The following is a 57,671-nucleotide window of genomic DNA, read 5'->3' on the forward strand; positions in this document are numbered from 1 at the left end:
CCAGCGCGCCCTGCCCGGTCACCGCCTCGATCCGGCGCACGCCGGCCTGGACGCCGCCTTCGGAGACGATCTTGAACAGACCGATGTCGCCGGTGCGCGACACGTGGGTGCCGCCGCACAGTTCGGTCGAGGCCTCGCCCATGCGCAGCACCCGCACCTGGTCGCCGTACTTTTCGCCGAACAGCGCCATCGCGCCGAAGTCCAGCGCTTCCTGCATGCCCATCTGGTGCACTTCGGCGGCGTAGTTGCGGCGCACGTCGGCGTTGACCTGGCGCTCCAGCTCGGCCAGCTCGGCATCGCTGAGCGGATTGAAATGCGAGAAGTCGAAGCGCAGGCGGTCCGGAGCGACCAGCGAGCCCTTCTGGGTCACGTGCTCGCCGAGCAGGCGGCGCAGCGCCGCGTGCAGCAGATGGGTCGCCGAATGGTTGAGCACGGTCGCGGCGCGGCGCGCCGGGTCGACCGCGCCGAGGACGCGATCGCCGACCTTGAGGCTGCCGGCGGTCAGGCGACCGACGTGGCCGTGGAACTGGCCGGCGAACTTCAGCGTGTCGTCGACCGCGAAGCGGGTGCCGGCTTCGTCCAGCTCGCCGGTATCGCCGACCTGGCCGCCGCTTTCGGCGTAGAACGGCGTGCGGTCGAGGATCACCGCGCCTTCGTCGCCGATGCGCAGTTCGTCGACGGCGACGCCGTCGCGGATCAGCGCCACGACCTGCAGGCCGCCTTCGGTCAGGCGGTCGTAGCCGAGGAACTCGGTCGGCGCCAGGCGCGCGGCGACTTCGGCCGGCATCGCGGTCTTGTTGCCGAAACCGCCGCCTTCACGACTCTTACGCTGCTGCTCTTCCATCTCGGTTTCGAAGCCGGCCATGTCCACCGACAAGCCGCGCTCGCGCGCGATGTCGCCAGTGAGGTCGGCCGGGAAGCCGTAGGTGTCGTAGAGCTTGAACGCGTCCTTACCCGCGATGGTGCCGCTGGAGCGCGCGGCGATCTCGTCGAAGATGCGCATGCCCGAGTCGAGGGTCGCGGCGAAGCGCTCTTCCTCGGCGGCAAGCGCGGCGGCGACGAAGTCGGCCTTGGCGGCCAGCTCGGGATAGGCCTCGCCCATCACCTCGACCAGCGCCGGCACCAGCTTGTGGAAGAACACGCCCTTCTGGCCGAGCATCCAGCCGTGGCGCAGGGCGCGGCGGATGATCCGGCGCAGCACGTAGCCGCGGCCTTCGTTGGACGGCAGCACGCCGTCGACGATCAGGAAGGAACAGGCGCGGATGTGATCGGCGATCACCCGCAGCGACTTGTTCTCCAGATCGGCGGTGCCGGTGGCCTCAGCCGCGGCCGCGATCAGACGGCGGAACAGGTCGATCTCGTAGTTGCCGTGCACGCCCTGCAGCACCGCCGCCAGGCGCTCCAGGCCCATGCCGGTGTCGACGCACGGCGCCGGCAGCGGCACCAGGCTGCCGTCGGGCTGGCGGTCGAACTGCATGAACACCAGGTTCCAGATCTCGATGTAGCGGTCGCCGTCCTCGTCCGGCGAGCCCGGGGGGCCGCCGGCGATGTGCGCGCCGTGGTCGTAGAAGATCTCGGTGCACGGGCCGCAGGGGCCGGTGTCGGCCATCTGCCAGAAATTGTCGGAAGCGAACGGCGCACCCTTGTTGTCGCCGATCCGGACGATGCGCTCGGCCGGTACGCCGATCTTCTTGTTCCAGATCTCGAAGGCTTCGTCGTCGGTCTGGTAGATCGTGACCAGCAGGCGCTCGGCCGGCAGCTTCCACACGCCGGTCAGCAGCTCCCAGGCCCAGACGATCGCGTCTTCCTTGAAGTAGTCGCCGAACGACCAGTTGCCGAGCATCTCGAAGAAGGTGTGGTGGCGCGCGGTGTAGCCGACCTGGTCGAGGTCGTTGTGCTTGCCGCCGGCGCGCAGGCAGCGCTGCACGTCGGCCGCGCGCACGTAGCCCGGCTTCTCGCTGCCGAGGAACACGTTCTTGAACTGGACCATGCCCGAGTTGGTGAACAGCAAGGTCGGGTCGTTGGCCGGCACGAGCGGCGCCGACGGCACGATGGTGTGGCCCTTGCCTCGAAAGAACTCGAGGAAATCGCTGCGGATTTCGGTGGTCGTCTTCATGCCTGGGATAATCGCCTGGTCGGGAGCGCGGCGCTCGACCGAACCCATGCCACCATCTATGGAGGCATCGACTGGAACAGGCAACCCGGGGACCCGAAAGCCGGTAAGCCTAGCAGGCTGCGGGCCCTAATGCGCAAGGGTTCGACACAAAAGTGTCCGGGCGTTCAGTCCGGGTCTCGGGAACGATTCGCATTACGCGCGGTTTCGCCATCGAAGCCCCGCCGCAGCAGCAGGTCGGCGGCCTTGCGCCGCAGCCGGGGATCGGCCCAATGCGCCTCGCCGAAGCGGCGCTGGACCAGGTCGCGGGCGTTCTCGAGCCAGTCGCCCTCGTAGGCGGCCAGGGCCGCGGCTATGGCTTCGGCGGGCAGGCCGTGGGTGGCCAGTTCGGCACGGATGTGCAGGGGCCCGTATCCGTTGCCGGCGCGACTGCGGACCAGGCTTTCGGCGAAGCGCTCGTCGTTCTGCCAGCCGGCTTCGGCGAGGCGGTCGACCGCCTCATCCACTTCGCCTGCGTCCAGGCCGCGGGATTTGAGCTTGCGGGTCAGCTCCTTGCGCGAATGCTCGCGCCGGGTCAGCAGGCCCAGGGCGCGCTGGGTCGGGCTCTGTTCGCGGCCGCCGCGACGACGCTCGCGCCGCAGCGGCTGGTCGTCGAACAGGCCGACGAAGGACGCGTCGCCGACGGAGGGATCGAAGCCCTGATCCGGTTCGCTGGCCGCTGCGGAATCCAGGCCGGAGGGGCCGGCCGCGGAGCGTAGGCCGCCGGACGCGTCGGCATCGAACCACGCCGGCTCCGGATCTGCGAACGGGTGCGGCTGCGGCCGGGGGCGAACCGGCACCCCGACGTCCCGGCCCGCGGCGCCCGCACGAGGTGGCGCCGACTGCGCCGTACGCGGTGCCGGGCGATGGGCTCGTGCCGCCGAGGGCCCGCCCGCGTCGCCGGGGGCGGAAGTGGCGTCGGCAGACCGGGCAGGCCCATCGCCGACGAGCTCGTCGGCCACGAGCCCGTCGGCCGCGAACTCATCGGAAGACGCCGCCAGACGTGTGCCGGCGTGCTCACCCGACGCGGCCTGAGCGGAGCGCCCGGCCTCGATCGCGCGGATCCGCGCGCGCAAATCGTCGCGCCGCCGCGCCGCGGCCGCGTCGGCATCCGGCGGGAGGTCGCCCTGCCCCGCCGGCGCGTCGCTGCGGCCGCCGCGGCCGCCGGAGGAATGACGATCCGCCGCCATCGCTGTCGCCGGCTAGGCCGCTCAGTCCTCGCCTTCTTCGCTGCGCGAAGCTTCGCCGGGGACGAACTTCTCGCGCAGCGCCGCTTCCAGACGCGCGGCCATCTCGGGGTTTTCCTTGAGGTACTGGCGGGCGTTCTCCTTGCCCTGGCCGATGCGCTCGCCGTCGCAGCTGTACCAGGCGCCGGACTTCTCGACCAGCTTGGCGTCCACGCCCATGTCGATCAGCTCGCCCTCGCGCGAGATGCCCTCGCCGTAGAGGATTTCGGTGACGATCTGCTTGAACGGCGGCGCCAGCTTGTTCTTGACCACCTTGATCTTGGTCTGGTTGCCGATGATCTCGTCGCCCTTCTTGATCGAACCGATGCGGCGGATGTCCAGGCGCACCGAGGCGTAGAACTTCAGCGCGTTGCCGCCGGTGGTGGTTTCCGGACTCTGGCCCGGCATCATCACGCCGATCTTCATACGCAACTGATTGATGAAGATCACCAGCACGTTGGAGCGCTTGATGTTGCCGGTCAGCTTGCGCAGCGCCTGGCTCATCAGGCGGGCCTGCAGGCCGGGCAGCTGGTCGCCCATTTCGCCTTCGATTTCGGCCTTCGGGGTCAGCGCGGCGACCGAGTCAACCACGACCATGTCGACCGCGGCCGAGCGCACCAGCATGTCGGCGATTTCCAGCGCCTGCTCGCCGGTGTCGGGCTGCGAGACCAGCAGGTCGTCGATGTTGACCCCGAGCTTGGCGGCGTAGATCGGGTCGAGCGCGTGCTCGGCGTCGATGAAGGCGGCGGTGCCGCCGTTCTTTTGGCACTCGGCGATGGCCTGCAGGGTCAGGGTGGTCTTGCCCGAGGACTCCGGACCGTAGATCTCGACCACGCGGCCCTTGGGCAGGCCGCCGATGCCCAGGGCGATGTCGAGCATCAGCGAGCCGGTGCCGACGACCTCGGCGGCCTCGACCGCGCGGTCGCCCATGCGCATCACCGAGCCCTTGCCGAACTGCTTCTCGATCTGGCCCAGGGCCGCCGCAAGCGCGCGCTTCTTGTTCTCGTCCATCGTGGTGTCCTTGCTAAGTCTTGTCGTGGTGGGGGTACGTTAGAGGGCTCGTATCGCAGAGACTGAGATCGTGGCGCCTGGATTCAAGTTATCTGCGCCGGCCGGTGCCGACTGCCGGGAAACCGCCGCGTCCAGGGTCGGAATTATCCGCGCCGCGGCCCAGGAAACCGCGCCCAGCGCACGCTGCGCGGCATCGGCGGCATGCACCGCGGCGTAATCGCGCGGCGAGCCGTAGCGGTCGTAGGCGGGATCGGCGCAGCCCATGGCTCAACGGTTCGGCCGCACCAGCCCGCAGTACAGGCCTTCGATCGCGAAGTCCTGGTCGGGCTGGACCTCGATCGGCGCATAGTCGGGGTTGCGCGGCAGCAGGCGGATGCGGTCCTTGCCGATCTTGAGCAGCTTGACGGTGATTTCGTCGTCGATGCGCGCGACCACGATCTGGCCGGAACGCGCGTCGCGAGTGCGGTGCACGCCGATCAGGTCGCCGTCGAAGATGCCCTCGTCGCGCATCGAATCGCCCTTGACCTTGAGCAGGTAGTCGGGCGACGGGAAGAACATGTTGCGGTCGAGCAGGACGTAATCGTCGGGTTCGACCCCGGCGCCGGCGCCGATCGGCGCGCCGGCCGCGACCCGCCCCAGCACCGGCAGGCGCAGGGCTTCTTCGTTGGCCGGGGCCAGGCCGAGTTCGCGCTGGGCCGGCGGCGGCGGTTGCAGAACGCGGATGGCGCGGGCGCGGCCGGGCACGCGTTCGATCGCGCCGGCCGCCTCGAGCGCGTCGAGGTGGTACTGCGCGGCGCGCACGCCCTTGAAACCGAAGGCCTTGGCGATCTCGGTCTGCGACGGCGGCAGGCCTTCGGCGTCGATGCGCTCGGCGATCAGGGCCAGGATGGCTTGCTGGGTGTCGGTCAGGCTCATGGTTAGTAGTAATACTACTAACTCACGAGGCGGGCAAGGCCGCTCGTCCGCGAATTAATTGACTAAGTCAAATATATCCTGCAATTTGGCGGCGTCCCGCCCTCCTCGCGAGCCGCCGCCATGCCCCCCGAAATCGCACCCGCCCAGGTCGATGCCGTCCGTGCCTTCAACCGCTTCTATACCCGCCGCATCGACGTGCTGCGCGAGGACCTGCTCGACAGCCCCTACACCCTGACCCAGGCGCGGGTGCTGTTCGAACTGGCCCAGCGCGAACCGGTGGCGGCGCGCGAAATCGGCGAAACGCTGGGGCTGGATCCGGGCTATCTGAGCCGGATCGTGCAGGCCTTCGTCGACGCCGGGCTGGTCGAGAAGCAGCGCAGCGAACACGATGCGCGCAGCTTCGCGCTGCGCCTGACCGGCTCGGGCCGCAGCGCCTTCGCCGCGCTCGACCGCAGTTCGCACGCCGCTACCGCGGCGATGCTGGCTGCGCTGTCGCCGCTGGACCGCGACCGTCTGCTGCGCGCCATCGCCGAAGCCGAGCGCGCGCTGACCCCGCACGCCTTGCCCGCGCCGCAGCGCTTGCGCATCCGCGCGCACGCGGCCGGCGACATCGGTTGGGCGATCGAGCGTCACGGCCGCCTGTACGCCGAGGAGTACGGCTGGAACCACGAGTTCGAGGCGCTGGTGGCGCAGTTGTTCGCCCAATTCGCCGCGCGCCACGACCCGGCCCGCGAGCGCTGCTGGATCGCCGACATCGACGGCGAACGGGTCGGCTGCGTGTTCCTGGTCGCCCATGCCGACGACCCGACCGTGGCCCAGTTGCGCTGTCTGCTGGTGGATCCGCGCGCGCGCGGCCTGGGAGTGGGCCGGCGCCTGGTCGATACCTGCCTCGGCTTCGCCCGCGAGGTCGGTTATGCGCGAATGCGGCTGTGGACCAACGATGTCCTGGCCTCGGCGCGGCGCATCTACCAGGCCTGCGGTTTCGCCTTGATCGAAGAGAACCCGCACCGCAGTTTCGGCCACGACCTGGTCGGGCAGGTGTGGGAACGCGCGCTGGATTGACGGGAATCGCGCATCGCCGAGGCGTGCCGACCGCAGTGGTGCCGGCGGCGTCGGGGTGCGGCGTCGGGCCGGATAACACAGTCGAATTTGGCCGAGACCCTCGGCCGGCAGGCGCGCCGCGACCTGGCGCGGCGCGATCGCCGGGCACGCCGCGCGGTCTCGCCGCAGTGCCTCGACGATGCCTGCCCTGCCCGGCTCAGACCGTCAGCGCTTCCAGCCCGCGCAGCGCCGCAGCGACGGTCTGGCGCCGCACCGCCTCGCGGTCGCCGTCGAAATGGAAGGCTTCGGCGCGCGGGTAGCCGCCGCGGCGCTTCCAGGCCAGCCAGACCGTGCCGACCGGCTTGTCCTCGGTGCCCCCGCCGGGCCCGGCGATGCCGGTGACCGCGACCGCGACGGTGGCACCGGTGTTGGCCAGGGCGCCGGAGACCATTTCGATCACCGTCTCGCGGCTGACCGCGCCGAACTGTTCCAGGGTCTGCGGGCGCACGCTCAGCAGGGCCTGCTTGGCCTCGTAGCTGTAGGCGACGATGCCGCATTCGAACCAGGCCGAGGAGCCGGCGATGTCGGTCAGGGTCTTGGCGATCCAGCCGCCGGTGCAGCTTTCGGCGGTGACCAGCATGTGGTGATTGAGGCGGGCGGCTTCGCCGATGCCGGCGGCGAGCGCCTGCAGGGCGGGATCGGAGGTCTCGGGCGTCATGGCCGCCACTATAGCCGGCGCGGCGCGGCGGGCTTTGCTGGGTGGGGCGACTGGCCGGGTCGCCGGTCGCGCCGGGCCTGAGCGCAGTAACCGCGCCCTGCCCGGCTGACGGCGCGAGACCGCAACCGCGCGGCCGCGGCTTGTGACCGAAGGAAATCCCCGTGGGACGCGGCTCCGACCCGTGAAACAACAACGTCGCATCAGCCGTTGCCATTGCCATTGCCGTTGCCGTTGCCGTTGCCGTTGCCGTTGCCGTTGCCGGAAAGAGCTTGGCGCAGAACCGGCCTCGCGGGAACGCCCTGAAGCCCCGGAGGGCGGGCCGCATGGATGCGGCCCGTGCGCAGCCAGGCCAGGGATGGCCTGTGCGGAGCAGCCCCGCGCAAGCTGCGTCCCATAGTGGCTTTTGATTCGAAACAGCCATGGCGTTTTCTTTGGTTACTTTCTTTGTCGCCTTGGACAAAGAAAGTGACCCGGCCGCTTGCGGACGGAAGCTTTGCTTTGGAGCTTTCGAACGACGAACGCCGCGAGACCGCAAGAGCGCGGTCGCGGCTTACGCCGCTCCTACTGGGGGCATAGGACAAAGACGCGGCTAGATTGAACGATAACGGTCGCGACTTGCGCCGCTCCTACAGGCGATGGCCCTGGGCTTCGATCGATGGCGTCGGCCTTGGATCTTCTGCGCGTCCCGTGGTCGCGACTTGTGACCGTAGGAAATTCCGTGGGACGCGGCTCCTACCCGGAAAGCGACATCGTTGCGCCTGCCGTTGCCGTTGCCGTTGCCGTTGCCGTTGCCGTTGCCGTTGCCGTAAAGAGCTTGGCGCAGAACCGGCCTCGCGAGAACGCCCTGAAGCCCCGGAGGGCGGCCCGCAGGGATGCGGGCCGTGCGCAACCAGGCCAGGGATGGCCTGTGCGGAGCAGCCCCGCGAAAACCTCGTCCGATAGTGGCTCTTGATTCGAAACAGGAATGGCGTTTTCTTTGGTTACTTTATTTGTCGCCTTGGACAAAGAAAGTGACCCGGCCGCTTGCGGACGGAAGCTCTGCTTTAGAGCTTTAGAGCTTTAGAGCTTTGGAGCTTTGGAGCTTTGGAGCTTTCGAAGCCTTCGAACGACAGACAGCGCGAGACCGCAGCAGCGCGGTCGCGGCTTACGCCGCTCCTACAGGGGCACAGGACAAAGACGCGGCGAACGGGCGGGATGGCGGTCGCGGCTTGCGCCGCTCCTACAGGCGATGGCCTTGGGCTTCGATCGATGACGTCGGCCTTGGATCTTCTGCGCGTCCCGTGGTCGCGGCTTGTGACCGAAGGAAATCCCTGTGGGACGCCGCTCCTACAGGGGGAAGCGGCTCGATCAGGCGAGCGAAGCGGGCGCGACCGGAAGGCCCGGTCGCGCCGCGGTGCGGTCAGTACATGACCCGCAGGGTGACGCCATAGGTGCGCGGGGCGCCGAGGAAAGCGTTCCAGGAGCCGGTCTGCAGCGGCGCGTCGAAACCGACCTGCTTGTATTCCTCGTCGGTCAGGTTGATCGCCCAGGCCTCGACCATCCAGCGCCGGTTCTTGGCGCCGATGCCGAGCCGGGCGTTGACCACGGTGTAGGCGTCCTGGCCCTTTTCCGGATCGAGGTCGGAACCGGTGTTGTAGTCAGAGGAGAACTTGGCGCCGAGGTGGGCGCGGCCGACCAGGTCGGGGCCGAAGTCCCACTGGTAGGTCGCCGAGGCCGAGGCCGACCACAGCGGCGCGAAGCTGGCGCGCGAGCCGGGCAACTTGGCCAGGTCGGCGTCGGGCAGCGGGTCGTCGCCGTAGCGGGTGTCGGCGTACATCAACCCGCCCTGCAGCATCAGCCCCTTGAGCCCGGTCTGCCACAGGATCTCGGTGTCGATGCCCTGCGACACCACTTCCGGAATCGAGCGCACCACGAAGCTGGTGCCGAGGAAGCTGTTGAGCTGGAAGTCGCTGTAGGTCTGGTGGAACAAGGTCGCGTTGAGCAGCAGGTTGCCGCCGGCCCAGGTGGTCTTGGCGCCGAGCTCGTAGCTGTCGACGAACTCGCCCGGGAACGAGGTGTCGTTGACCGGAGCGATGCCGGCGGTGCCCGAGGACAGGCCGTTGGAAGACTGCACCCGGTCCAGGTTGAAGCCGCCGGCCTTGTAGCCGCGCGCGGCCGAGGCGTAGCCCATGACGTGCTCGTTCCAGCGGTAGGCCGCCTTGAGCGTGCCCGACCATTCCTTCTCGTCGCGCTCCTGGTTGGTGGTGCGGCCGTTGTGCAAGGTGTTGGCCCAGGGCAGGCACATGAAGCCGATCACTTGCGGGACCAGCGCCGCGCGCGCCGCCGCGGGCACGCCGCGCGCGGCCAGGGCCGCGCCGACCCGGGCCGGGTTGGCCATCGCCGCGCCGCAGCCGAGGCCGCCGTTGGGATTGCTGTAGACCGAGTCCAGTTCCTTGTTCTCCTTGGTGTAGCGCAGGCCCAAGGTGATATCCAGCGCGTCGGTCGCGTGCCAGGTGTTGTTGGTGAACAAGGCCACGCTCTTGCTGTTCTGGTCGTAGCGATCGAGCGCGCCCAGGCCGCCGAAGTTGCTGCCGAACGGCCGCCCGCTGGCCTGCGACAGGAAGGTCGCGGCGTTGGCGGTGTTGACCACCCCGGCCGGGAAGCGCGCGGCGATCTGGCTCAGCACCGCGGTCGACAGGTAAGGCTCGTAGTGCGCGCCCAGGCTGTAGGAGTCGTGGCGCTTGAGGTCTTCGTCGGAATAGAATAGGCCGACCATCCAGTCCAGCTTGTCGGTGGCGCCGGTCAGGCGGAACTCCTGGCTGAACTGCTTGAAGCCGGTGAAGGACTCGTCCGAGTCGGGGTTGCGGTAGATCATGTCGGCCGCGGTGAAATCGAAGTCCAGGCCGTTGATCGCCTGCCAGTCGCGCGAGGCGGTGATCGAGGTCAGGGTCGCGCCGCCGAACCAGGGCGTGATCCAGTCGACCTGGGCCGACACGCCCTTGTCCTTGATGTCCTGGGTGGTCGGCCGGTTGCTCCAGGCCACCCGCGCGAACGGGTCGGCCACCGGCGCCACGCCGACGCCGCCGACCAGGGCGTTGATGATCGCCGCGGTCGGGCCGCGCACCGTGGTCAGGCCGACGCAGCAGTTCTCCTCGCGACTGGTGTAGTCGGCGATCAGGTTGATGTCCAGGTTCTCGGTCGGCTCGAGCAGCAACTGGGCGCGGACGGTGTGGAAGTTCTGGTCGCCGTCTTCGCGCTCGCGTCGCGGGCCGCGGCCGATCTCGACGTCGGTGAAGCCGTCGCGCTTGCGCTTGGCGCCGTAGATGCGGAATGCGGCGTTTTCGCCGATCGCGGTATTGAACGAGGCGGCGGCGCCGAGCGCGCCGTAGTTGCCGATGGTCAGCTCGCCTTCCAGCGTGGTGTCGTAGCTGGGCCGACGGGTGATGACGCTGATCACACCGGCCGAGGTGTTCTTGCCGAACACCGTGCCCTGCGGGCCCTTCAGCACCTCGATCCGCTCGATCTCGCCGAGGTCGCCGAAGCCGACGCCGTTGCGCGGCCGGTACACGCCGTCGACGACCACCCCGACCGAGGACTCCAGGCCGGCGTTGTCGCCGACCGTACCGATGCCGCGGATGCGCGCCACCGTCTGCACCTCGCTCTGGGTGCTGGTCACGGTCAGGCCCGGCACCAGCATCTGCGCATCCTTGATGTCGCGCACGCCGCTGTCCTGGATCAGCTGTTCCGGCAGGGCGGTGATCGCGATCGGTACGTCCTGCATCGCCTCCTCGCGCTTCTGCGCGGTGACGGTCAGTCCGGCCAGGGTCTTGGCCTCGGTATCCTCCGCGGCGGCCGGCGCCTGTTGCGCCTGCACGTTCGCGGCGAACGCGGCCATGCTCAAGGCGATGGCCAAAGACAGGGACCTACGGGCCGGCGGGCGAGCGATCATTGAGTTTTTCCCCTTGATGGCGAACGACGATTCGAGTTCGGCGACGCGGACCGCGGCCGCGACGCGCGGCGTCGTGGCATCCGGAGCGGCTCGCATCACAGATCGTTACGTAATTCGGAAGCGATGGCGGCCGCCGTGCTGAAGCGTGCGTGCGGCCGTGCCGTCGAAACTAGCACGACGATCACAACCAGCGTGCCGCGGCGCAACACCCGCGTCGCGCGGAACGCAGTCCTCAGGGGTATAAGCGCGCATTCGTACGAACGTTCGGATCGGACCGGGCGCTGGGCAAGCATGCAGCAGCGAACAGGCGCGGCCAGCCTCATCCGCCGCCCGAACAGCGGATCGCCGCGACCCTAGCCGCGGCGCAAGCGCCGCCCTCCCACCGCCCAATCCCGATTCCCGATTCCCCATTCCCGCCCTAAAGCCCTCAAGCCCTCGCCAACGTCGACTTGCCGAACAGGCTCTCGACCAGATCGATCGCGATCAGGGCGGTGTGGTTGTCGCGGTCCAGGATCGGGTTGAGCTCGACGATATCCAGCGAGCCGATACAGCCGCTCTCGGCGATCATCTCCATCGCCAGTTGCGCCTCGCGGTAGTTCGGCCCGCCGGCGACCACGGTGCCGACGCCGGGGGCGATGCTGGGGTCGAGGAAGTCGACGTCGAAGCTGACGTGCAGATGGGTGTCGGCGTCGATGCCGTCCAGCGCCTCCTCCATCACCCGCTTGATGCCGATGTCGCCGATCCGGCGCATGTCGTACACCGGCAGGCCGAGCTGCTTGATCAGCTGCTTCTCGCCGGGGTCGACCGAGCGCGTGCCGATCTGGCGCATCTCGCCGACCTGCATCGCCGGCGCTTCGCCGCCGAGCCGGGTCAGGCACGGCGGCCCCATGCCGATCAGGCAGGCCACCGGCATGCCGTGCATGTTGCCGGTCGGGGTGATCTCGTGGGTGTTGAAGTCGGCGTGCGCGTCCAGCCACAGCACGCGCAGCTTCTTGCGCCGCTCGCGGCAATGGCGGGCGACCGCGGTGATCGAGCCCAGGCCGAGGCAGTGATCGCCGCCGAGCAGGATCGGCACCCGATCCTCGCGCAGTTCGGCGGCGACCGCGTCCATCACGTTGCGGTTCCAGGCCACCACCTCGTCGAGATGGCGGTAGCCGCCGACCGGCGACGACCAGGGGTTGGGCGGGCCGTCGAGGTTGCCGCGGTCGGCGACGTCCAGGCCGAGGCCGCGCAGGGCCTCGGTCAGTCCGGCGATGCGCAGGGCTTCCGGTCCCAGGCGCGCGCCGCGCGCGCCGGCGCCGACGTCGGTGGGCGCGCCGATCAGACTGACCGGCGTGGCAGTGCGACTCATGGTGCGAATCCTCAGGCAGGGGCGCAGCGCCGCGCCGCCTGCAGCGGCGGCGACGGCGGTGGCGCAGATGAAAGGAAGCGGCGGGCAGCGCGCGGCCGGGTCACTTCTCCACGAAGGCGCGCTCGATCACGAAGTCGCCCGGCTCGCGGGTCCGCGGCGAAGGCTTGAAACCGCGCCCTTCCAGCAGGGTCGAGGTGTCGTCGAGCATCTGCGGACTGCCGCACAGCATCACCCGGTCTTCGGCCGGGTTCAGCGGCGGCAACCCCAGGGTCTGCGCCATCAGGCCGTCGGCGATCGCGTCGGTGATCCGGCCGCGGTTGCGGAACGGCTCGCGGGTCACGCTGGGGTAGTACTTGAGCTGGCGGCGCACCGCCTCGCCGAGGAACTCGTGCGCCGGCAGTTCCCGCTCGAGGAAATCGGCGTAGGCCAGGTCGCTGACGTGGCGCACGCCGTGCGCCAGCACTACGGTCTCGAAGCGCTCGTAGGTGGCCGGGTCGCGGACGATGCTCAGGAACGGCGCCAGGCCGGTGCCGGTGCCGAGCAGGTACAGGCGCTTGCCCGGGTTGAGGTCGTTGAGCACCAAGGTGCCGGTGGGCCGACGGCTGACCAGGATCGAATCGCCGTTGTTGATGTGTTGCAGGCGCGAGGTCAAGGGACCGTCGGGCACCTTGATGCTGAAGAACTCCAGATGGTCTTCGTAGTGCGCGCTGGCGATCGAGTAGGCGCGCATCAGCGGCCGGCCCTCGACCTCCAGGCCGACCATGACGAAGTGGCCGCTGTCGAAGCGGAAGCCGGGGTCGCGGGTGGTGCGGAAGCTGAAAAGGCTGTCGTTCCAGTGCTTGACCTCGATAACGCGCTCTGTCGCCAACTGCATCGTCCTGACTCCTTGTTATGAAAAATCCCGGCCGCACCCGCGCGCGGCGATATTCGTCACGCGGCTGACGTGCGGGCGTCATTATTGGGTGCCAGCGCGGGCGGCTCGCATCGGCGCCGGCGGCGATTCGGCCCACCAATACCAGCACATAATATTTCCCACTTGGGAATCAATGTTCCAAAGAATGATCAGCGTCACTCGCCCAGCGGGACTGCGCCTTTGACTGCGGCTCGGGCTAGCGTCGATTATTAGCCGCCCGAGAAAATCGGCATTCGCGACAAATCCCCTTCTCCGCAAACAGCGACCACGCCCTGACCGCGTGCGTCAGCTGACGCCCTTGGTCACCCCTGAGGCTCGCATGGACGTTCGGCAGTCAGGCATAAACACCATAAAATCAACAATTTGCGAAGAACATGCCGCATATCCGCGGCGATTACCGCGCGCCGCACCGGATTCGCCGCGCATATTCCAGAATATTGCGAAAATACTTTCATGAGCGCGCCTACGGATTCCGAACGAATGGTGATTGGCGTCGCGGTAGAAAATTGTGACCAGAAACTAGAAGTTTCCATTTCACCGCCTTTTCACGCCGCCTGCGTAAAGACGACGGCGGTCGCACCGGCGCGGCGGTGGCGCCAGCTCCTGCGTTATATCGCCCATCCTTTGCTGATGCTGGCGGTAGTTACTTATGCCGGCGCCGGCCTGATTCTGGATTGGGATCCGGGTCCGGCCAGTTTCGGCTTCGTGTTCGCCACTATTTTCTATCTGGCGATTCTCGAATTTATTATTCCGTACCAGCGCGCATGGCAGCCCAGCGGACGCGAATGGGGCCTGTACGCGGTCTATTTCGTGCTCACCGTGAGCGCCGGCGCGTTCGCTCAGCTGCCGGTCGCGGCGGCGGTGGCGGCGCTGTCGCCGCTGGATCCGGCGCTGCCGCTGTGGGCCGAGATCCCGCTCGCGCTGTTGCTCAGCTCGCTGGCCAGCTACGCGATCCATCGCGCCGGCCACGACATCCCGCTGCTGTGGCGCCTTCACGGCGTGCATCACGTGCCGGACAAGGTCAACGTCGCCAACAACGGCGTCAACCACGTGTTCGACGTGGTGCTGTCGCAGTTCGCGGTGCAGCTGCCGCTGGCCCTGGCCGGCTTCTCGGCGCCGTCGCTGTACGCGGTCGGCATCTTCGTCATCGCCCAGGGCTACTTCGTCCACGCCAACATCGACGTGCGCCTGGGCTGGCTCAACCAGTTGCTCGCCAGTCCCGAGCTGCACCGCATGCACCACAGCTGCGACCGCAGCGAAGCCGGTCATTTCGGCTCCGACCTGTCGATCTGGGACCGGCTGTTCGGCAGCTACACCTGGCGGCCGGATCGGCGGCCGCGCGGGATCGGCCTGTTCGATCCCGGCTCGTTTCCGCGCACCGGCGCGGTGTTCTCGACCCTGATCCATCCGCTGCGGCCGCGCACCAAGCGCGCGCCCTGAGCGCTGCGTTACCGAATGGCGCGCGGTAGCGCCACGACTTTCATCGCCCGTCCCTCACCTCCCCGGCGTCGCCCGACGTAAAGAACAAGGACTCGATCATGACGGACCCCAGCAAGAACGCCTCCCTCCGCGACCACGCCGACGGCGCCGCGCCCGCAGCCGCCGATGCCGCCGCGCAGGCCGCGGCGGGCCAGGCGCACGAGCCGCTCGAACGCATCGCCATCGTCGGCATCGGTTGCCGCCTGCCCGGCGGCGCCTGCGACCATCGCGGCTTCTGGCAGAACCTGATCGAAGGCAAGGACTGCCTGACCGATACGCCGCTCAACCGTTACGACGTGGCCACCCTGGGCAGCCGCGACAAGAGCAAGCCCGGCCGCCTGGTCGGCGGCCGCGGCGGCTACATCGAGGGCTTCGACGAATTCGATCCGGCGTTCTTCGGCATCAGCCCGCGCGAGGCCGACTACATGGATCCGCAGCAGCGCAAGCTGCTGGAAGTGGCCTGGGAAGCGCTGGAGGACGGCGGCCAGAAGCCGGCCGAACTGGCCGGCCGCGACATCGGCGTGTTCGTCGGCGCCTTCACCCTGGACTACAAGATCGTCCAGTTCGCCGATCTCAGCTTCGAGACCCTGGCCGCGCACACCGCCACCGGCACGATGATGACGATGGCGTCGAACCGGATCTCGTACTGCTTCGACTTCCGCGGCCCCAGCCTGTCGATCGACACCGCCTGCAGCTCCTCGCTGGTCGCGGTGCACCTGGCCTGCCAGAGCCTGCGCCGGCGCGAGACCAGCCTGGCCCTGGCCGGCGGCACCCTGCTGCACATGACCCCGCAGTACACCATCGCCGAAACCAAGGGCGGCTTCCTGTCGCCGGAAGGCAAGTCGCGCACCTTCGACGCCGCCGCCAACGGCTACGTGCGCGCCGAAGGCGTCGGCCTGGTCGCGCTCAAGCGCCTGGACGACGCGGTGCGCGACGGCGACCCGATCTATGCGGTGATCGTCGGCACCGGGGTCAACCAGGACGGCCACAGCAACGGCATCACCGTGCCCAACCCCGACGCCCAGGTCGCGCTGATCGAACGCGTCTGCCGCGAAGCCGGGATCGTGCCGGGCAGCCTGCAGTACATGGAAGCGCACGGCACCTCGACCCCGGTCGGCGACCCGATCGAGGCCAAGGCGCTGGGCCGCGCGCTGGCGGTCGGGCGCAAGCCCGGCGACGAGTGCTACGTCGGCTCGGTCAAGACCAACATCGGCCACACCGAGGCCGCCGCCGGCGTCGCCGGCCTGATCAAGACCGCGCTCGCGCTCAAGCACAAGACCATCCCGCCGCACATCAACCTGCAGACGGTCAACCCGGACATCGACCTGGCCTCGATGCCGTACAAGATCCCGACCCAGGTCACGCCGTGGCCGGCGCACGAAGGCCCGGCCCGCGCCGGGGTCAACTCGTTCGGCTTCGGCGGCACCAATGCGCACGTGCTGCTGGAGGAAGCGCCGCTGCCGGCGCCGCTGGCCGTCGCTGCAGGCGACAGCGCCGGCCGCGCCGCCGGCGGCTACAACGTGCTGCCGCTGAGCGCGCGCGACGCCTCGGTGCTGCCGGCCCTGGCCGCGGGCATCGCCCGCGAACTGGAGCGCGAAGGCGACGAGCGCATCGAGCTGGGCGATCTGGGCTACACCCTCGCCCACCGCCGCCAGCACCTGGAATCGCGCCTGGGCGTGGTCTACGACAGCCGCGAGTCGCTGCGCGAACGCCTGACCGCGTTCGCCGCCGGCGAGGCGCACCCGCACCTGGTCGCCGACGAGCGCCGGGCGACGCCGCCGAAGCTGGCCTGGGTGTTCACCGGCATGGGCCCGCAATGGTGGGCGATGGGCCGGCAGCTGTTCGAGAACGAGCCGGTCTACCGCGAGGTCATCGAGCGCTGCGACCGCGAACTGGCCAAGCACGTCGACTGGTCGCTGATCGGCGAAATGAACGCCGCCGAAGCCGAGTCGAAGATGAGCGAGACCTGGCTGGCGCAGCCGGCCAATTTCGCCGTGCAGATCGCCCTGGCGGCGATGTGGCGGGCCAAGGGCGTGCGCCCGGACGCCATCGTCGGCCACAGCACCGGCGAAGTCGCGGCCTTCTACGAGGCCGGCGTCTACACCCTGGAGCAGGCGGTGCGGGTGGTCGTGCACCGCAGCCGCCTGCAGCAGAAGCTGGTCGACACCGGCACCATGCTAGCGGTCAGCCTGACCGAAGCCGAAGCCCTGCGCCGGGTGCGCCCCTACGGCGACCGGGTCTCGGTCGCCGCGGTCAACAGCCCGACCGCGATCACCCTGGCCGGCGACCAGGACGCCCTGGCCGAACTGGCCGAGAAGCTGCAGGCCGAGCAGTTGTTCGCCAAGTTCCTGAGCGTGCGCGTGCCCTACCACAGCGCCAAGATGGACCTGATCAAGGACGAATTGCTGGAGTCGCTGGACGGCCTGGCGCCGCATCCGGCGCAGGTGCCGCTGTACATGACCGCCAAGCCCGGCATCGCCGCCGGCCACGAACTCGACGCCGGCTACTGGTGGGAGAACGTGCGCAACAGCGTCGGCTTCCGCGCCGCGATCGACCAGATGGCCCACGACGGCTACGACCTGTTCCTGGAAATCGGCCCGCACCCGGTGCTCGGCCACTCGATCAACGAATGCTTCGCCGCGCGCGGCGCCAGCGCGCGCAGCCTGCCCTCGATCCGCCGCCAGGAAGACGAGGCCGCGCGCTTCGCCGCCTCGCTGGCCGGCCTGCACAACCTCGGCGCGAGCATCGACTGGAACGCGCTGCATGCGCTGGGCCGCCCGCTGCCGCTGCCGCGCTATCCGTTCAAGCGCGACCGCTACTGGGTCGAACCGCGTCCGGTCGAACAGGTCCGCCTCGGCCAACTCGACCACGCCCTGCTCGGCCGGCGCATGGCGGTGGCCGAACCGACCTGGGAAGCCAAGCTCGACGCCGAACGCATGCCCTACCTGGAAGACCACCGCATCCAGGGCAACGTGCTGTTCCCCGCCGCCGGTTACATCGAAATGGCGACCCAGGCCGTGCGCGCGCTGACCGGCGGCCACGGCGCCGCGATCGCCGACATCGAACTGCGCAAGGCGCTGTTCCTGCCCGAGGCCGAAGCCGCGACCGTGCAGCTGTCGTTCGCCTCCGACGGCGCCAGCTTCCACGTATCCAGTCTGTCCGCCGACGGTCAGGACCGCACCGTTCACGCCAGCGGCAGCGTGCGCGCCAGCCAGGGGCGGCGCGGCGGCGCGGCGCTGGACGTGCGCGCGGTGCGCGAGCGCAGCCCGCTGTTCCTGGCGCGCTCGGCCTGCTACGACGCGCTGGCGCGGATGGGCTATCACTACGGCCCGGCGTTCCAGGGCATCGAAGAGGTCTGGGTCGGCCGCGGCGAGGCCCTGGCCCGGATCGTGCCGACCGAACGCCTGCAGGGCGGCGCGGCCGACCACCACTTCCACCCGGCCATGCTCGACGCCTGCTTCCAGACCCTGCTGACGCCGCAGATCCTGCAGCAGGCCGAGGACGGCCCCGCCGACAGCGGCATCCGCCTGCCGCTGTCGATCGAGGAGGTGCGCACCGACGCGATCGGCGACCGCGCCCTGTGGGTGCACGCCAGCGTGCGCCACGACGGCGGCGACGAACTGATCGGCGACATCGCGGTCTACGACGAGCACGGCGCCCCGCTCGGCTACGTCGCCGGCTTCCGCGCCGCCAACGTCGAGAACGCCAGCGCCAAGGTGAACCTGGCGACGATCGACAACTGGCTGGCCGAAACCCGCTGGGTCGAGCTGGCGCCGATCGCGACCGCAGACGGAGCGGTCGCGGACGAAGCGGTCGACGGCAGCGCCGCGACGCCGAGCTGGCTGATCCTCGCCGATGCCCAGGGCGTCGGCGACGAACTGGCCGCACTGGCGCAGGCGCGCGGCGAGCGCGTGCACCTGGTCCGCCCGGGCAAGCGCTACAAGCTGGAAAAGGATCTGCGCGAGTCGGCCGTGGTGCCGGGCGCGTTCAAGGATCTGCAGCGCCTGTTCGCCGATCTGGCCAAGGCCGGCGCCGGCGAGTTCGCCCGCGTCGTCCACCTGTGGAATCTCGACCAGCCGCATCTGGAACAGGTCGATGCGACCGAACTCAAGGCCGGCAACGCCCGCGGCGCCTATTCGCTGATCGCGCTGAGCCAGTCGCTGCTGGCCTCGCAGCCCGACGCGCGCCTGCACATCGTCACCCGCGCCGCGCAGGCGGTGGCCGACCGCGACGACGTCGAGCCGCTGGGCGCGCCGGCCTGGGGCATCGGCCGAGTGCTGTGGTACCAGGAACTGGTCGCCCAGCGCGGCAAGCTGATCGACCTGCAGGCCGCCGCCGAAGCAACCGGCGCAGCCGCCGACGCGGCGCGCCGCGCCGAGGCCGAGTCCCTGCTGGCCGAAATGCTGCAGCAGGACGAAGACGAAATCGCCCTGCGCGACGGCAAGCGCTACACCAGCCGGTTGCAGCCGGCCGACGCGCTGACCCGGCCGCTGCCGCTGCGCCTGCGCGCCGACGGCGCCTACCTGGTCACCGGCGCGTTCGGCGCGCTCGGCCGGTTGCTCTGCCGCACCCTGGTCAAGCGCGGCGCGCGCAAGCTGATCCTGGTCGGCCGCAGCAAGCTGCCGCCGCGCGCGCAATGGAGCGACACCGATCCGGCCAGCGCGGTCGGCCGCAACGTGCGCTTCATCAAGCAGTTGGAGCTGCTCGGCGCCGAGCCGATCCTGGCCCAGCTCGACATCACCGACGAGGGCGCGCTCGCCGCCTGGCTGCAGGACTACAAGCAGCGCGACCTGCCGCCGATCCGCGGCGCCTTCCACCTCGCCGGCCAGGTCCGCGACACCTTGCTCGGCGAAATGACCCGCGACGCCTTCGATCCGGTCTACGACCCCAAGGTGATCGGCGGCTGGCTGCTGCACCGGCACCTGATCGACCAGCCGCTGGAGCACTTCGTCCTGTTCGCCTCGATCGCCTCGCTGGTGACCACCGCCGGCCAGACCAACTACGCCGCCGGCAACGCCTTCCTCGACGCCCTCGCCCATCACCGCCGCGCGCTCGGCCTGCCGGCGCTGAGCCTGGACTGGGGCCCGTGGGCCACCGGCATGATCGAAGAGCTGGGCCTGATCGACCATTACCGCAACAGCCGCGGCATGAGCTCGCTCTCGCCCGACGCCGGCATGGACGTGCTGGAACGCGTGATCGGCCAGGACCGCGCCCAGTTGCTGGTCGCGACCGTGGTCGACTGGCCGATCTTCCTGGCCTGGTACGCCTCGCCGCCGCCGCTGGTGAGCGAGTTGGCCAAGCACGGTGCCGGCGCCGACAGCGGCGAGCGCGGCAGCTTCGTCGAAACCTTCCGCGCCGCCGACGGCGACACCCGCCGGCGCCTGCTCGACGAACGCTTCCACGCCTTGATCGCCCAGGTGATGCGTATCAAGAGCGAGCAGATCGACACCGACGCCAGCCTCAACGCGCTGGGCCTGGACTCGCTGCTGGCGATGGAGCTGCGCGCGCGCATCCACACCGAGCTCAAGGTCGCCCTGCCGGTGGTCACCTTGCTCAGCAGCAGCTCGATCGGCACCCTCGGCGATCAGCTTTACGCCGGCCTGGCCGAACTGGTCGCCGGCGACGGCGGCGACAGCGACGCCTCGGGCTTCGTCGCCCACAGCGACGAAACCCGCTATCCGCTGACCCAGAACCAGAACGCGCTGTGGTTCCTCAAGCAGCTCAACCCCGACGGCTTCGCCTACAACATCGGCGGCGCGGTCGAGGTGCGCACCGAACTGGAGCCGGAACTGATGTTCGAAGCGGTGCGCCGATTGATCGCTCGCCATCCCAGCCTGCGCGCCAACTTCATGCTCGACCAAGGCCATGCGGTGCAGAAGATCTCGGCCGAGGGCAAGCACGACCTGGCCCTGTTCGACGTCCAGGACAAGCCCTGGGACGAGGTCTACCAGCAGATCATCCGCGAGTACCGCAAGCCCTACGACCTCGAACACGATCCGCTGGTGCGCTTCCGTCTGTTCAAGCGCGGCAAGGACCGCTGGGTGATCATGAAGGCCGTCCACCACATCATCTCGGACGCGATCTCCACCTTCACCTTCATCGAGGAACTGCTGTCGATCTACGAGGGCCTGCGCCGCGGCGAACAGGTCCAGCTGGCGCCGGTGCGCGCGCGCTACCTGGACTTCCTCAACTGGCAGAACCGCTTCCTCGCCACCCGCGACGCGGCCAAGATGCTGGACTACTGGCAGGACCATCTGCCGGCGCAGGTGCCGATCCTCAACCTGCCCACCGACAAGCCGCGCCCGATCGTGCAGACCCATAACGGCGCGTCGGAGTTCTTCGCCCTCGACCCCGAGCTGAGCGCGCGCATCCACCAGCTGGCGCGCGACAACGGCGTCACCGTGTTCATGGTGCTGCTGAGCGCCTACTACCTGCTGCTGCACCGCTACACCGGCCAGGACGACGTGATCGTCGGCAGCCCGGTCATGGGCCGCACCCAGGAGGAGTTCGCCCAGGTCTACGGCTACTTCGTCAACCCGCTGCCGCTGCACGTCAACCTGGCTTCGCAGCCCAGCGTCGCCGAACTGTTAGCGCAGGTGCAGCGCATCGTCCTCAACGGCCTGGACAACCAGGAATACCCGTTCGTGCTGCTGGTCGAGAAGCTCGGCCTGCAGCACGACCCGAGCCGCTCGGCGGTGTTCCAGGCGATGTTCATCCTGCTCGCGCACAAGGTCGCGACCGAGAAGTACGGCTACCGCCTGGAGTACATCGAACTGCCGGAAGAAGAAGGCCAGTTCGACCTGACCCTGTCGGCCTACGAGGACGAGGCCGACCAGCGCTTCCACTGCGTGTTCAAGTACAACACCGACCTGTTCCTGCCGCAGACCATGCAGCGGCTGGCTGGGCATTACGTCAACCTACTCGATGAACTGACCCGCGCCGCGGCCTCGACCTCGATCGCCCGGCTGCGCCTGCTCGGCGACGACGAGCGCCGCACGGTGCTGGAGCAGTGGAGCGGCGCGGCCGACACGGTCGAAGCCGCGCGCCCGGTGCACGAACTGATCGGCGACGTCGCCCGGGCCCGGCCGGACGCGGTCGCGGTATCGGCGCCGAGCGAATCCGGCGCGGTGCGCCAGCTCAGCTACGGCGAACTTGAGCGGCGCTCCAACCGCCTGGCGCGCAAGCTGATCGAGCTCGGCGTCGGCGAAGGCACGGTGGTGGCGCTGTGCTTGGACAAGTCGCCGGAACTGATCGTGACCCTGCTCGCGGTGCTCAAGGCCGGCGGCGCCTACCTGCCGCTGGATCCGGACTACCCGGCCGAGCGTCTGGCCTACATGGCCAGCCACGCCCAGGCCCGGTTCGCGGTGGTCGACGAAAGCCGCCGCGCGCGCCTGGCCGGCTGGGACGGCGACGTGCTGACTCCGGACGACCTGCACCTGATCGCCGACGCCGACACCGATGCCTCGACGCTGGACCTGGCCGTATCGCCGTCGGCTGCCGCCTACGTGATCTACACCTCCGGTTCGACCGGCAAGCCCAAGGCGGTGCGGGTCACCCACGCCAACCTGGCCTCGGCCTACGCGGGCTGGGAGCGCGAGTACCGCCTGAGCGAGACCGGCGCCCATCTGCAGATGGCCAGCTTCTCCTTCGACGTGTTCGCCGGCGACCTGGTGCGGGCGCTGTGCTCCGGCGCCAAGCTGGTGCTGGTGCCGCGCGAGCTGCTGTTCAACACCGAGCGCCTGTACCGGACCATGCTCGACGAGCAGGTCGACGCGGCCGAGTTCGTGCCGGCGGTGGTGCGTTCGGTGATGGACTACTGCGAACGCGAAGGCCGACGCCTGGACTTCATGCGCCTGCTCGCGGTCGGCTCGGACGTGTGGAAGGTCGAGGAGTACCGGCGCCTGCGCGCCCTGGCCGGGCCGTCCAGCCGGGTGGTGAACTCCTACGGCCTCAGCGAAGCGACCATCGACAGCACCTACTTCGAGGGTCCGACCGACGACCTCGACCCCAGCCGGATGGTGCCGATCGGCCGTCCGTTCCCGAACAGCGCGCTGTACATCCTCGACGCGCACCGCCAGCCGGTGCCGGCCGGGGTGCCGGGCGAGCTGTGGATCGGCGGCGGCGGCGTCAGCGCCGGCTACGTCGGCGACGACGCCCAGACCGAGCAGCGTTTCGTCGAGCTCGAACTCGGCGACGGCCGCCTGCGCCGGCTGTATCGCAGCGGCGACCTGGCGCGCTGGAGCGCGTCCGGCGAAGTGCAGCTGATCGGCCGCGTCGACAGCCAGGTCAAGGTGCGCGGGCACCGGGTCGAGATCGGCGAGATCGAATCCCAGCTCGCCGCCTGGCCGGCGATCCGCGAGGCGGTGCTGACCGTGCGCGACGACGGCCGCGGCGAAGCCTCGCTGTGCGCCTACTGCGTGCCGGCCGACGCCGGCGAACGGCTGAACTGGCGTGCGCTGCGCGAACACCTGGCCAGCTACCTGCCGACCTTCATGATCCCGGCGCGCTTCGTCCAGCTCGACGCCCTGCCGCTGTCGGCCAACGGCAAGGTCGACCTGGCCGCGCTGCCGGCGCCGGACGCCAACGCCGGCGCGGCCGAGTTCGAGCCGCCGACCACCCTGTTCGAGCTGCGCATGGCCGAGCACTGGCAGCGCCTGCTCGGGCTGGAGCAGGTGGGACTGCAGGACGACTTCTTCGAGGTCGGCGGCAGCTCGATCAAGCTGATCGAACTGATCTACAACCTGCAGACCGAGTTCAACATCGCCATCGCGGTCAGCCAGTTGTTCAAGGTCACCACCCTGCACGGCATGGCCAAGACGGTGGAGGCGATCAGCACCGGCCGCATCGCCGGCGCCCAGCCCTATCTGCGCTTCAACGTCGGCCACGGCCCGACCATCTTCTGCTTCCCGCCGGCCGGCGGCCACGGCCTGGTCTACCGCCAGCTCGCGGTGCACCTGCCCGAGTACGAATTCGTTTCGTTCAACTACATCCTCGGCGACGAGAAGGTGGCCAGCTACGCCGACCTGATCGAGAGCATCCACGCCGACGGCCATTGCACTCTGTTCGGCTACTCGCTCGGCGGCAACCTCGCCTTCGAAGTGGCCAAGGAACTGGAGCGCCGCGGCCGCGAGGTGCCGAACGTGGTGATCATGGACTCGTACCGGATTCCGGAGTCGTTCGAGCTCGGCAACGAGCACTTCGAAGCCTTCGAACGCGAGCTCAGCGAGCACCTGCGCAAGCACACCGGCTCGGAGATCGTCGCCGAGGAGACCCTGCAGCAGGCCAAGGACTACATCCGCTTCTGCAGCCAGACCCCGAACACCGGGATGGTTTCGGCGCCGGTCAGCGTGATCTCCGACGAGGACAAGGTGGTGTTCTACGGCACCGGCCACCGCGGCACCTGGCACGGCAGCTCGACCACCCGCACCGAGGTGTTCAAGGGCTTCGGCAAGCACGCCGACATGCTCGACCAGGACTACATCGCCCTCAACGCCGCGCTGGCGCGCGGCATTCTGGTCGGGGAGGTCAGCGATGCCGGCTGATTCCGGATACCGTCCCGAGCCGCCGGCGCGCGCCGGCGGCAAGTCCGCCGACGGGCCGCGCTGGGAGGCGCGCGCCCGCGGCCCCGGCGACAAGCCGCGGGTGATCGTGATCGGCGCCGGCGTAGCCGGCCTGGCCTCGGGCTGCTACGGCCAGATGAGCGGCATGGAGACGCGCATCTTCGAGAAGCACGTGCTGCCGGGCGGCTGCTGCACCGCCTGGTCGCGCCAGGGCTACATCTTCGATTACTGCATCGAGTGGCTCAACGGCACCGCGGCCGGCAACGACGCCAACCGGGTCTGGCGCGAACTGGGCGCGCTCGACGGCAAGTCGATCCGCCTGTTCGACAGCTTCAACACGGTCAGCGACGAGCAAGGCCGCTCGGTCACCTTCTACAACGATCCCGACCGGCTCGAGCGCCACCTGATCGACCTGTCGCCGATCGACGCGCCGCTGATCCGGCAGTTCTGCGACGACCTGCGCCGCTTCACCCGGATGGCCCTGCATCCGTTCCTGACCCCGCCGCCGCTGGAGAACTGGCGCGAGAAGTACGCCACCCTGCGCCAGGTGCTGCCGGCGTTCCGGCTGTTCTGGCGCAACGGCGCGACCCAGATGAACGATTTCGCCGATCGCTTCCAGGCCCCGCTGCTGCGCCGCGGCCTGCGCAACATCTTTTTCCAGGATCCTGGCAATTTCTCCCTGGTGCCCTACCTGTACAACATCGCCGAGGCGCACAACGGCAACGTCGGCTTTCCGCAGGGCGGCTCGCTCGGGCTGTCGCGCTCGATCGAGTCGCGCTATCTCGAACTGGGCGGACGCATCGATTACCGTGCCCGGGTCAGCCGGATCCTGGTCGAGAACGGACGCGCGGTCGGAATCGAGCTCAAGAACGGCGAGCGCCACTACGCCGACCACGTGATCGCCGCCTGCGACGGCCTGACCGCCTTGCGCAGCCTGCTCGACGGCAAGTACGGCAACCCGCGCGTGGACAAGCTCTACGACCAGGTCCTCGACCGACCCGGCGAGCGCTATCCCGGCGTGGTTTCGGCCTTCGTCGGCTTCGAGGGCGACCTGCCCGCGGACACGCCGCACAGCACCACCTACCTGCTCTCGGCGCAGGACGCCGACGCCTTGCCGGGCGCGGTCCAGGGCAGCCTGGTGGTGCAGCTGCGCTCGCGCTATTGCGAGGGTTTCGCCCCGCCCGGCCACTCGATCCTGCACTGCACCTACTTCAGCGACTACGACTACTGGAAGCGCCTGCGCAGCAGCGACCGCAAACAGTACTGGGCGCTCAAGCGCCAGGTCGCCGAGTTCGTGCGCGAGTTCCTCGAACGCCGCCATCCGGGCCTGGGCGCGCGGATCCGCCTGGTCGACGTCGGCACGCCGGCCTCGACCGAGCGCTACACCGGCAACTACAAGGGCGCGATCCTGGCCTGGAAGTCGCCCGAGGCCGACGACCTGATGGCCGACCTGGTCAAGAAGGACCGCATGCGCCTGCAAGGCCTGGGCGGGTTCTCGATGGCCGGACACTGGGTCGGCGGCGGCGGCCTGATCCGCTCTGCCTCGACCGGCCGCTTCGTCATCCAGTTCCTGTGCCGCGAATTCGGCCTGCCGTTCAAGGCCTGGGAAAGCGGCAACGCCACGCCGTGGCGGATCGAACAACTCGGCCATTTCCCGCAACTGGACAAGGGTCCGCCGCTGGAGCGCAGCACGCCGAAGCTGCGCGCGGCGGACGCCGCCGCCCCGACCGCACCGGCGCCCGTCGCCTGACCGCCAAGGAAGCCAGGACATGTCGCATACGTTGGGCAACAGAGAAAGCATGATCATCATCGGCGCCGGACTGGGCGGCCTGTCCACCGGCTGCTACGCGCAGATGAACGGCTACAAGACCCAGATCTTCGAAATGCACGAAATCCCCGGCGGCTGCTGCACCGCCTGGGAGCGCGGCGACTTCACCTTCGACTGCTGCATCAGCTGGCTGCTCGGCAACGGCCCGGGCAACGAGATGCACCAGATCTGGATGGAACTGGGCGCGCTGCAGGGCAAGCAGATGCGCCATTTCGACGTGTTCAACATCGTCCGCGGCAGCAACGGCCAGGTGGTGTACTTCTACTCCGACCCGGACCGGCTGGAAGCGCACCTGCTGGAGATCTCGCCGGCCGACGCCAAGCTGATCCGCGACTTCGTCGGCGGCCTGCGCAAGTTCCGCAAGGCCCTGGCGGTATACCCCTTCCTCAAGCCGGTCGGACTGATGGGGCGCTGGGAACGCTGGAAGATGCTGGCCTCCTTCGTCCCCTACTTCAACGCCATCCGCAAGTCGATCACGGTGCTGATGACCGACTACTCGGCCAAGTTCAAGGATCCGTTCCTGCGCGAGGCGTTCAACTTCATCCTGTACGAAAAGCACCAGAACTTCCCGGTACTGCCGTTCTACTTCCAGCTCGCCTCGCACGCCAACCTGTCCGCCGGCGTGCCCGAGGGCGGCTCGCTGGGCCTGGCCAAGTCGATCGAGGCGCGCTACCGCCGGCTCGGCGGCCAGGTGCACTACAACGCCAAGGTCGAGGAGATCCTGGTCGAGGACGACCGCGCGGTCGGCGTGCGCCTGAGCGACGGCCGCGAGGTCCGCGCCGACATCGTGGTCTCGGCCGCCGACGGCTACACCACGATGATGCGCTTCCTCAAGGGCCGCTACCTCAACGACACCTTCCGCAAGCTCTACACCGAAACCATCAACGAACCGCACATGGTGTTCCCGGGCTACTTCATCGCCTTCCTCGGCCTGGACAAGCCCTTCCCGGAAGGCGAGCCCTGCACCACCTACCTGCTGGAACCGGAGGAAGCCGAGGAGATGATCGGCATCCGCCACCCCAGCATCAACGTCCAGTTCCGCAGCCAGCACTACCCCGAACTGGCGCCGGACGGCACCAGCATCGTCTACGCCACCTACTTCTGCGACATCGCGCCGTGGCGCGCGCTCAACGAAGGCCCCGAGCAGGTCAGCCGGGTGCGCAAGGGCGAGGAGCTGCACACCCTGCCGGTGCGGCGCGGCCACGAGTACCACGCCGCCAAGCGCCGGGTCAGCAACGCGATGATCCGGTTCCTGGAGAAGCGCTACCCCGGGCTGAAGGATTCGATCAGCGTGCGCGACGTGTCCAGCCCGCTGACCCAGGTACGCTACACCGGCAATTTCGACGGCACCGTGCTCGGCTGGCAGCCGTTCGTGGAAAGCGGCGAAACCCTGGAGGAAGCGATCAAGGAACACGGCCCGGTGATGGAAGGCCTGTCGAACTTCTACATCTCCGGGGTGTGGGCGACCACCGGCGGGCTGATCCGCGCCGCCGCCGCCGGCCGCCACGTCATGCACTTCATCTGCAAGGACGACGGCAAGGACTTCACCGCCAGCATCGACCAGACCGCGCCGCCGCCGACCCATCTGATCGTACCGGTCGGTCCCGCCGCGCCCGGTGCGGCCGCGCCGCAGGGCTTTCCGCAACTGGCCGCGGCGCGGGCGGTCGGCGCATGAGCGCGGCCGCGGCGACGGACCGCCGCGCGGTCGGCGGGCTGATGCTGGCGGTGTTCCTGGGCGCGCTGGAGCAGACCGTGGTCGCGACCGCGCTGCCGGCGATCGTGCGCGAGCTGCAGCGCATCGACCTGCTCGGCTGGACGATCTCGGTGTATCTGCTGGCCACCGCCGCGGCCACGCCGGTGATCGCCAAGCTCGGCGACCTGCACGGCCGGCGCCGGCTGATGCACGCCTGCATCGGCTTGTTCGCGCTGGGTTCGCTGGCCTGCGCGCTGGCGCCGAGCATGCCGGCGCTGATCGCCGCGCGCGCCCTGCAAGGCGTCGGCGGCGCCGGGTTGATCGTGATCGCACAGGCGGCGGTGGCCGAGATCGCCGGGCCGCGCGAGCGCAGCCGTTACACCGGCTTGTTCGCGATGGTGTGGGCGCTGGCCGGGCTGATCGGGCCGGTGCTCGGCGGCCTGCTGACCGACGCGCTGGGTTGGCGCGCGGTGTTCTGGATCAATCTGCCCTTGGGCGCGCTGGCGCTGTGGGCCGGCGCGCCGGCGCTGCGCCGGCTCGGCATGGGCCGGCCCGGCGGGCGCATCGACCTGGCCGGCACGACGGTGTTCGTGCTCGCCACCTGCGCCCTGCTGACCGCGCTGTCGTGGGGCGGCGGCCGTTACCCCTGGCTGTCGGCGCCGGTGCTCGGCGGCTTCGCCGCGGCCGCGCTCGGCGCGCTGGTGTTCGCCCGCCAGCAAGGCCGCAGCGCCGAGCCGATGCTGCCGCCGGCCTTGCTGCGCGACGCGGTGATCGGCCCGGCCTTGCTGGTCTGTCTGCTGATGTACGGCTTCTACATCGCGGTGGCGGTGCTGATTCCGGCCTACTTCCAGATCGGCCACGGCCTGCCCGCCTCGCGCGCCGGCCTATTGCTGGTGCCGGCGCTGGTGGCCGGCGCGATCGGCGCGCTGGGCGCCGGTCGCTACGCCGCACGCAGCGGCGATTACCGGCGGCCGGTGTTGCTGGCGCTGCCGCTGGCGATGCTGGCCGCGCTGGCGATGGGACTGTGGGCCCAGTCGCTGAGCCCGCTCGCCGCGGCCCTGCTGTTCGCCGCGGTCGGCCTGGGCACCGGCCCGTGCAGCGCGCTGGTCAACGTGATCGCCCAGAACGCCGCGCCGGCCGAACAACTCGGCGCGGTCACCGGGGCGATGGCGTTCGCCCGCACCCTCGGCGCGGCGGTGGTCACCGCCGCCGGCTCGGCGCTGATCCTGCTGCACGTGCGCCAAGGCGGCGGCGAGTTCGCCGGCGCGCGGCTCAGCGAATTCGCCGCGCAGTCCCTGTCGGCGCCGACCCGCGAGCTGTTCCGCGCCGGTTTCGCCCAGTTGTTCTTCGCCACCGCCCTGGCGATGGTCGCGACCTGGCTGGTCTATGCGGCGATCCGTTCGCCGGTGCTGCGCCTGCGCCCGGCCGCGGCCGAGTCCTGAGACAGGCGCCGAATTGCGAACCCGCTCGCAGTTCGGCGCCCGGATCGGCGCCGGACTAGGGTCGTTCCCAGGTGGCGCCGGCCCAGGCCGCGTCGTGCAATGCGCCTACAGGGGCGCAATTACGACGAGGGACCGCTCATGGACAGCGTCAACGGCGCATCGCGCAGCAACGAAACCCAGTCCGCCAACGCCAGCGATCCGGCCCAGGCCACACCGACCGCGAGCGAGCTGCGCGAAGACGAACTGCGCGAAACCTTGCGCGAAAATCCGCAGGCGGTGGCCGCGCTGGACCGTCTGGTCGCCGACCAGAATTTCGCCCAACTGACCGACGAGCAGAAAGTCGAATCGCTGAATTCCTTCGCCGCCGCGCCCAACGCCGCCACCGCGAGCTATCTGCAAGGCGCCGCCGAACTCAGCCTGAATCCGCAGGCCACGCCGAGCGGCCTGACCCCGGACGCCGGCACCCTGACGCTCGACGGCGTCACTTACGGCATCGAACAAGGGCGTCTGCTCGATGCCCAGGGCCGCACGGTCGGCACCATCCGCAACGACGGCAGCCTGCAACTGGCGGTCGAAACCGCGCCGCGCAGCGTCTACGACAACATCTCCACCCGGGTCCAGCTGCAGGAACTCGACGGCACCCAGATGCGCAACGTGCTCGACCTGCACGCCGCCGATCCGCGCGGCCGCCTGGACAATCCCAACCTCAACCAGGAAGTCGCCAACCGGGTCACCGCGGTGATCGAGCAGGCGCGCCGCGAAGGCATGAACATGCGCGTGGACACCGCCTACCGCACGTTCGCCGAACAGGACGCGCTGTACGCGCAGGGCCGCACCGCGCCCGGCAACCGGGTCACCAACGCGCGCGCCGGCCAGTCCTGGCACAACTACGGCGTCGCGGTCGACCTGGTCTTCAACGACGCGAACGGCCGGCCCAGTTGGGCCGAGACCAACAACTGGGACCGCTACGGCCAGATCGCGGCGTCGCAGGGCCTGGAATGGGGCGGCAACTGGCAGGGGCTGGTCGATCGTCCGCATGTCGAGTACCACCCCGGCTTCGACGCCGGCGATGCGCGCAACATGATGCAAAGCTATCGCCAGGGCGGGCTGGAAGCGGTCTGGGACCGGATGGGCATCGGCCAGCAGCCTTGATCCGCAGAACCGCCGCGCATCCGCGCGCTAGACTGCCTCGGCCATGAACGCCGAACGTCTCGCCACGATCGACCGATGCCGCGCTGCGAGGCCCGCAGCGCGGCGCCGCTGGGCCCGCATCGCCGCCGGCGCGCTGAGCCTGATTTTGCCGCTGGCCTTGTCCGCCTGCCTGGCCGGTCCGCCGCCGGCCACCGCCAGCGCCGCGGCGATCGCCGATTCGCAGCCGCTGGCGGGCACCGGCGTGGTCGCCTTCCATCCACAGCGGGCGCTGCTGGCCTGGGCCGACGGCAACCGCTGGCACACGCTCGACCTCGACAGCGGCCGGCGCAGCGACCATCTCGCCGAGGCGCCGGTGGCCGACCTGGGCTTCGCCGCCGACGGCGACCTATGGCTGATCGCCGACCGCGCCGAGCGTTGGCGCGACGGCCAGCGCGCGTGCCGCAGCGAGGCCGGCGATCTCAGCCGCTGGTTCGGCGCCGACGCCGACGGCGCCGCGGTCGCCCGTTATATGCATTCCGACGGCGTCGGTCCGCTGCGCCAGCAGCTGTGGCTGTCGTCCGACTGCCGCACCGTGCGCGAAGACACCCGGCCTTTGCCTGCGCACATCCGCGAGGTCGGCGACGATCCCGGCGAACCGCTGCGCGCCGGCGCCGCGCCGGCCGCGGCCGGCCTGGCCGAACAGCTGCCTGCGCTCGGCGCCGACGGCGCCAGCCCGCGCCGCACCCTCGCCCTGTCTCACGACGGCCGCTGGCGCGTGATCGACGAGAACGGCCAGCGCATCCTGCGCCGCACCAGCGCTCCCTGACCCCCACTGATCCGCGCCTCAGCGTTCGCCTTCCAATCCCGAATCCCCAACACCGAATCCCCGTAGCGGCCGCACAGCGGCCGCTACTGACACTTGGCACTGTCGCGTCCCGCGCCCGCCGCCCTACCGTCGCCGGACTTTATCTACACGGTGCGATGCATGAGCAAGCAGTGGGCGGTGTGGGCTCTGGGATGGGCGCTGGCGGCCGGAACGGCGCAGGCGCAGCAAGTCGATCTGTCGGCGCTGGACAAGAACATGCATGGCCGCCCGGCCCAGGTGCTGGTGCTCGGCACCGTGCATTTGTCGGACATGCCGAAAACCTTCGACGCCAAGACGCTGGCGCCGCTGCTCGACCGGGTCGCCGCGTTCGAGCCCGAGATCATCACCATCGAGTCGATCTCCGGCGAAAGCTGCGATCTGGTCGCGCGCCACCCGGCCGTCTACAGCGCCGACGACTTCAAACCCTATTGCCGCGACACCTCGGACGCGCGTGCGGCGACCGGCCTGGACGTGCCGGCGGCGATCGCCGAAGCCAACCGGACCCTCAAGCAGTGGCCGGCCCAGCCCAGCGCAGCGCAACGCCGGCGTCTGGCCGCGGTGTTCCTGGCCGCCGGCGATTCGACCTCGGCCCTGGTGCAATGGCTGTACCTGCCGGTCGCCGAACGCCGCGACGGCGACGGCCTCGACGCCAAGCTCGTCGCCCGACTGGAAAAAGCCCGCGCCGGCCGCAGCGAGAACGAACTGATCGCCGCGCCGCTGGCGGTGCGCGCCGGCCTGCAGCGGGTCCACCCGACCGACGACCACACCGGCGACGCCGTCGACGTCTCCGACCCGCAGGCCTACGGCCAGGCGATCATGGCCGCCTGGGCCTCGGCCAAGGAGGCCTCCAAGACGGTGCGCGAACGCGACGATGCGCTGCGCCAAGGCCAGGACATGCTGGCCCTGTACCGCTACATCAATCGCCCGGACGTGCTCGGCGTCGTCGCCGACGGCGATTTCGGCGCAGCGATGCGCGAGGCCTCGCCGCAGCGCCTGGCCCAGGTCTACGTCGCCGGCTGGGAAACCCGCAACCTGCGCATGGTCGGCAACATCCGCGCCAGCTTCCGCGAGCGCCCCGGCGCGCGCGTGCTGTCGATCGTCGGCAGTCAGCACAAGCCCTGGTTCGACTCGCTGCTGGGGCAGATGCAGGGCGTGCAGATCGTCGACCTGCAGCAAGTGCTGAAGTAAGCCGCCGATCCGACCGTCGCCCGCTGTCCCGGCGGGCGCGGTCCGCCGGCCAAGCGCCGGTTCGCCGTCACGCGGCCAACAGGCGCATCGCCAGCCACGCCGGAACGCCGAGGTAGAACGCCGCCCGTCCCAGCCACTCCAGCGCGTCGCGCAACGCCGCCGCGTGCGCGCTGCGCAGCGCAACCGCCAGCGCCGCGACAGCCTCGATCGCGATCCGCAGCGCGGCGGCGAACAGCATCAGGCCGATCGACCACGACGCCCACCAGATCGCCAGGCCGGTCAGGTAGGCGGCCAGCCCGTAGCTGTAGTACTCGCCGAACGTACCGCCGAAGGCGATGATCTGGTGCAGGCGGAACGCGACCAGCGCCAGCAGCAGCGGGAACAGGCCGAACTTCAGCAAGGCATGGTCGAGCCGCGGCCGGCGCGCGTCGGCGCGGCTTTGCGCCAATTCGGCCAGGCCGGCGGCGAAACGGCCTTCCAGGCGCCACGGCGCGCCCGCCGCCGCGGTCATGCGCTGCAATGCGCGCGGATTCGCCCGCGCCAGGCCGCGCGACCACAGCGGGCCTTCGGCCAGGCGCAGATCGATGCCGCCGCGCGGCAGCGGGACGTACCAGGGCCGCAGCGCGAGGATCGACGCCAGCGGAAGCTCGATCCGTTGCCGGCGCCGATCCAGCACCAACCACGTCGCTTCGACACGCGCCCGAGCGGCGAAGCTGCGCTCGATCGCCCAGGCGGCCACGAGCGGCGCGACCACCAGCGCGACGAACAGCATCAACTGCGACAAGGACTGGATCTGCAGCCCGGTGCGCAGCAGCATGTCGGCGGCCAGCCACAGCAAGCCCGCGCCCGCGCACAGCCGCAGCGCGCCGCTCGCCGCGCGCCACAACGGCGTCAGTACGACGACCTCGAGCGTCGCCGGCTGCGCGTCGGCAGCAGCGGTGCGGCCCTGCGCGGCCCGCCACAGCGTGAACGCCGCCAGGCCGAGCAGGAACACCGCCGCGGCAGGCCCGACCCAATCGCCCCAGCGCACCATCAGGGTCGGCGCCGGATCGCGGGCGCTGACGAACGCGGTCAACACCGCCTGGTCGCCGGTCGAGGTGCTGGCCAACACCTCGCCGGTGTCGTCGATGATCGCGCTGAGCCCGTTGGTGGTGACGCGCACCTGCGGCAGCCGGGTTTCGATGCTGCGGAAGGCCGCCACCGCCAGGTGCAGGCGCGCGCCGACCGGGTAATCGGTGAACCAGGAATCGTTCGACAAGCCGACGATGGCCTGCGCGCCGAGCCGGGCGCCGTCGATGGCCAAGTCGGTCTCCACATCGTCCAGGCAGATCAGCGGCACCACGTTGACCTCGCGCCCGTCGGCGCTGCGCAACGGCAGCACCCGCGCCCCGTCGCCCGGGCGCCAGCCGCCGGTCCACGGCAACCAGCGGCGTAAGCGCGGCCCATCCAGCCAGCCCGGCACATGCTCGGTCAGCGGGAACGGATGGGTCTTGCGATACATGCCGAGCAGGCCCCGGCCGGGCTCGAGGAACGCTGCGGCGTTGTACTCGCCTTGCGTGTCGCGGTCGTAAGTGCCGAACACCAGCGGCACGCCCGACTCGTCGACGAAGCCCTGGATCTCGCGGTCCAGCGCCGCGCCGTCCTCGCTGCGCGGGTTGCCGTAGCTGGTCGGATATACGGTTTCCGACCACAGCAGCACGTCGGCGTCGTGGTCGCGGATCGCCGACCACGACAGCGCGTAATGCGTGTCCAGCACCTTGCGCACCACCGCATAAGCGCCAATCTCCTTACGCAAGCGCTCGTAGTCGGTGATGCTGGCCTGGACCATGGCCACGCGCAGCGTCGGCGCGTCGGCGGCCGGCGGCGCCTGCAGGCCGTCGCGCCGTACCGCGCCGTAACCGGCCATGCAGACCACGATCCCGGCGCCCAGCAGCGCCGGCCGCAGCAGCGCGCGCGCGCCGAGGCCGCGCCGCTCGATCGCGGCCGCCAGCGCCTCGTTGACCAGCAACAACAGCAGGGTCAGACCCGCGGCGCCGCCGAGGTCGGCGACTTGGCGCAGCGTCGCGGACGGAAACAGGCCGTGGCCCAGGGTGTCGCCCAGCAGTTTGGGCGCCAGCCACTCGCAGGCCACCCAGGCGCAGGCCGCGGCCAGCGCGCGCAGCAGCGCGCCGTAACGGCGTCCGGCCCACTGCCGGACCAGCGCGTAAGCCAGGAACTGCGGCTGCATCAGCGGCGCCAGCGCCAGCAGCAGCGCGGTCGCCGTCGCCGCGCCCATGCCGGTGTAGGCGCCGATCGCCGCGCCGAACCAATGCAACACCGCGGCGACGAAGGCGACGCTCATCAACGCCGCGTTGGCCAACGCGCCCGGCGCGGTACCGACGCGGTTCAGGGCCAACAGCCACGGCACCAGGGCGACGAAGCCCAGACCCCAGGCGGGGCCGCCGCGAGCGTACAGGCCGAGCAACACGGCGGTGGCGAGAATGCCGGCGTAGCTACGCCAGCGGGGCTGGGACAGCCGCTCCGTGGTCAAGTCGAAGAACTCCGGTGTCGCGGTGTTAGCGCGGGGGAATCTGGATCTGCCGCAGCGGCAGGCCGGGCGGCGCCAGCGCCGGCGGCACGACCCGGTCGGCCGGCATCGCGATCGGCCGGCCCTGCGCGTCGTGCAGGACGAAATCGGGCGAGAACATCAGGATCGGCTCGATCGCCACGCCCTCGTCGGTCACCTGGTGGTGGCGCACGTAGCCCGGCGGCAGCGCGAAATCCTCCGGCACCGCCAGCCCGACCAGCGGCGGGCTGGTGCCGGGCGGGTTGAACGCGCCCAGGCCGGTGCGGACGCCCGCCTGCTGCAGCGCCTCGATGACCTGAGCGCCAGTAGGTTCGGGATCGCCGGCCTGGAAGTAAGCGGCCAGATCGTCGGGGTCTGGGTCCGGCATGGCCTGCCTCCCCTGCGTCGCGTCGCGCGGCGCGCGAGGCGCTGAAGCGAGCCGGTCGTCGCCGGCGCCGTTCGCCGCATCGCCCGGCGCATCCGCCTGGGGGACGGCGTCGGTGGCGCCGGAAGCCGGTTCGCGCATCGACCACCATCCCGCCACCGCCAGCGCCACCGCGACGGCGGCCGCCACCCACCGCAGCTTGCCGCCGCGGGCGACGGGCGCCTTGTCGATCACGCGCATGCCCTCGCCGTCCGCGCGGGACGGCGGGGCATGCGGCGGGCGGCGCTCGGCCACGGTTCGATGCTCCGCCGGTTGCGCCGATCAGGGATTGGCCGGCTGATACACCGACAGCGCCCAGCCCATGCGCTCGTGCCCGTACTGGTTCCAGATCGGGCTGCGGCCGTTGTTGTAGCTGGAGTAGCGCGGTGCGCCGCTGCCGGTGCTGCCGCCCCACAGGCCGGCCGACACGGTGCCGCCGGTGTAGGTCGGGTGGGTGTCGTCGGACTGGATGTAATCGAACGAGCTGGACGAGGAGACGAACTTGGTGTTGGCGTCGCGCAGGGTCGAGCGCAGGGTCACCGCGGTACGGTTGATGTAGCTGGCCTCGCTCTCGCCTGACACGTAGCGCAGCGCGTCGGCGTCGACCTGGCCGTCGCCGTTGCTGTCGTAGTCCGCGCCCATGTACTGGGCGAAGCTGTCCACGCACTTGAAGCCCTTCTGACGCGCGTATTCGCACATCCAGTAGTTCATCTTGGCCATCGCCGGCAGGAACCGGTCGCGCAGGTTCACCGTCTGCCCGGTGCCGGCGTCTCGGCACGAGCTCTGCACGTTGTCGGCGTTGTAGCCCGGGTAGTACAGGTTGGAAATCACCTTCAGCCGGGTATTGGCGTGCGCGTTGGCGTTGATGTAGTCCATCGCCGCGGCGACGTAGGTTTTGCAGGAGTTGATCGCCGCATCCAGCCCGCTGTAATCGCAGGTGCCGCTCTGCGACTTGAACGCCGAGCGCGCCTGCAGGCCGTCGTTGCCGCACATCTCGAAGCTCACCACCCGGGTCGAGGCGGCCTGCATGTAGGAGCGCTCGGCGACGATCTTGTTCTCGTAGACGTCGCGCGCCACCGCGCCCGACTTGGCCCGGCGCACGCTCTCGATGTCGGAGTTCCAGCGCGCCGACAGATACTCGCCGTCCACGGTCGGCGCCGAATAGCGCGCCGCATTGCTGATCGAGCCGTTGTAGCCGGCGAAGATCGAGTCGCCGTAAGCCACGACCCGGTACTTGCTGCTGGTCCCGGCCCGGTCGATGGTCCAGGACACGTTCTGGTTCAAGGTATTGGCCAGCGACGGAGCCGACAGCGCGAGCAAAGCCGCAGCCGACAGCCACCGCCCCGCCCTGTTGCGGAACAGAGTCTTCATCCTTAACTCCCCTTCGAGATGGAATGCGCCAGGGGCGCCGGCCGGCGCCCGATGAGAAAACGCGAAACCCGAATCACGACGAGGAGGCCCCGGAACCCGGGGCGTTTCTCCCCCTGTCATCGCCCCCGGACGCTAGCGTACGGTTCTGGGCCGACGCAATGTGCGCTGCAACAGGCGCGGCGGGCGGCATCACGTTTTCGCGACCGCGCTGTCGGCGCTGCGAACGACCTCACGCAAGCGCCGCCCGTGTTGTCCTCGCGGTCGGGCCGCGCGCTGCGCGAGCCGCCCTTCCCGCGCGGCGCCGGGCAAGCCCAAACCGACCCGCAGCTCGCCACGCTCGGCGCGGCTTGCGCCGCAGCCCCGCCGACGCGAAGCTGGACGCCGACACCGAACCACTAGCGGGCGCCGGCCGATGACCGACAATGGTGCGTCCCCAGGCGCCCCCTCACTGCACGAACTGAGCGCGCTGCTGTCCGAACTGGAAGCCGGCACGCAGGCGCTGGACGCCGCATTCCACTTCGACGACCGCGCCGCGGTGAAACCGGCCTACGACCGGCTCATGCGCCTGCGCCGCACCCACCGCGAACTGCTGCACCGGTTCGGCGGCATCGCACCCGCCGACGCGGCCGGCGACAGCAGAACCGCAACGACGATCGCGGCCATCGCCGCCGTCCTGGGTGAGCTGTCGGCCGGCATCGAGCGTTACCACGACCTCGCCGGCCCTCTCGCCCGATTGCGGTCGCAACTGGCGACGGCCATCGCTCGGGCCGGTCCCTGAACGCCCGCCGCCTGCGCCGATGCTCAGCCCGAGCTTCGGCGCTGCCGCTTGGACGGGGAAACGCTGCGCTGCGGGCACTCGTGGACTGGCACCTGCATCTACGAAAGCCAAGTGACCTTGGCCGAGGACGGCACCGGGGTAGCCGTGGTCGTGGACGTGCTCGACGACGGGGAAACCTATCGGCGAACCGCCACCGACGAAGGCGAACTGGAACGGTTCGAGCGCGTGTTATCCCAGGTGCGCCAGCGCGACAGCGAGGGCGACGCACTGGCGGGTGTGTCGATCGTTCAGGACCCTCGCTCGCAAGCCCTCATGAAGGTCATGGATCAGGCCAACGCGAAGTTCGGCCGGGGCACGATGGGCATGGCGTCGTCGGCCTGGCGATCGAAGGGGCCGGCGCTGGCCAAGCCAGTGTGGGCTATGAACCAGAAAACCTATCGCCGGCTTACACCAGCCGGTGGGATCAGTTGGTGCGAGTGCGGTAGCAACCCACCTGGCGACTAGAACGGAATGTCCAAGTCCTCGGCACGACCCGTTTCTTTCTGCCGTGCGAGCATCCATCGTTCCTCGCATGCCTTGATGAAGCGCACCGCGCTGACAACGTTGCTGGCGATCAGAAGTGCCTCGTCGTATTCCAGCACCGGATTGTCGTGGGCCATTGTGTGATTGTTCCGGACATAGTCGTATTGACCGAAGACCGTTGTCGCGCCTTTTAGGATGTGTTCTGCCATCTGGGATATAAGAAGACCTTCTTCCTTGACGCGCTTCACGTAGGCACCCATAAGGCCACCCAACGGCACCGAACAATCTCTGGGTATGCCGTGCTCCTTACAGAGCTTTCGAAGAAACTTGACGAGAAATGTATGCAGCCGATCCAAACCTTGCTCAGGCTCGTTACGCTCGAAACACTCCCTCGCGGCTTTCGCCACCTTCTGGAAGTCCTCCGTATCACCGTCGATAGCCTCGATGTCCTCTACCGGCTTGGCTTGCGCCAGTCGCGCTGCAATGGCTTCGCAATCCCTGAAGAGGGCCTGCCGCTCCAACGCCGAATGACCGGTGTCTCTGCAATGCTCCAGCAATCCACTGAGGACCCGCCCTACCAGGGAGTCGTCTTCCTTAGTCCAGAAGCTGCGCAGGTGGTTGGCTTTAGACGGACCATTTCCACTGTATGCACCACCATAGATGTCTCGATTGACCTCCTCTTCGAAAAACCGAGCAAAGGATTTATTTGAGAAATCGAGGACGTAACCACTGCTCATGCCGAACAGGTCTTCAAGTTTCCGTCTCTCGCGAGGACTCAAGCTGGACATAAGTGGCTTTGCTAGGTTTTAGGACAGGCTTCGACGATGTGGTAAATGATCACCACGGGATATCGTCCTTTTCACCTGCTGACTCTGCATCACCACCCACTACGGGGCTCATCATTTCAAGAAGTCGCTCGCCTTGAGCCAACAAATGGTCGTAGGTCATGACGGAGATCCCATGGAGTCGGCGATTGAGTCCATGAAGTGCACGTTGCTGTTCTTCTGTCCACTCGTGGGATCGGCCAATGACAATGGTGGCCCGAGGGTGATAGGCCACAACCTCCTTGTGGTCGAGGAGCCCATCCTTCGCGGCCTGGTGGAGGATGTCCAGATATCGGTGGCATTGGCCGATGGCCCGCGAAACGTCTGCTGAAAAATAATAATTCTTGTGGGCGGCGTCGTAGAGCAACACCTCTTTGTCGGGCCGCTTCAACTCCACGATGTCCCGATAGCCCGCGATCACGTTGGGCAACAGTAGGTCTAGGTTGTCTCCGGTGGAAATGGCCCTGACTTCGTCACGAACCACGTAGGCATTTCCGAACGCCCAACAGTGCTTCTCGCACCAAGCCTGATAGGTCTGCTCCCCTGCCTCACCGCTACCAAGGTTCGAGCGCAACTCGGCTACTGCCGATCGCATCTCACTTAGACGGATAGACCCACGCAGAGCCACGCTCAATTCATGGGTAAGTTCCGTGCTTGAAAGGTGGCCCAACAACTCCGCTTGTGACAGCACATTGGTTAGCGCGCCCACAAGCGCTTGCGGGTCGTGACCAGTCAACACGGCTTCGCCGTTGGCCACCCGAATGAGGATGAACTCGCCTGCTTCGGACTGTTCTGCAACAGGGAGGTGACTCTGCAGATACTTGAGCAACTGGAGCGAAGCAGCGTGGGACAGCGTGAGCGTCTTCGCCTTGTCTCCGATCCAAGGCTGATCCTTGTCCTTCTTGAAGCCCTCGAGCTTGAGTGATAGCTCAGTGCTGCCGTCGTTGTGCCGAATGAACCATGCGATCGCCTGGAGCCGGCTCTTGCTCGTCTCGTTGAGCACGACCGGCGGTGCGTAGTCCAGCTTGCCACTGCTGGCCGTCTTCCTGACGACTTTCTGCACTTCCCCAGGCTTTTCCACGTCGCCTCCGCGCTTATGCCCCGATCGCTGCCTTCAACTGCTCGGTGACGCTATTGCCCTTCTCGTCCTTCAGCTGGGCCATGAGGTAGATCCCCTTGCCCTTGCTCTTGGTCGCCCAGAGCTCGCCCACCATCCGCTTTTCCTTCTCGGTGTCGGACGAATACCGGTCCCCGCCCTTGTATTCCACGACCAGCAAGCGCCCGTCCTTGAGGCGAGCGACGAAATCCGGATAGGTGCGCTGCTTGGCCGTGGGCATCCAGAACTGGCTGCGATCCACCAGGTTGCGCACCCAGAACTCCACCTCATCCAGCTGATCGATGGCCTGCGCGCAAAGAAATTCCTCACCCACCTTACCGCCCGCGGTCTTCCACTGAAGGTCGCCCACGAAGGGGTAGTAGTGCTTGCGGAACCGGTAAGCGCCGCCCTGGTAGTAGGAGTGCGCCGGATACAACGTCATATCCGCCGGGTAGGTGAACATCGCGTCGGGCTCGTCGCTGACTACGACCTCGGCCGCGTCGCCGAATAGGGCCTGCTGGAAGCCGTCCTTCAACGCCTCGACCTTAGCGAGCTGGAGCTGCTCACTCAGCTTGCGCCGGAGAACGAACTGGCCATTGAGCAGCTGGGACAGGGAGAAGCCTCGGTCTTGGGACAGACCGCTGATGGCCCGACGCACCCATTCCCGCAACACAGACTGCTTCACTGCTGGGTCGCGGATCTTTTGGTCCAGCCACCCCACCAGGTCAGCATCTGTGCGGTCCTTGGCGAAACCCGGGAGATAGGTGTTCACGTCGTCGTCGATTTTGGTGTAGGTGACCTTTTCATCCACCAAATCGACCTCGAAGGTCTGGCTATCGGCGTTGAACTTGAGGCTGGTCAAGTCCGGCGGGTAAGCCAGCAGATCCCAGGTGAACTCAGGCGGCACCGCGCCGCTTTCAATGAACTCCAGCTCGCCCTGATCCATGACGCAGAGGCGAGGGACGCTGAAGACGGCCCCGTTCTGGCTGGGAGCTTTGACGGCTTTAGACGCGATCTGGTGGCGCTCGATGGTGGCCGCGGCGTCCTCGCGCTCCTTTGCCGGAATCACCTTGGTGATGGCCTCGACCGTCGAATCATCCACTTCTCCGGTGATTTCGACCATGCCGCCCTTTCCGTCCTCATTGGGCACGAACACCACGTTCTCTTGGTCGCGTGCAGGTACATCAGTTAGATCAGGCTGCTTGCTGACCGAGACGGTGGTCTTGGGCGGTGTGGGGACATGATTCGCTCCGCCTTGCAGCCCCAAGCCAGGCCCCGGCATCGGTTCACGCTGGACTGCTCCCACGGCTTCCAACGGATTGAAGCCGATGTCGATGAGCGACTTGGTCAGCTCAGCAGCGGCCAGATTGAAGTGGGTGGTGGTGACGTGGGCGTAGGCCTTGTTCATGGCCTCCTGCTTGCGGCGCGTGGCGTAAGGCATCCGCAGAACGCGACCCAGCAGCTGCTGGATGTCCTTGTCGCTCTTGACCTGGGCCACCGAGCAGAACACGTAGGCAAAGGAACAATCCCAGCCCTCCTTGAGGGCCTGCTTGGTGATGATTATCTCGATGGGACAGTCCTTGGCGAACAGGTCGACCCCGTCGATCTCGCGTTGATTTCCGGTGGCGATGGCGATGGCTGTCTCGGGCACCTTCTCGTTGTCGATGAGGTGGCGCTTGACCTCTTCCACCGTGGCCGTTCCCTTGGCGTTCTCGGCCTGGATCAGCAGGATGGGGCGGATATAGTCCGGTTCATTGAGCGCGGTCTTTCCCAGCTCGTTGCGACGGGCCACGGCGCTCCCGACCGCCACTTCCCACTGCCCAACGTGTTCCGTGAGCACGACGGGGAACTTGATCATGTTGGCCACCTTCAGTTCAAAGGCGCTGACACTGACCAGGACATTGCTCTTGCTGGCTTCGGGCGTAGCTGTCAGTTCAACCACTACCTTCGCGCCCAGGCGCTTATAGACCTCGTAGGACAACGGCGTGTTGGCGTTGTGAGCCTCGTCAGTAATGACCAAGGGCCCGTGAAGTTTGAGTAGATTGGCGAACGAAGCGATGGCCTTCCCAGCCTCATTCTGTTCCAGATAAGCCAGATCAGAGATACTGCCTGCGAAATGAGGCTCAAGGTCCTCGTGATACTCGTAGACCTTGCGCCCCTCTTGGTTCTCGACGCGAAGAGATGCCATCGTGGAAACGACTACACATACCTTCGTGCCCAAGTCAGCGGGGCGAATTTGAGCGAAGTCTTCCATATCGAACATGGCGACCTTGCCACCAAAGGCCTCATCCAGCTCCTGGCGATAGGGGTGGCGAGGATCCTTGAATGCTTCCAGGGTCTGGGTCTTGATCTGGGTGGTAGGCACCATCCACATGACCACCGGATACGTGCGCTCCAGGTAGGCGTCGCCCGCCGCCTGGATGATATGCGCACCCATCACGGTTTTTCCGCCACCCGTCGGGATACGTAGGCATACGTAGGGCGTGGCGACCATGCCTGGCATGGGCTTGTATTCCGTGACCAGCCCCGGATCAACGTTCTTCTCGAACGCGTGGGCTGGACCGGTCAAGCGCGCATCTTCGAGGAACTGGGCTAGGCTGGCCAGGGCCCGCTGTTGATAAACCTTCAGGGAGAGCGCCATCGTCAACGGGCCTTGATATCGTAAGGGGTCTGCTTGAAGGTGATTTGGAGCTCTTCCAACCGCTCCTTCGGTAAGTCGCAGGACTCACCGAAAATCACCTTGGGCCCGTCAAATGGCTCCAGGCCTTTCAACACCCGCTTGGTTAGCACGTTGCCTCCGGTCTTGCTCTCGTCGCCCAGGATTCCGTTGAACAGTAGGTAGTAACCTACGCCGTGATGCTCGCCCAGAAACGGCTTCTTCGCAGCACGGGAGGAGCGCGCATTGCCGGTTTCTGCGAACCACACGTGCGCGGCCAGGTGTTCGAAGCGGATGCCGTCTCGAATGTGGCCACTCTCATCGAACACGGGCACGCCTAACTTGTAGAAGCGAAAGCCTCCACCGCCGTTCCACTCCAGCGCTTGTGAAACTCCTCCCTCCTCGCCATCCACCACCTGGGACAAGCGCGGTTGGCAATGGGTGCGCGCGTGCTCACCTTCCTCAATTCCGATCCAGCGACGCCCCATCTTGTGAGCCACAGCCGCAGTGGTCCCCGAACCGAGAAAACTATCCAGAACCCAGTCACCCGGATTGGTAGCAATCTCGATGATTCGCTTAAGTAAGCGTTCGGGCTTAGGCGTTGAGAACGCATCCGCCTTACCCATCAGTTGATGCTGCTCCTTTGCCGCCTCGTCCGTGTGCCCAACTTCTTCGGATGGCCACCATGTCCATGGAACAAGCCCCTCAGTTTCATCGAGATAGCGGATGATATTTGGCTGGGAATTGTTGTCTCTACCAAAGTAAATTCGGCCAGCTTCCTTGAGCTTCAAATACTCAGACTCGATGGTGCTCCAGCATCGACCTTCTGGTGGACGGTGAATTGCACCGCCAGGAGCAGTGATGGGATACATCTGGTTGGCCCGATAACCCTGAGCGGTCATCGGGATAGGCCTCCATCGCCGCTTAGTTACGGGATCAATGTTGCGGTAGACTTTGGCCTGCTCCTCAGTAAACGGCACGCGGTTCCTGATTTTCTTGAAGAGGTCAGGATTCTCGGCATAGACGAGGATGTAGTCATGTACGTCACCGATGGCTTCTCGGTTTTCTCGGGAGTAGCGTTTCTGCCAGACACATGTGGCAATGAAGCGTTCACGGCCAAAAATCTCGTCCATGACAACCTTTAGATAGTGCGCCTCGTTGTCGTCGATGGTGATCCAGATGGACCCGTCCTGAGTCAGGAAGCGCCGGAGTAGCTCCAACCTGGGATAGATCATTGACAACCACTTGGAGTGTTCCAAGTTGTCGTCGTATTGCTCGAACGCGCTCTTGGTGTTGTAGGGCGGGTCGATGAAGATGCACTTCACCTGTCCCGCGTAATAAGGCAGCAGCGCCTTGAGAGCCTCAAGGTTGTCCCCCTCGATGAGCATGTTCGGGGAGTCCTCCTCCCCATGAGACAGCTTGGCGACCGGCTCTAACAATCGGTAAGGAGCCAGGGCGGCGCGCGTGAGATCCGCGTCGCGGTTGAACCAAGAAAGCAGTGGCATCCAGTGATCCCCTAAGGCAGGCCCCCAGTATCGTTCAGTCAAAGGATGCAGGGCCAGTTTCGCGAGGCCTGAGACGGCTCAACCCTTTGTTTTCCAAGGGTTGGCCAATCACTGACAGGTGAGCCGCGCCACGCTTTGCGCAGACCCCAGGTCTGCGGGCAGTTGGCCTGGCAGCCCCTTCACTTCGACCACGGCTCGGGGACTGCAGGTAGAGCTCCCCATCGAACCCCACCTGGGTAATCCCGCGATCGGTCCGGGCGACCGTCCCGGGCGGATCGCGCCAGGACCAGCGGCAAGTCCGGCAGTCGCTGATCTTTGGCTTCATCCCCTCGCCCCAGTCGGCGTCGGAGGACGTAAATCATGTTGATGCGGTTGACCGTGACGCCAAATCCCACCGGGCCATCTTGGCGGCTGTCGGAGATTACCTAGCGCTTCCGCTTCGCATTCAGGGCAAAATTGGCGATCTCGTCCCTGCCACCAACGACGGGATCCGGGCGACATAGCGTTGTTCCTTGACCGCAGCGGCCGTAAGCGCCAATTTCCGGGCCCGTTTGCTTCCCCTGTGCAGCTTCCGAGTCCCTGCCGTCATCCCAGCGTTGCCACGGCACCGGCGCCACACGGCGGCGTGCTTGGCCGACCCTAGTTGTTCATACTTGCCGCATTGCGCTGAACTGAAGAACCATAAAACCTTGAATCAAATGCAAAAAAGCCAGAAAGCCAGCTCGGGCAAGGGGTCCGAAGAACACACCCCGCTGATGCGCCAGTTCTTCGCCGCCAAGGCGGAGCACCCGGACGTATTGCTGTTTTTCCGCATGGGCGATTTCTACGAGCTGTTCTACGACGACGCGCGCAAGGCCGCGCGCTTGCTCGACATCACCCTGACCCAGCGCGGCGCTTCGGCCGGACAGCCGATTCCGATGGCCGGGGTGCCGCACCATTCGGCCGAGGGCTATCTGGCGCGCCTGGTCGCGCTGGGCGAATCGGTGGCGATCTGCGAGCAGATCGGCGACCCGGCGCTGGCCAAGGGCATCGTCGAGCGCAAGGTGGTGCGGATCATCACGCCGGGCACGGTGACCGACGAGGCCCTGCTCAACGAGCGCCGCGACACCCTGCTGCTGGCGGTGGCGCGCGGCAAGCACGGTTACGGCGTGGCCTGGGCCGACCTGGCCGCCGGCCGTTTCCTGGTCAACGAAGTCGCCAGCGAGGACGCGCTGGAGGCCGAGCTGGCGCGGCTGGAGCCGGCCGAGCTGCTGATCGCCGACGAGGACGGCTGGGCGCCGTTCGTGGCCGAGCGCCCGGGCATGCGCCGGCGGCCGCCGTGGCTGTTCGACGCCGACAGCGGCCGGCGCCAGTTGCTGCGTTTCTTCGGCCTGCACGACCTGTCCGGTTTCGGCCTGGAAGACAAGCCGCTGGCGATCGCCGCGGCCGCGGCGCTGCTGGGCTATGTCGAGGAAACCCAGAAGCAGCGCCTGCCGCACCTGACTTCGATCGCGATCGAGTCCGGCGACGGCGCGATCGCGATGAACGCCGCCACCCGACGCCATCTGGAACTGGACAGCCGCATCGACGGCGACAGCCGCACCACCCTGCTCGGCGTGCTCGACAGCACGGTCACGCCGATGGGCGGGCGCCTGCTGCGGCGCTGGCTGCACCGTCCGCTGCGCGACCGCGACGCGCTGCGCCATCGCCACCAGGCGGTGGCGACGCTGATCGAATCGCGCGCCGGCGACGATGTCCGCGAACGCTTCCGCGCGCTCGGCGACCTGGAACGGATCCTCTCGCGCATCGCCCTGCGCAGCGCGCGCCCGCGCGACCTGTCGACCCTGCGCGACGGCCTGGGCCTGTTGCCGGACGTGCGCGGCCTGCTGGCGCCGCTGGACGCGCCGCGCCTGGCCGCGCTGTGCGCCGAACTGGGCGAGCACGACGAGCATGCACACCTGCTCGCGCAGGCGATCGTGACCCAGCCGCCGGTGCTGGCGCGCGACGGCGGCGTGTTCGCCACCGGCTACGACGCCGAGCTGGACGAGCTGCGCACCCTGTCGACCAACGCCGACCAGTTCCTGGTCGACCTGGAAGCGCGCGAACGCGCCAGCAGCGGCATCCCGACCCTGAAGGTCGGCTACAACCGCGTCCACGGCTATTACCTGGAAGTCAGCAAGGCCCAGGCCGACAAGGCGCCGACCCATTACACCCGCCGCCAGACCCTGAGCAACGCCGAGCGCTACATCACCGAAGAACTCAAGCAATTCGAGGACAAGGTGCTGTCGGCGCGCGAACGCGCGCTGTCGCGCGAGCGGCTGCTGTACGAACAGTTGCTGGACGCGCTCAACGAACGCCTGGAGCCGCTCAAGCGCTGCGCCGCGGCGCTGTCCGAGCTGGACGTGCTGTGCGGCTTCGCCGAACGCGCCGCCAGCCTAGACTGGTCGCAACCCGAACTCAGCGAGCAGCCCGGCCTGCGCATCGAGCGCGGCCGCCACCCGGTGGTCGAGGCGGTGCGCAAGGAACCGTTCGAGCCCAACGACCTGATCCTCGACGAGGCCAACGGCCGCCGCATGCTGGTCATCACCGGCCCGAACATGGGCGGTAAGTCGACCTACATGCGCCAGAACGCGCTGATCGTGCTGCTGGCCCACATCGGCAGCTTCGTCCCGGCGGCGCGGGCGACGATCGGCCCGATCGACCGCATCCTGACCCGCATCGGCGCCGGCGACGACCTCGCCCGCGGCCAGTCGACCTTCATGGTCGAGATGAGCGAGACCAGCTACATCCTCCACCACGCCACCGACTGTTCGCTGGTGCTGATGGACGAAATCGGCCGCGGCACTTCGACCTACGACGGCTTGGCCCTGGCCGAGGCCTGCGCGCGCCACCTCGCCCACCACAACCGCGCCTACACCCTGTTCGCCACCCACTACTTCGAGCTGACCGCATTGGCCGAGCCGGGCAACGGCATCGCCAACGTCCACCTCGACGCGGTCGAACATCACGACAAGAACGGCGGCGAGCAACTGGTGTTCATGCACGCGGTCAAGGACGGCCCGGCCGACCGCAGTTTCGGCCTGCAGGTCGCGGCGCTGGCCGGCCTGCCCAAGGCGGTGGTCAAGCAGGCGCGCGGGCGCCTGGCCGAACTGGAGCAGCAGGGCCGCGATACGCCCAAGCCGTCCTTCGCCCAGGCCGCGCTCGACGCGCCGCAGCAGTTCGGCCTGTTCGCGCCGTCCTCGGCCGCGCTCGACGCGCTGGCCGCGATCGACCCGGACGAGCTGACCCCGAAGCAGGCGCTGGAAGCGTTGTACCGGATCAAGGCGTTGAGCTGACCGGCGCCGACGCCGCGCCCGGCTTCGGTCCGGGCGCGGTTTCGCCGCAGCGTTTCGCAGTCGCCCCTGCGCGGCCGCCGCTACACTGTCGCCCGGAACGGACACCGGAGCGCTCGTGGAAGCCTTGCTATTCGTGGTCGGCGTGGTCGCCGGCCTGATTCTCGCCCGCCTCTATCGGCCGGCGGCGACTTCATCTGCGCAAACGCAGACGGGCGACGACGACGCGCACGCCGCCGGCCAGACCGTCGCCGTCGCCGACACCGGCGCAGACCAGGACGACGAGCCCGCCGCGCCGCCCGCCCAGGCCGGCGAGGACACCGCGCAGGAACGGCTGTTCGCCCTGATCCGCCGCATCGACGCGGTCGACGAGCGCATCCAGCGGCCGCAGGACCTGATCGCCCTGCCCGAATTCCACCAGGGCGCCGAGTTGCTCGCCAGCGACGCCTTCAGCGCCGAGGAACTGCTGCGCCATCTCAACGGCAGCGGCTACGTGCTGCAGTCGATGGTCGCCAAGGCCCTGCCGCACCGCCCCGACGTAGCGCTGGAGGCGGCGATCGACCACGCCGGCCAGTTCGGCGGCTACCCGCTGCACTTCCTGCTCGAACACCTACGCCAGCAGCCCGACGCCCATCTGTTGCCGCGGCTGATGCGGCAGGCCCAGGCCTGGTGGTGGGATTTCGCCCCGACCCGCCAGCAACTGCGCGACTACCTGCAATGGGCCGGCGCGTTCCCGCCGGCGCCGGCGCCCGAGGGCCTGGACGAACTCGACGAACAGCAGGCCGGGCAATTGCGCGAACTGCTGCAGCGTTTCCAGTCGCCGCTGCTGCAACCCTTGCTGGACCGGCTCGACCGGGTCGCCGGCGCGCGCCGCGAGAGCCGCGTGCTCGGCGCCTTCGGCCGGGTCGATCCCAGTCCCAAGCCGGGCCTGCGCATCGTCCACGAAGCGCTGGCGCAGCAATTGCAGCGCCTGCGCGAGTCCTTCGACGGCGACGACCGCGGCTCGGTGCTGGTGGTCGGCGAACACGGGGTCGGCAAGACCGTGCTGGTCGACCTGCTGGTCGAAAGCCTGCAGCGCGACGGCTGGCTGGTGTTCGAGGCCTCGGCGGCGGAAGTGCTGTCCGGGCAGAGCTACATCGGCGAGCTCGAAGGCCGCGTGCGCGAGATGCTCGCCGTGCTCGACCGCCGCCGCGCGCTGTGGCGCGCGCCGGAATTCTTCGACCTGCTGGCCAAGGGCGCGCATTCGCGCGACCCGCGCGGCCTGCTCGACCTGGTGCTGCCGGCGATCGAGCGCGGCCAGTTGCGGATGATCGGCGAACTGACGCCGCGCCAGCTGGCCGAACTGCTGGTCGCGCGCCCGGTGCTCAAGCACCACTTCGAACTGCTGCAACTGGCGCCGCCGGATCCGGCCGCGCTGGCGCCGCTCGCCGGCGAATGGGCGCGGCTGGAAAGCGAGCGCCTGGGCCGCCAAGTCGCCGACGAGCGGCTGCTGGCCGAAGCCGGACGCATGGCCGCGCAGTATTTCCCCGAGCAGCAGGAACCCGGCCGCCTGCTGCGCCTGCTCGGCGACGCCCTGCAGGGCGCGCTGAGCCAACAGCCGCCGGCGCTGCCGCTGGACGGCGAACGCCTGCTGGCGACGGTCGCCGAACGCAGCGGCCTGCCCCTGGACATCGTCGACGACCGCCAGAGCCTGGACCTGGAGCGTTTGCGCGGGTTCTTCCGCCAGCGCGTGCTCGGCCAGGACGAAGCCGTCGACGCCCTGCTCGACCGCATCGCCCTGCTCAAGGCGGGTTTGATCGACAGCGCCCGGCCGATCGGCGTGTTCCTGTTCGCCGGCCCCACCGGCACCGGCAAGACCGAGCTGGCCAAGGCCCTGGGCGAGTTGCTGTTCGGCAGCGACGAGCGCCTGCTGCGCCTGGACATGAGCGAGTTCCAGTCCGAGGACTCGGCCTGGCGCCTGACCGCCGACGACGGCGGCGGCAGCGGCGGCGTGCGCTCGCTGACCGCGCGGATCCGCGAGCAGCCGTTCTCGGTGGTGCTGCTGGACGAATTCGAGAAGGCCCACCCCAAGGTCTGGGACTTGTTCCTGCAGGTGTTCGACGATGCCCGCCTCAGCGACCGCAGCGGCCATAGCGCCGACTTCCGCCACAGCATCATCATCCTGACCAGCAACGTCGGCTCGACCATCTCGCGCAGCGCCGGCCCGGGCTTCACCGCGGTACGCGGCGGCTACTCGCGCGACGCGGTCGAGAAGGCGCTGTTCGACACCTTCCGCCGCGAGTTCATCAACCGCCTCGACCGGGTGGTGCTGTTCAACCCGCTCGACCGCAGCCTGATGCGCGAGATCCTGCACAAGGAACTCAAGCGCGTGCTGACCCGGCGCGGCCTGCGCAACCGCGACTGGGCGGTGGAATGGGAGCCCTCGGCGATCGAATTCCTGCTCGACCGCGGTTTCACCCCGGACTTGGGCGCGCGCCCCTTGCGCCGGGCGATCGAGCACTACCTGCTGGCGCCGCTGGCGCGCAGCATCGTCGAGCACCGCGCGCCGCAGGGCGACCAGTTCCTGTTCGTGCGCAGCGCCGGCGACCGCCTGGAGGTGCAGTTCATCGACCCCGACGCGTCCGCGCCGGCCGTCGAGGCCGCGCGCGACGCCGGGGCGGGCGCAGCGGTCGGCGATCTGCGCGACCTGGTGTACACGCCGGCGGCGAACGCCGAGGCCGCGGCACGGCTGGACGCGCATCTGCAGAACCTGGAAGGCGAAGTCGACGGCGGCGACTGGAGCGCCGCCCGCGACGCCGACTACGCGCGCATGGCCCAGGCCGAGTTCTGGTCGGCGCCGGACCGCCACGGCGTGCTCGACCGGATCGAACGCCGCGACCGCATCGAGAGCGCGCTGGACACCGCACGCCGCCTGCACCGGCGCCTGGAGCAGGACGGCGGCAACGACGAATTCGCCGGCCGCCTGGCCCAGTTGCTGTTCCTGCTCGACCCGGCGGTCGCCGCGCTGCGCGCGCACGGGCCGCAGGACGCGCTGCTGGAGATCGACGCCGACGCGGCCGCGCAACAGCGCCACGGCGCCGATCTGCGGCTGTGGTGGCAGCGCCTGCTCGGCATGTACCTGGCCTGGGCGCAACGGCGCAACATGCGGGTCGAAGTGCTGCGCCAGGATCCCGAGCGCTGCCGCGCCTGGCTGGCGGTCAGCGGCTTCGGCGCCTACGACCTGTTGCAGGACGAATCCGGCCTGCATGTCTACGAAGAGCAGGACGAAGGCGCGACCCAGCGGGTCTCGCTGTCGGTGCAGGTGACGCCCGACCTGCCCGGCCGCGCGCGCTCGCCGCAGCCGGCCGGCGACGGCGAACGGCGCATCGTCCGCCGCTACCGCCACGCGCCCTCGCCGCTGGTCCGCGACGGCGTGCGCGGCTGGCGCAGCGGGCGCCTGGACCGCGTGCTCGGCGGCGAGTTCGACGTGATCCAGAGCGGTTGAGCCGCGCCGGCGGCGCCGCGCCGGTGCATCAGCCGGCTTCGCAACCGGCCAGGCATTCCCGATAGGCGCGGCTGCAATGGGCGCTGCTGCCGCCCGGCGGTACCTGCGCGCGGCAGTCGTTCATCAGTTCCTGGCAGGTGCTGTAGCAATAGGGGTCGTAGGCCAACGCGGTGGCGCCGAAGCCCAGCCCGAACACCAGCGCGACGAACGCCGCGCGGGTCGCATCGATACGCTTCGTTCCTCATCTCTCCTTAGACAGGGTCGGACGCCGGCTGGCGCCCGCGCCAGTATCGGCAGCCGCGGTCCCGCGATCCGCGACCGATTGCGCGGCCTGCGCCGACGACGCGGCGCCGCGTTTCCCGCGCGCGGTCACATCGCCGCAAACGCGGCGCTCGCATCATCGCCCGACGGCGAATTCCGGCCGGCGCGGCGATCCATAGCCAAGCCCTATCGGATACGTCGAAAGGATCGATTTCACATCGAGATCGCGCCGACCTATCGTCCCGTTGTCCCCCGAGACACGGACCGCCAGCGATGAGCCAGCAGGACGAACAACTTGCGTCTGCGCCGAACCCGGCCCCTGCCGCCGGTGCCTGCTGCGTTGCAGCCAAACGCGTCCAAGCCGCGCCCCTCGCCGTGCTCCCTCCCCCTTCCTAGAAAAACCGCGAGCGCGGCCTGCCGCCCGCTCGCCGGCGTCCGCTTCAAGCATCGCAACCGTCGCCCCTTCACCGTCAAAGGCCAACCCCATGTCGACCGAAAGCAAATGCCCGTTCAATCACGCCGCCGGCGGCGGCACCTCCAACCGCGACTGGTGGCCGAACCAACTCAGCCTCAAGATGCTGCACCAGCAAGGCACGCAGTCCGATCCGATGGGCGAGGACTTCGATTACGCCGCAGCGTTCAAGAGCCTGGACCTGGCCGCGCTGAAGCAGGACCTGCACGCCCTGATGACCGACTCGCAGGAGTGGTGGCCGGCCGACTTCGGCCACTACGGCCCGTTGTTCATCCGCATGGCCTGGCATAGCGCCGGCACCTACCGCATCTCCGACGGCCGCGGCGGCGCCGGCGCCGGCCAGCAGCGTTTCGCCCCGCTCAACAGCTGGCCGGACAACGGCAACCTGGACAAGGCGCGCCGCCTGCTGTGGCCGATCAAGCAGAAGTACGGCAACAAGATCTCCTGGGCCGACCTGATGATCCTGGCCGGCAACGTCGCCCTGGAGTCGATGGGCTTCAAGACCTTCGGCTTCGCCGGCGGCCGCGCTGACGTGTGGGAACCCGAAGAGCACGTCTACTGGGGCGCCGAAACCACCTGGCTCGGCGACAAGCGCTACAGCGGCGACCGGGTCCTGGAAAACCCGCTCGGCGCGGTGCAGATGGGCCTGATCTACGTCAATCCGCAGGGCCCCAACGGCAACCCCGACCCGATCGCCGCCGCGCGCGACATCCGCGAAACCTTCGCCCGCATGGCGATGGACGACGAGGAAACCGTGGCCCTGATCGCCGGCGGCCACACCTTCGGCAAGACCCACGGCGCCGGCCCCGAATCGCACGTCGGCCGCGAGCCGGAAGGCGGCGAACTCGAACAGCAAGGCCTGGGCTGGGCCAGCAGCTACGGCAGCGGCCTCGGCGGCGACGCCATCACCAGCGGCCTGGAAGTGACCTGGACCAGCACGCCGACGCAGTGGAGCAACCAGTTCTTCGAGAACCTGTTCGGCTACGAATGGGAGTTGAGCAAGAGCCCCGCCGGCGCGCACCAGTGGATCGCGAAGGACGGCGCCGGCGCCGACAGCATTCCCGACGCGCACGACCCGAACAAGCGCCGCGCGCCGGCCATGCTGACCACCGACCTGTCGCTGCGCTTCGACCCGGCCTACGAAAAGATCTCGCGCCGCTTCCTGGCCAACCCGGACCAGCTCGCCGACGCCTTCGCCCGCGCCTGGTTCAAGCTGACCCATCGCGACATGGGCCCGCGCGCGCGCTACCTCGGTCCGGAAGTGCCGGCCGAAGCGCTGATCTGGCAGGACCCGGTGCCGGCCGTCGACCATCCGCTGATCGACGAACAGGACATCGCCGCGCTGAAGGACAAGATCCTCGCTTCCGGCCTGCCGGTCTCGCACCTGGTTTCCGCTGCCTGGGCGTCGGCCTCGACCTTCCGCGGCTCCGACAAGCGCGGCGGCGCCAACGGCGCGCGCATCCGCCTGGCGCCGCAGAAGGACTGGGAGGTCAACCAGCCGGCGCAATTGGCCCAGGTGCTGGCGGCGTTGGAAGGCATCCAGCGCGACTTCAACGCCGGGCAAAACGGCGGCAAGAAGGTCTCGCTGGCCGACCTGATCGTGCTGGCCGGCGCCGCCGGCGTCGAGCAGGCGGCCAAGAACGCCGGCGTCGCGGTCAAGCTGCCCTTCACCCCTGGCCGCACCGACGCTTCGCAGGAGCAGACCGACGTCGAGTCCTTCGCCGTGCTCGAACCGGTCGCCGACGGCTTCCGCAATTACCTGCGCGGCTCGTTCGGCGCCAGCGCCGAATCGCTGCTGGTCGACAAGGCGCAGTTGCTCAACCTCAGCGCGCCGGAACTGACCGTGCTGGTCGGCGGCCTGCGCGTGCTCGGCGCCAACGCCGGACAGAGCCGGCACGGCGTGTTCACCCATCGCGCCGACACCCTGAGCAACGACTTCTTCGTCAACCTGCTCGACATGGGCACAGTGTGGAAGGCGACCTCCGACGCCAAGGACAGCTTCGAAGGCCGCGACCGCAAGAGCGGCGAACTGAAGTGGACCGCGACCCGGGTCGACCTGGTGTTCGGTTCGCACTCGCAGTTGCGCGCCTTGGCCGAGGTCTACGCCAGCAGCGACGCCAAGGAGAAGTTCGTGCACGACTTCGCCGCCGCCTGGCACAAGGTGATGAACGCGGACCGTTTCGAACTGGCCTGATCGGGCCGCACCGCTGCGGGCGCGACTGCCGCGCCCGCAACGCCTCCCCGTCGCGGGGCCGTGCCCGCGACCTCCGCCGCCCGGCTCCGGCCGGGCGGCGTTTTTTTGTGCCGACGCGAACGCCATCCATCGTCGTCAAATGCCGTCCATCGGCGGGCTAATGTGCCTGCGAAAAAAACCCGCGAATCTCACCTCAAGCTCACCGGCCGACGCTAGCATCTTGGTTCCTTGCAACGGACGACCCCGATGAGCGCTTCGCTGACCGACGATCTACTCAATCAACTCCAGGGCCAGCCGCTCGCGCAGCTGAGCAGCCAGCTCGGCCTGTCGGGGCCGCAGACCCAGAACGCGGTCGGCGCGGCGCTGCCGCTGTTGCTCGGCGCGCTCGGCCGCAACGCCAGCCAGCCGCAGGGCGCGGAAGCGCTGTTCGGCGCCCTGCAGCGCGATCACGCCGGTGGCGGCGGCCTGGACCTGGGCGGCGTGCTCGGCGCGGTGCTCGGCGGCGCCAGCAACCGCCAGACCGACGGCGCCGGCATCCTCGGCCACATCTTCGGCGGCCGCGAAGAAGCCGCGGCGCAGGGCCTGGGCCAGAGCACCGGGCTCGGCGGCAGCCAGGCCAATACCCTGCTGAAGATCCTCGCCCCGATCGTGCTGTCCTACCTCGCCCAGCGCATGCTCTCCGGCGGCAACCAGGCCGCGGCCTCGCCGCAGCAGCTTGGCCAGGTGCTGGGCCAGGAGCATCAGCGCATCCAGCAGCAGGACGCCACCGGCGGCCTGCTCGGCGCGGTGCTCGACCAGGACGGCGACGGCCAGCTCGGCCTCGGCGACCTGCTCAAGATCGGCGGCAATCTGCTCGGCGGCAAGCGCTGAGTCCCCCTGCTCCGGCGCCCGCGCCGGAGTCAGCCGAACGGCCGCCTGGTGCGGCCGTTCACGTGTTCGGGGCAGCGGGGGCCGGACGCCATCGCAGCACGATCCAGGCATGACGCTGAAGGCTCTGGATCCCCGCTTTCGCGGAGATGACGGCTGGGAAGTTCGCAGGCAAGCCCGAGGCGACGCGGATTCCGTCGTACCCCCTACCGTCGTTCCCACGAAGGCGGGCTCCGCTTCACTTCGGCGTAGCCGAATAGCCAGGGCGTCATCGCGACAGGACTATGAAGCCTCTGGATGCCCGCCTTCGCTGGGATGACGGCTGGAAAGTTCGCAGGCGAACGGGCAGCGCGACGAAACCTACCTACCGTCGTTCCCGCGGAAGCGGGAACCCAGGGCTCTATCGCGACAGGACTCTGAAGTCTCTGGATGCCCGCCTACGCGGGCATGACGTCCGGGAAGTGAGCAGGCGAACGGGCGACGCGACGAAACCTACCTAGCATCGTTCCCGCGGAAGCGCGCTCCGCTTCACTTCGGGTGGCCGAATACCCGGGGCTTTATCGCGACATGACGCTGAAGCCTCTGGATCCCCGCCTTCGCGGGGATGACGGCTTGGGGTTTCGCTGGCCCCTCATCTTCGCGTGGATGACGGATGGAGGTTTCGCTAGATTTCCGCCTTCGCGGGCATGGCGTCTGGGGAGTCCGCAGGCAAACGGCAGGCGCGGCGAATCAGGCCTCAGGTCGCATCGATATCGCCCAACGCACGGATCAATCGCCGCGCGCGCTTGTCCGGTTTGGTCTCCGGCGCGCGATAGCCGGTGCGCTCGGCCGCACGCAGCGCGCGCGCCTGCTCGCGGGCCAGGCGCGAAGCCTCGCTTTCGGAGTACAGCGTCTGCGCGATGCTGGCCGGGCCGCGGGTGTCGCTGAGGCCGAGCACGACGATCTCGAAGACTTCTTCGCCGCGCGCCACCCGCATCGCATCGCCGACGCGCACCGCGCGCGAGGCCTTGGCGCGCTGGCCGCCGACGTCGACCTTGCCGGTCTCCACCGCCTGCCGCGCAAGACTGCGGGTCTTGAAGAAACGGGCCGCCCACAGCCACAGGTCCAGACGGACCGACGCCTGCGGCGCGACTTTGGAATCGTGCTGGTCGCTCATCGTCGCGAACGATACCACCGCGACCGTTGCCGGACAGCGGAAACGCGACCGCAGGCGCGCAGCGGCGGACGACCGGCAAGCGGAGCGGCGGCTTCCGCGCTCGCTCGCGCATGCAGGCCCGTCTGCGCCGCTCGCGCCTCCGCGCGCGGACAGGCGCGATGCGCACGCGCGGACGACCGCCGACACGCCGATGGCAACGCGAAGGCGCTGGATACCCTGCAGCCGCGCCTGCGGCCACGGTCCGCTCACCGCGATGGCGGCATACTTGCGCATCCCCGCCCGGACCGCCCCATGTCCACCAGCCCCGCCCGCGGCAGCCATCTGCTGACCGAAGGCCCGATCGGCCGCACCATGATCTCGTTCGCGCTGCCGATCATGGCCGGCAACGCGGCGCAATCGCTCAACGGCTCGATCAACTCGATCTGGGTCGGACGCTACCTCGGCGAAGCCGCGCTGACCGCGACCGCGAACGCCAACAACATCATGTTCTTCCTGATCGGCTCGATCTTCGGCATCGGCATGGCCGCGACGATCCTGATCGGCCAGGCCACCGGCGCGCGCGACCTCGCCCGCGCGCGCCGGATCATGGGCACCAGCGCCAGTTTCTTCATCGGCCTGTCGGCGCTGATCGCCGCCGCCGGCTGGTTCCTCGCCGACCCGGTGCTGCGCGCGATGGGCACGCCGGCCGCGGCGTTGCCGCTGGCCGAGCAGTACCTGCGGGTGATCTTCCTGTCGATGCCGTTCCTGTACGCCTTCGCCTTCATCTCCGCGGCCTTGCGCGGCGCCGGCGATTCGCGCACGCCGTTCCGCTTCCTGCTGTTGTCGGTAGTGCTGGACATCGCCCTCAACCCCTTGCTGATCTTCGGCTGGGGACCGGTGCCGGCGCTGGGCATCGCCGGCTCGGCGGCCTCGACCTTCTTCGCCCAGGGCGTGAGCCTGGCGGCGATGCTGCTGCACCTGCGGCGCAAGCGCCACGTGCTGTGGCTGGGCCGGCAGGACGCGCACCTGCTCAAGATCGACGCCGAAGTGCTGCGCGCGCTGATCGTCAAGGGCGTGCCGATGGGCCTGCAGATGGTGCTGATCTCGCTGGCGATGATCGCGATGATCTCGCTGGTCAACGCCCACGGCACCGCCACCGCCGCCGGCTACGGCGCCGCGCTGCAACTGTGGACCTATGTGCAGATGCCGGCGATGGCGATCGGCGCGGCCTGCTCGTCGATCGCCGCGCAGAGCGTCGGCGCCGGACGCTGGGACCGGGTCGGCGCGGCGGCGCGCACCGGCACGATGTTCAACTTCCTGATGACCGGCGCGCTGATCGCGCCGCTGATCCTGCTCGACCGCTACACCCTGGCGTTGTTCCTGCCCGAGGGCAGCGCCTCGTTCGAGATCGCCCGCCACCTCAACCATATATCGGTGTGGTCGTTCCTGTTCTTCGGCGTCAGCTTCGTGATCTCCGGCGTGGTCCGCGCCACCGGCGCGGTGATTCCGCCGCTGCTGATCCTCGGCTTCGCCCTGTGGGGCATCCGGGTGCCGTTCGCGACCTGGCTGCAGCCGGTGCTCGGCACCGACGCGCTGTGGTGGAGCTTCCCGGTCAGCGCGCTGTGCTCGATGCTGATGTCGATCGCCTATTACCGCTGGGGCGGCTGGCGCAAGGCGCGGATGATGGCCGCGCCCGAACGCATCGCCGCACCGGTCGCCGCGCAGACGATCGCCGCGCCGGCGGAGGTGCCGGCGCAGCCGCCGGCGCCGGTCGCCGATGCCTGT

General features: G+C 68.7%; 33 protein-coding genes (2 of these 33 cut by a window edge). 16 read left to right on the forward strand and 17 right to left on the reverse strand.

The annotated features are described in order from the left end of the window. From alaS to lexA, 4 genes are all read right to left on the reverse strand, one after another. Window positions 1-2,116 carry the 5' portion of an alanine--tRNA ligase gene (alaS, locus tag K4L06_RS20470; protein ID WP_221673135.1) on the reverse strand. It extends 518 nt beyond the left edge of the window, so the window shows 2,116 of its 2,634 coding nt (coding positions 1-2,116); its start codon is at window positions 2,114-2,116; its stop codon lies off the left edge, out of view. A 164-nt stretch (window positions 2,117-2,280) separates the two neighbouring features. Further along, window positions 2,281-2,772 (reverse strand): recombination regulator RecX, encoded by a 492-nt coding sequence (gene recX / locus K4L06_RS22680; RefSeq protein ID WP_255595753.1) that lies wholly within the window; start codon window positions 2,770-2,772, stop codon window positions 2,281-2,283. 591 nt (window positions 2,773-3,363) lie between these two features. After that, window positions 3,364-4,389 carry a recombinase RecA gene (gene recA, locus K4L06_RS20480; protein ID WP_221673137.1) on the reverse strand — a complete coding sequence of 342 codons (1,026 nt, stop codon included), beginning with the start codon at window positions 4,387-4,389 and terminating at the stop codon, window positions 3,364-3,366. Window positions 4,390-4,656: 267 nt separating this feature from the next. Next, window positions 4,657-5,304, reverse strand: a complete 648-nt coding sequence (lexA, locus tag K4L06_RS20485; protein WP_221673138.1) for a transcriptional repressor LexA — start codon at window positions 5,302-5,304, stop codon at window positions 4,657-4,659. 120 nt (window positions 5,305-5,424) lie between these two features. Between lexA and K4L06_RS20490 the strand changes: the two genes are divergently transcribed. Then, the gene (locus tag K4L06_RS20490; RefSeq protein ID WP_221673139.1) at window positions 5,425-6,366 is read left to right on the forward strand and encodes a helix-turn-helix domain-containing GNAT family N-acetyltransferase; all 942 of its coding nucleotides are present in this window, start codon (window positions 5,425-5,427) and stop codon (window positions 6,364-6,366) included. Between the two features lie 196 nt (window positions 6,367-6,562). Here K4L06_RS20490 and K4L06_RS20495 read toward each other — a convergent pair whose 3' ends face one another. The 4 genes from K4L06_RS20495 to K4L06_RS20510 form a co-directional block, all read right to left on the reverse strand. Further along, window positions 6,563-7,063: a CinA family protein gene (locus tag K4L06_RS20495; protein WP_221673140.1), complete on the reverse strand. Its 501-nt coding sequence runs from the start codon at window positions 7,061-7,063 to the stop codon at window positions 6,563-6,565. 1,399 nt (window positions 7,064-8,462) lie between these two features. Further along, window positions 8,463-10,955, reverse strand: coding sequence for a TonB-dependent receptor (locus K4L06_RS20500; RefSeq protein WP_255595369.1), 2,493 nt, complete (start codon window positions 10,953-10,955; stop codon window positions 8,463-8,465). Window positions 10,956-11,418: 463 nt separating this feature from the next. Further along, on the reverse strand, window positions 11,419-12,342 hold the full coding sequence (gene rocF, locus K4L06_RS20505; RefSeq protein ID WP_221673142.1) for an arginase: 924 nt from the start codon (window positions 12,340-12,342) through the stop codon (window positions 11,419-11,421). 100 nt (window positions 12,343-12,442) lie between these two features. Next, window positions 12,443-13,216 (reverse strand): ferredoxin--NADP reductase, encoded by a 774-nt coding sequence (locus tag K4L06_RS20510; RefSeq protein ID WP_221673143.1) that lies wholly within the window; start codon window positions 13,214-13,216, stop codon window positions 12,443-12,445. Window positions 13,217-13,885: 669 nt separating this feature from the next. Between K4L06_RS20510 and K4L06_RS20515 the strand changes: the two genes are divergently transcribed. The 8 genes from K4L06_RS20515 to K4L06_RS20550 all read left to right on the forward strand — a co-directional run bounded on the left by K4L06_RS20515 (window position 13,886) and on the right by K4L06_RS20550 (window position 32,441). After that, window positions 13,886-14,695, forward strand: a complete 810-nt coding sequence (locus K4L06_RS20515) for a sterol desaturase family protein (RefSeq protein WP_221673144.1) — start codon at window positions 13,886-13,888, stop codon at window positions 14,693-14,695. A 98-nt stretch (window positions 14,696-14,793) separates the two neighbouring features. Then, window positions 14,794-24,276, forward strand: a complete 9,483-nt coding sequence (locus K4L06_RS20520; RefSeq protein ID WP_221673145.1) for an HSAF biosynthetic non-ribosomal peptide synthetase/polyketide synthase — start codon at window positions 14,794-14,796, stop codon at window positions 24,274-24,276. Next, on the forward strand, window positions 24,266-26,044 hold the full coding sequence (locus K4L06_RS20525; protein ID WP_221673146.1) for an NAD(P)/FAD-dependent oxidoreductase: 1,779 nt from the start codon (window positions 24,266-24,268) through the stop codon (window positions 26,042-26,044). The genes K4L06_RS20520 and K4L06_RS20525 overlap by 11 nt, the downstream gene beginning before the upstream one ends. Before the next feature lie 19 nt (window positions 26,045-26,063). Further along, on the forward strand, window positions 26,064-27,797 hold the full coding sequence (locus tag K4L06_RS20530; protein ID WP_221673147.1) for an NAD(P)/FAD-dependent oxidoreductase: 1,734 nt from the start codon (window positions 26,064-26,066) through the stop codon (window positions 27,795-27,797). Beyond that, window positions 27,794-29,257: an MFS transporter gene (locus K4L06_RS20535; protein ID WP_221673148.1), complete on the forward strand. Its 1,464-nt coding sequence runs from the start codon at window positions 27,794-27,796 to the stop codon at window positions 29,255-29,257. Before K4L06_RS20530 ends, K4L06_RS20535 begins: the two co-directional genes overlap by 4 nt. Window positions 29,258-29,395: 138 nt before the next feature. Continuing rightward, window positions 29,396-30,409 carry a M15 family metallopeptidase gene (locus K4L06_RS20540; RefSeq protein ID WP_221673149.1) on the forward strand — a complete coding sequence of 338 codons (1,014 nt, stop codon included), beginning with the start codon at window positions 29,396-29,398 and terminating at the stop codon, window positions 30,407-30,409. Between the two features lie 43 nt (window positions 30,410-30,452). Continuing rightward, window positions 30,453-31,214, forward strand: coding sequence for a hypothetical protein (locus K4L06_RS20545; RefSeq protein WP_221673150.1), 762 nt, complete (start codon window positions 30,453-30,455; stop codon window positions 31,212-31,214). Window positions 31,215-31,373: 159 nt separating this feature from the next. After that, entirely contained in the window at window positions 31,374-32,441 is a 1,068-nt protein-coding gene (locus K4L06_RS20550; protein WP_221673151.1) for a DUF5694 domain-containing protein, read from the forward strand. Window positions 32,442-32,508: 67 nt separating this feature from the next. On the opposite strand, the gene lnt is transcribed toward K4L06_RS20550, so the two are convergent. From lnt to K4L06_RS20565, 3 genes are all read right to left on the reverse strand, one after another. Further along, window positions 32,509-34,971 carry an apolipoprotein N-acyltransferase gene (lnt, locus tag K4L06_RS20555; protein ID WP_221673152.1) on the reverse strand — a complete coding sequence of 821 codons (2,463 nt, stop codon included), beginning with the start codon at window positions 34,969-34,971 and terminating at the stop codon, window positions 32,509-32,511. 25 nt (window positions 34,972-34,996) lie between these two features. Then, complete coding sequence (locus tag K4L06_RS20560; RefSeq protein ID WP_221673153.1) at window positions 34,997-35,611, reverse strand: hypothetical protein; 615 nt, start codon at window positions 35,609-35,611, stop codon at window positions 34,997-34,999. An 81-nt stretch (window positions 35,612-35,692) separates the two neighbouring features. Continuing rightward, a complete protein-coding gene (locus K4L06_RS20565; protein ID WP_221673154.1) occupies window positions 35,693-36,781 on the reverse strand; it encodes a hypothetical protein in 1,089 nt (362 codons plus the stop codon). 412 nt (window positions 36,782-37,193) lie between these two features. Between K4L06_RS20565 and K4L06_RS20570 the strand changes: the two genes are divergently transcribed. Then, window positions 37,194-37,559, forward strand: coding sequence for a hypothetical protein (locus tag K4L06_RS20570; protein ID WP_221673155.1), 366 nt, complete (start codon window positions 37,194-37,196; stop codon window positions 37,557-37,559). Between the two features lie 111 nt (window positions 37,560-37,670). Then, window positions 37,671-38,063 carry a DUF4113 domain-containing protein gene (locus K4L06_RS22685; RefSeq protein WP_343225791.1) on the forward strand — a complete coding sequence of 131 codons (393 nt, stop codon included), beginning with the start codon at window positions 37,671-37,673 and terminating at the stop codon, window positions 38,061-38,063. Here the strand turns inward: K4L06_RS22685 and K4L06_RS20580 are convergent. The 4 genes from K4L06_RS20580 to K4L06_RS20595 all read right to left on the reverse strand — a co-directional run bounded on the left by K4L06_RS20580 (window position 38,060) and on the right by K4L06_RS20595 (window position 44,162). Continuing rightward, the gene (locus K4L06_RS20580; protein WP_221673156.1) at window positions 38,060-38,818 is read right to left on the reverse strand and encodes an abortive infection family protein; all 759 of its coding nucleotides are present in this window, start codon (window positions 38,816-38,818) and stop codon (window positions 38,060-38,062) included. The two genes, K4L06_RS22685 and K4L06_RS20580, sit on opposite strands and share 4 nt — an antisense overlap. Window positions 38,819-38,918: 100 nt before the next feature. Continuing rightward, entirely contained in the window at window positions 38,919-39,986 is a 1,068-nt protein-coding gene (locus tag K4L06_RS20585) for a Shedu anti-phage system protein SduA domain-containing protein (RefSeq protein WP_221673157.1), read from the reverse strand. 13 nt (window positions 39,987-39,999) lie between these two features. Then, window positions 40,000-42,642: a DEAD/DEAH box helicase family protein gene (locus K4L06_RS20590; protein WP_221673158.1), complete on the reverse strand. Its 2,643-nt coding sequence runs from the start codon at window positions 42,640-42,642 to the stop codon at window positions 40,000-40,002. A 2-nt stretch (window positions 42,643-42,644) separates the two neighbouring features. Continuing rightward, the gene (locus tag K4L06_RS20595) at window positions 42,645-44,162 is read right to left on the reverse strand and encodes a site-specific DNA-methyltransferase (protein WP_221673159.1); all 1,518 of its coding nucleotides are present in this window, start codon (window positions 44,160-44,162) and stop codon (window positions 42,645-42,647) included. 698 nt (window positions 44,163-44,860) lie between these two features. Here K4L06_RS20595 and mutS point away from each other — a divergent pair. After that, on the forward strand, window positions 44,861-47,476 hold the full coding sequence (gene mutS / locus K4L06_RS20600; protein ID WP_221673715.1) for a DNA mismatch repair protein MutS: 2,616 nt from the start codon (window positions 44,861-44,863) through the stop codon (window positions 47,474-47,476). A 115-nt stretch (window positions 47,477-47,591) separates the two neighbouring features. After that, complete coding sequence (locus K4L06_RS20605) at window positions 47,592-50,957, forward strand: AAA family ATPase (RefSeq protein WP_343225792.1); 3,366 nt, start codon at window positions 47,592-47,594, stop codon at window positions 50,955-50,957. A gap of 28 nt (window positions 50,958-50,985) precedes the next feature. Here the strand turns inward: K4L06_RS20605 and K4L06_RS20610 are convergent, their stop codons facing one another. Continuing rightward, window positions 50,986-51,153, reverse strand: coding sequence for a hypothetical protein (locus K4L06_RS20610; RefSeq protein WP_221673160.1), 168 nt, complete (start codon window positions 51,151-51,153; stop codon window positions 50,986-50,988). A 550-nt stretch (window positions 51,154-51,703) separates the two neighbouring features. Between K4L06_RS20610 and katG the strand changes: the two genes are divergently transcribed. Beyond that, window positions 51,704-53,884 (forward strand): catalase/peroxidase HPI, encoded by a 2,181-nt coding sequence (gene katG / locus K4L06_RS20615; protein WP_221673161.1) that lies wholly within the window; start codon window positions 51,704-51,706, stop codon window positions 53,882-53,884. Between the two features lie 246 nt (window positions 53,885-54,130). Continuing rightward, window positions 54,131-54,754 carry a DUF937 domain-containing protein gene (locus tag K4L06_RS20620; protein ID WP_221673162.1) on the forward strand — a complete coding sequence of 208 codons (624 nt, stop codon included), beginning with the start codon at window positions 54,131-54,133 and terminating at the stop codon, window positions 54,752-54,754. Window positions 54,755-55,487: 733 nt separating this feature from the next. Here K4L06_RS20620 and K4L06_RS20625 read toward each other — a convergent pair. Continuing rightward, complete coding sequence (locus K4L06_RS20625; protein ID WP_221673717.1) at window positions 55,488-55,907, reverse strand: RNA-binding S4 domain-containing protein; 420 nt, start codon at window positions 55,905-55,907, stop codon at window positions 55,488-55,490. A 291-nt stretch (window positions 55,908-56,198) separates the two neighbouring features. Here K4L06_RS20625 and K4L06_RS20630 point away from each other — a divergent pair, with 291 nt between their 5' ends. Next, on the forward strand, window positions 56,199-57,671 hold the 5' portion of the coding sequence (locus tag K4L06_RS20630) for an MATE family efflux transporter (RefSeq protein WP_221673163.1). Its footprint extends 45 nt past the window's final position; only the first 1,473 of its 1,518 coding nucleotides appear in the window; it begins with the start codon at window positions 56,199-56,201; the stop codon falls past the right edge of the window.

Source organism: Lysobacter sp. BMK333-48F3 (genome assembly GCF_019733395.1).
In the GTDB taxonomy this organism is placed as follows: Bacteria; Pseudomonadota; Gammaproteobacteria; order Xanthomonadales; family Xanthomonadaceae; genus Lysobacter.

Excerpts from the sequence above, each read along its gene's own strand:
- K4L06_RS20515 (WP_221673144.1), top strand. The coding sequence starts at position 13,886 with ATGCTGGCGGTAGTTACTTATGCCGGCGCCGGCCTGATTCTGGATTGG.
- rocF (WP_221673142.1), bottom strand. The coding sequence starts at position 12,342 with ATGAGTCGCACTGCCACGCCGGTCAGTCTGATCGGCGCGCCCACCGAC.
- K4L06_RS20595 (WP_221673159.1), bottom strand. The coding sequence starts at position 44,162 with ATGCCACTGCTTTCTTGGTTCAACCGCGACGCGGATCTCACGCGCGCC.
- mutS (WP_221673715.1), top strand. The coding sequence starts at position 44,861 with ATGCAAAAAAGCCAGAAAGCCAGCTCGGGCAAGGGGTCCGAAGAACAC.
- K4L06_RS20570 (WP_221673155.1), top strand. The coding sequence starts at position 37,194 with ATGACCGACAATGGTGCGTCCCCAGGCGCCCCCTCACTGCACGAACTG.
- recA (WP_221673137.1), bottom strand. The coding sequence starts at position 4,389 with ATGGACGAGAACAAGAAGCGCGCGCTTGCGGCGGCCCTGGGCCAGATC.
- K4L06_RS20495 (WP_221673140.1), bottom strand. The coding sequence starts at position 7,063 with ATGACGCCCGAGACCTCCGATCCCGCCCTGCAGGCGCTCGCCGCCGGC.
- K4L06_RS20625 (WP_221673717.1), bottom strand. The coding sequence starts at position 55,907 with ATGAGCGACCAGCACGATTCCAAAGTCGCGCCGCAGGCGTCGGTCCGT.
- K4L06_RS20545 (WP_221673150.1), top strand. The coding sequence starts at position 30,453 with ATGAACGCCGAACGTCTCGCCACGATCGACCGATGCCGCGCTGCGAGG.
- K4L06_RS20620 (WP_221673162.1), top strand. The coding sequence starts at position 54,131 with ATGAGCGCTTCGCTGACCGACGATCTACTCAATCAACTCCAGGGCCAG.
- K4L06_RS20550 (WP_221673151.1), top strand. The coding sequence starts at position 31,374 with ATGAGCAAGCAGTGGGCGGTGTGGGCTCTGGGATGGGCGCTGGCGGCC.
- K4L06_RS20535 (WP_221673148.1), top strand. The coding sequence starts at position 27,794 with ATGAGCGCGGCCGCGGCGACGGACCGCCGCGCGGTCGGCGGGCTGATG.
- K4L06_RS20520 (WP_221673145.1), top strand. The coding sequence starts at position 14,794 with ATGACGGACCCCAGCAAGAACGCCTCCCTCCGCGACCACGCCGACGGC.
- K4L06_RS20510 (WP_221673143.1), bottom strand. The coding sequence starts at position 13,216 with ATGCAGTTGGCGACAGAGCGCGTTATCGAGGTCAAGCACTGGAACGAC.
- K4L06_RS20560 (WP_221673153.1), bottom strand. The coding sequence starts at position 35,611 with ATGCGCGTGATCGACAAGGCGCCCGTCGCCCGCGGCGGCAAGCTGCGG.
- K4L06_RS20590 (WP_221673158.1), bottom strand. The coding sequence starts at position 42,642 with ATGGCGCTCTCCCTGAAGGTTTATCAACAGCGGGCCCTGGCCAGCCTA.
- katG (WP_221673161.1), top strand. The coding sequence starts at position 51,704 with ATGTCGACCGAAAGCAAATGCCCGTTCAATCACGCCGCCGGCGGCGGC.
- K4L06_RS20565 (WP_221673154.1), bottom strand. The coding sequence starts at position 36,781 with ATGAAGACTCTGTTCCGCAACAGGGCGGGGCGGTGGCTGTCGGCTGCG.
- K4L06_RS20525 (WP_221673146.1), top strand. The coding sequence starts at position 24,266 with ATGCCGGCTGATTCCGGATACCGTCCCGAGCCGCCGGCGCGCGCCGGC.
- K4L06_RS20530 (WP_221673147.1), top strand. The coding sequence starts at position 26,064 with ATGTCGCATACGTTGGGCAACAGAGAAAGCATGATCATCATCGGCGCC.
- K4L06_RS20580 (WP_221673156.1), bottom strand. The coding sequence starts at position 38,818 with ATGAGCAGTGGTTACGTCCTCGATTTCTCAAATAAATCCTTTGCTCGG.
- K4L06_RS20490 (WP_221673139.1), top strand. The coding sequence starts at position 5,425 with ATGCCCCCCGAAATCGCACCCGCCCAGGTCGATGCCGTCCGTGCCTTC.
- lexA (WP_221673138.1), bottom strand. The coding sequence starts at position 5,304 with ATGAGCCTGACCGACACCCAGCAAGCCATCCTGGCCCTGATCGCCGAG.
- K4L06_RS20540 (WP_221673149.1), top strand. The coding sequence starts at position 29,396 with ATGGACAGCGTCAACGGCGCATCGCGCAGCAACGAAACCCAGTCCGCC.